This window comes from Myxococcus hansupus (genome assembly GCF_000280925.3).
GTDB classification, from domain to species: domain Bacteria; phylum Myxococcota; class Myxococcia; order Myxococcales; family Myxococcaceae; genus Myxococcus; species Myxococcus hansupus.
Genome location: NZ_CP012109.1, coordinates 6838260 through 6893985 on the forward strand (window position 1 = coordinate 6838260; position 55726 = coordinate 6893985).

Sequence of the window (55726 nt, forward strand, 5' to 3'; positions counted from 1 at the left end):
ACTGCTCACGCAACCGGCGCTGCAACTCCACCGCCTCCGAGGGCGTCACGTCCCAGCGCCCCGCCTCCGACTGTCGCTCCATCCGAGAGCACCTCCAGCGCCAATCTGGTGACGGAGCGCCTGCGGTGCATGTTCCCAGACGTGTTCAATCACGAACCGCAGTCTCATCCCTCCGGCCTTATTCAGGAAAAAACCGCTTTTGATGTACACCCGTTTTACCCATCACAACCAATTCCTCTGGGTGAAACATGAATCGACACACACTGAACCTGTTCGTCTCCGTCACCATGATGATGCTGATGGGGGCATGCGCGTCACAACAGGTTCCCTGCAGGGACCGTTCAGTCGGCAGGCCCACCGTGGGGCAGAAGTTGGCCGGCAAGTTCATCACGGTGCGCAAGAAGATCCCGGGTGAATACATTGTCGTCCTGAAATCACCCGCGCAGAGCCTGGCGCAGGTTGAAGTCAAACAAGCCACCACGGACCTCACCACGGCTTATGGCGGCACCGCTTTCGCGATGTATGAGAATGCGTTGCGCGGTTTCGCGAGCAAGATGACCGAGGCCCAGGCCCGCGCCATGGCCAGCGACCCCGCAGTGGACTACGTCCAGGAGAACGGCGTGGTCACCATCGCCGAGAGCCAGCAGAGCCCCACCTGGGGCATCGACCGGATGGACCAGCGCAAGCTGCCGCTGGACCGGCTCTACACGTTCAGCGCCACGGGCCAGGGCGTCCACATCTACATCCTGGACACGGGTGTCCGCTTCTCCCACCGCGAGTTCGGGGGCCGGGCCTCCGTCGGCTTCGACGCCGTGGGTGACAGCATGCGCGGCAACGACTGCAACGGCCACGGCACGCACGTGGCGGGCACGGCGGCGGGTTCGACCTACGGGCTGGCCCGCAACGCGATTGTCCACTCCGTCCGCGTGCTGGGCTGTGACGGCTCGGGCTCCACGTCTGGCGTCATTGCGGGCGTGGACTGGGTCACCAAGAATCACGTGTCCCCCGCTGTCGCCAACATGAGCCTGGGCAGCGACACGGACCCCGCGCTGGACGAAGCGGTCCGCCGCTCCATCGCCGCGGGCATCACCTACGTCGTCGCCGCCGGCAACGAGGACAGCGACGCGTGCAAGCACTCTCCGGCGCGCACGGCGGAGGCCATCACCGTGGCGGCCACGGACAGCAAGGACAAGCGCGCCTCGTTCTCCAACTGGGGTGACTGCGTGGACGTCTTCGCGCCCGGGAACAAGATCCAGTCGTCCTGGCACTACGGCGACAAGGAGAGCCGGGAGCTCAGCGGCACGTCCATGGCGACCCCGCACGTGACGGGCCTGGCCGCGCTGTTCCTCGAGGTGAACCCCACGGCGGCCCCCTCCGTGGTGGCCGACGCCGTGTTCACCAACGCCACGTCCGACACGGTGAAGAACCCGGGCTGGTGCTCGCCCAACCTGATGGCCTACTCGGGGTTCATCACCGCGATTCCGGGCCTGCCCGTGGTGCAGATCAAGGACTTCCTGCCCAAGCCCGCCGTGGTCAGCAGCAGCGGGCAGCGGTAGGCCACTCCGGGGCGCACCCCGGGTTTCGCTCAGGCCAGGACGCGGACTCCTTTCGTCCGCGCTCGGCCCACGCCGTCAGGAGGATGTCTCCATGGCCGTCCCGGCGTGAAGTTCCGCCCGGTACGCCTTCGTGCACCGGGGGGATGCACAGGAGGCACGGAAGACCATGGCGACGCTCAACATCACCTATGACGGAATGTCCGCGGATGTCCCCGTGGAGTTCGACGGCCACGTGGCGGACGCGGACATCCGTCGCATCGCGACGGAGTTGGTCCGCTCGGGCGGAGTGCCCGGCCTTCACCTGAGCCAGCTTCACCACGAGGCCTTCGCGCACTTCGTCGTGGACCGGTTCCGTGGTGCCCGGGGCGAGGAGCGCATCTACCTGCGACCCAAGGTCCCCTTCGGCGCCCGCTGAGGACACGCCATGCGAATCGTCTTCTGTGGCGTGGGCGCCATTGGCTCCACCGCTGCGGTGCTGTGCCGCAACCTCGAGGCCACCCTCGTCTTCGTCGACTTCGACCGGGTCGAGTCCAAGAACCTGCTCGCCCAGGCGTATGTGAAGCCCTCCGTGGGCAAGAACAAGGCGGAGGCCCTGAAGCTCCAGTTCCTCAACCTGCACGGCGTGAAGACCGAGGCCCACGGCGTGCGCATCACCCGGGACAACGTCGAGGCGCTGTGCGGTGGAGCCGACCTGCTGGTGGACTGCATGGACAACCGTGACAGCCGCTTGCTGCTCAGCGACTTCGCACGCCGCGCGGGAAAGCCCCTGGTCCACGGCGCCGTGAGCGGCGACGGGACCTTTGGCCTGGTGCGCTGGGATGAGCACTTCGTCCCGGATGCCGAGGACACGCCGGGCCAGGCCACCTGTGAAGGCGGCGCGCACCTCCCGCTTCTGGGCTTGCTCGCAGCCACCCTGGCACGCACCGTCCAGGACTTCATGAAGCACGGCACCCGCCGTGACTCCATCGTGAACCTGAGCACGGTCATGTCCTGACGCGTGACTCAAGCCACCCGGCACGCCTGCTCGAACGAGAGCCGTGGGTTTCTCGGATAAAGCCCGGCGGCATCGCCGTAACCGAGATTCAAGAGCAGGAGGCTCCGCCACTTGCCGTCAGGGAAGAACGTGGCGTCCACCGACATCTGATCGAATCCTCCGAGCGGCCCGACATCGAGCCCGAGCGCACGCGCGGCGAGAATCACGTAGCCCGCGCTGAGGAACGAGCCCTGCTCCGCGAGCTTCGTGCGGCCGTCCTCGGGCAAGCCACCGAAGAACTCGCGCATCTCCGGGCGTGCTGGGAACAACTGGGGCATCCACTCGTAGAATGCCGTGTCATAGGCCACGATGGCGGTCACAGGCGCGGCGCGCACCTTGTCGACGTTGAGCGGCATCACCGAGGGGAGAAGCTTCGCTTTCGCCTCGGCGCTCTTCACGAAGACCATCCGCATCGGGTGGGTGTTCGCGCTCGTGGGCCCCATTCGTGAGAGTTCGTAGAGCCGCGCGAGGAGCGCGTCGTCGACGGGGCGGTCGAGCCAGGTATTGTGCGTACGTGCGTCTCGGAAGAGGAGCGAGAGCTCCTCGTGACGGGCTTCGGACATGGCGTTGCCTTTCCGGCGTGCGACTTCGTCCCCAAAGGCGGGGCCGCGCGCAACGAGATTGGCCTTTAGATACGGGGCGCGTTATGGACGCTCAATGCCACGTCGTCCGAATAAAATATCTGAACGTCCGGTCGAGCTGGACTTTGAGGATCCACGCGGCGATGCCCTGGCGGACGTGCTGGGCGTCTCGCTCCTGCGCAACGTGCTCTACAAGCGCGTCGAGGCGAGGGCTCCCTGGGGGTTGAGGCTCCGAGCGCACGAACGAGCGGTCTTCTACCTCATCGCGCGTGGCTCGGGCCGGCTCGAGGTTGAAGGCGAGGAGCCCATCGAGCTCTCCGTCGGAGACGCGGCCTTCATCCCCCATGGAACGGAGCATGTCCTCCGCGACGCCGAGACCACCCTACCGCTCGACGCCCATGACGGCAGACGGTGCACGGAGCCAGGCCCCAGGCACCTGGGAGGTACGGGCGCCCCAACGTCGATGCTGACTGGCTTCTTCGATCTCGGGGGCCGCCCGCCCTCCCTCCTGGCGAGCCTGCCCCGCGTGGTGACACTCAGCCCGAACGACCGCACGACGGCGCCCTGGGTCGCGGCCACGCTCCAACTCCTCCTCGCGGAAGCGGCACAGCCCGGCCCGGCGAGCCTGCTCGTGCTCCAGCGGCTCGCGGACGTGTTGTTCATCCAAGCGCTGCGCTCTCTTGCGACGCGCAGCGGCTCCCCCGAACAGGGATGCAAGCACCGCGGCATCGCCGCGTTGGGCGACGCACCCATCCGCGAGGCGCTGGGGCTCATCCATCAACGACCGGGAGCCCCGTGGACCGTCGCGTCGCTTGGCGCGCGGGTGGGGCTCTCGCGCTCCACCTTCGCGGCACGTTTCACCGACCTCGTGGGTGAGCCGCCGCTCGAATACATCGCGCGCTGGCGCATCACCCGCGCGGCGGAGCTCTTGCGCGACACGGACCACGCCCTTGACGAAATCGCCGCGCGGGTGGGCTACGAGAGTGTCCCCTCCTTCAGCCGCGCCTTCGTGCGCTTCCGTGGAGAACGCCCCGGGTCGTATCGAAAGAGCGAGCGCGAGCGTGTGCGTCTCGACGATGAGTCCACGTCCGAATGAGCGTCCTTCCAGGCACCGTGGTGACGAACGCGTAGCCGTGGCCATCCGGCCCTCGCACATAGACGCCGGGGCCTCCGCGGGTGACTGCACAGACACTCTTTTCCGCGCCGGATTGTCAGGGGCGAATTTCCGCCGCGTCCCTTCCCTCATGAAAGGAGCGGTGGCCATGACGAAGACGTCGCAGAAGAATCCGAAGCGCGGTCAATATCCAAGCAACCCCCGGTTCAACATCGACGCGGCCCCGTTCCTTCTTGCTGGCGGCTTCCGCGCGTATTCCTTCAGTCCGCCCGACTCCTGCTGACGCATGCGCACCCGCCAAGGGCGCGCCACGCATCACAGAGGCCGGGCTCCCAGCAGGGGACCCGGCCTTCAGTCTTTCCAGGCCCCCTGCCTTCCGGGGACGTAGAGCGTTACGGAAGACGCGTCTGCCTGTAGAGCAGGAGCCCGTCAGGGCCCGCTGGGTTCGACTCCCAGCGTCCCCAATCACAGTCACACAGTTCTCTGGGTGTAGCTCAGTCTGGCAGAGCGCACGGTTCGGGTCCGTGAGGCCGCAGGTTCAAATCCTGCCACCCAGATTTCACGCCTCCGTAGCTCATTGGTAGAGCACCCGCCTCTTAAGCGGATGGTGAGGGTTCGAATCCCTCCGGAGGTATCGCATTCCCCGGCTGTCCAATCACTTTCTGGGTGTAGCTCAGTCTGGCCAGAGCGCACGGTTCGGATCCGTGAGGCCGCAGGTTCAAATCCTGCTACCCAGATTCTATTCCTCCGTAGCTCATCGGTCGAGCACCCGCCTCTGAAGCGGGAGGCGAGGGTTCGACTCCCTCCGGAGGTTTCGCATTCCCCGGTAGCTCAATTGGCAGAGCACGCGGCTGTTAACCGCGGGGTCGAGGGTTCGAATCCCTCCTGGGGAGCTGATTGACAGGGCCTGCAAACCGGCAGGGCCTTTTCGGTTAATCCTACAGTTGTAGTTCGGAAGACTCCGCAGTCCTCCTCCTGTTGAAGTAACAGGAGTGCGAGGAGCGAGACTTCCCATGCAGCAACCATCAGACACAGAGGCCCAGGCACCGGAAGTCCGGCTGGTTGGCCGTCTCGTGACGGAGCTGGAGTCGATAGGCGCTTGGCTGCAGCCGCATTTCCGCCGGCGCGAGGCGCATGCCGCCGCCGTCGAGTACGTGAAAGCCCTGCTAGGGCGGGCGCAGCGCAAGAATATGTGGGGCCTTTCGGAGGATGCAGGGCATCGAGCGCCCTATACCTTCCAGCACCTGCTGCTGCGAGCGAAGTGGGACGCGGATGCGGTGCGCGACGACGTGCTGGAGTACGCACGCAGGGCGTTGGGGGAAGGCGGCATTCTTGCGGTGGACGAGACGGGCTTCCTGAAGAAGGGAGAGAAGTCCGTGGGCGTCGCGCGCCAGTACACGGGCACGGCGGGCAAGGTGGAGAACGCGCAGGTAGGCGTCTTTCTCTCGTACGTGACGCCTCTGGGGCATGCGCTGGTGGACCGGGAGCTGTACCTGCCCCAGCCATGGACGGAGGACTCTGCCCGCCGTCAGGCGGGAGGGATTCCGGACGAGGTGAGCTTCGAATCCAAACCGGCTTTGGCGCAAGGCATGCTGCAGCGGGCGCTGGGCGCGGGACTGAAGCCCGCGTGGGTGGTGGGGGACGAAGTCTATGGACGCGACAGTACGCTGCGCCGACTCCTCGAAGACTTGCACCAGCCCTACGTGCTGGCAGTGGCCTCCAACACGCACGTTTGGCGCGGCTTCTACCAGGTGAAGCCGGGCGACATGGTGAAGGAGGTACCTCCGGAGGCCTGGGCGCGTCTACCCGCGGGCGCAGGCACCAAAGGCCCACGCCTCTATGCCTGGGCGCGCATCCGTCTCAACCGGCACCTGGGCCTGTCGCGGTGGCTGCTATTTCGCAGAGGTCTCGCGGACGGCAAGGTGGCCTTCTACGTCGCCCATGCCCGACGCAATGCCTCGCTGGAGTCGATGGTGCGCGCGGCGGGTAGTCGGTGGGCCGTGGAGGAGGACTTCGAATCCGCCAAGAACGAGGTGGGCCTCGCCGACTATGAGGTGCGCACCTGGACGGCTTGGCATCGACACATGACGTTGTGCCTGGTGGCCCACGTCTTTCTCGCTGCCGCGCGTGCCATGGCCAATCTGCAACTCCAGGAGGGGCTGCCCCCAAAAGCGCTCGGCCTGCCGAGACGCAGAAACCCAATGCGAGCGTTTCTCGCCCGGCGCGGCCTTCACTGACGGCATTCGTCCGCGACTCCGTCCAGGAAGTGCGAGCGCTTCTGGTGGCGCTCCTGCGGCGAGCAGAAGCTCCGATTGCGCATGTCCTGGACTGGAGTCGCTGGCGACGCCACCACCAACCCGTGGCCATGCAGCGCCACTACCGCGCCCGAAAGGCGCGGTTCAAACTGCAACTGTAGGACTCGCACTACCAATGCAACGGATGCCAATTCTGTGGACTTCCAGAGTTGCAAGTCCAAATCTGGATTTTCGTCCCCGGGGTAGGATCTCCGTTAATGGCGTCCAAGCAAAGTGAATCACCCAGGGCGCTTCTCAACTGTCTTCCATTGACAATGTTCCATTTCTGAGCCAATCCCCCATTGCACTGATAGACCTGCACCCGGGTGCCAGCCGTGGGATAGCCATTGACCACGTCCAGACAAAGGTCCGGAGCAAGGGCACTTCGCAGTTCCCTCTGGGCAGTTCGATACCAACTCTGCGCGGTCGTGCCGTTGCAGGTCCAGATTTGGACAGGAGTTTGTGAAGCGGGAATTCCCCCTGCGACCTCCAGGCAACGAGTTTCGTCCATCGCGCTCATTATTATATTCGGACGACTATAAAGGTACTCAACTCCCTGACGATCATTATTGCTCAAGCCATTGCGCTGCCCCATTTCCGATGCACTACCGCCATCCTTGCGAATAATCGTCGGCAAACCATTGGCACTGAACGCACTGGGGGAGTAGTGCATGATTGATTTATAATCATAGCCACCAACATTCAGTGACTCATCGGTGTTTCGCTTCCAGAAGTTGTGAGCTCGACCCGGAAGGATGTTCTCGTCCACCACCGTCACATAGCCATCTCTATCAGAACGAGTATGTTCATGAAACAGCCCAACAACATGGCCGATTTCGTGGATAACTGTCCCCACGCTACACTCGCCGCCCAATTCCACATCCTGCACACCCATTCTCCTGCCAACAAATGATGCACAGTTTGCGGCATCTGGACTGAGCATGAATCTCACATAGTCTGGCTCATTAGTGCGGGGCCTGAAGCGAATGGATGTGTTCGCCTCCCAATGTGCAATCGCGCTTGTTACGCGACTGGGACTGGGAAGGTTCGGGTCGATGACATACGGAATCGTGCGATCGAACCATCGAAAATCTCTGCTTTCCCTCCCGACGGATGCGGCGTTCACCGTGTTCCCTGGACGCTCATCAATGATGATGTCGCCCTCGAAAATAGCTCTGCCGCCCTTCCGCTCATAGGTGATTCGCTGCACGCCTAGTCCTGGCAGTTCTATATCCGCAGTTACCAACTCCGCTTGGCCTGACTGGGGAACAGCCGTCTCGGAGCGGGGCAACTGTGGATCTCCACAGGCCGCGAGAATGGCGCCACACATCAGAACTGGGAGCAGCGCTCTCAACAAGACAGAAGTGCTCATTCAGGTTCCTCGTTATGTCCTGCGGGATTGACAATGAATGGCTATCATCATGCGTCTGGGCGGTCAAAGCAGGGCATTGCGCGTCCAACCAGGTCGAACTCTTCCGTTCCCGAGCCTTGCATGAGCTCCCGCCTCGACGAACGGAACCTAGCGCGCTAGAGAAACTGCGGTGCTTCTCCTTGGGCCTGGGTGCCCATTTGAAATATGCCTTCCGCAGCCGGGCCTGACCGGGCGCCTCCTCGGCGCGGTGCCACTTGATGCTCATGACCGGCTCGAGGTAGGCCATGGGTACCGATGGGAGGCAGTTCCACTGCAGGGCTCGGGCGGCCCTAGGCCCTGTACGTCGGTGGGCGATGGCGCCAGACAGGGCCTAGCCGCAACCCAGACAGCACATACCCACGAAGGTATCAGAGAGGACTTGATATGCCCGCCGACCAGGGGCGTGTATGCCTTTCGCGATGGGAAACAAAGCACCGCGCCAACCAAAGGAACATCGACCATGAGTGCCACGGGCATCCCCTTCTACACTGTCCCTATCAAGGTGATTGACTTCAGCAACACCAGGTTGTCCGTGGCCCTCGGCAAGAACCAGTTCGGAGGACCCCAACCTAACTTGGACGTATTCCTGCCGCCCGACCGCACTTATCATCGGGAGTTGAGTGCCTTGCTCCTCACCTGTGCCGCCATCCTGGAGCTGAACACCCCACCCAGCGAGCGGTGGCGCATTCAGACCAACTACCTCAGAGGGCACAACCACCGCCTCGTCTTCCTGGATCTGGCCAAAGGAGACCATGCCGAGGCCTTGCGCGGGATGATGCTCCTCAACACGATGCTGGGCTGAACGGCCAGTGCGACGGGAACCCGCGCAGCGCGCGGGCTCCCCGGAAGTGGCGCACTAGGGGCTGTCCCTGGTCTCGTGTTCGAGAGTCGACCCGGCGTGCCGGCTATCTGGCACGTTGGGGCAGGGCCTCAATTGGAGTTGCGGCCTGGCGCCAGGCATGATCAACGCGGGCTGTGCGCCGACATGAACTGAGCGATGCCAAGTGGAGCCGCATCGAGCCCCTGCTGGGCTCCAGGAGCGGTCCTCGCTCGAAGCGAGGGGACCGTGACTTCATCAATGCGGTGGTGTGGCGCGTGAAGACCGGGGTGCAGTGGCGGGACTTGCCCGAGCGGTTCGGTCACTGGAAGACGGTCTACAATCGGTTCCATCGCTGGGCGAAGACAGGACGCTGGGAAGCCATCTTCAAGGCGCTGCGGCTCGATGTGGATGAGCTTGGCTCCCTTGCTGACGCATCGGTCGTCCGGGCGCATCAACACGCTGCGGGCGGAAAAGGGGGATCCGAAGCAATGCTTTGGGGCGTTCTCGAGGAGGTTTTTCAACGAAAGTTCACGCCGTCACTACGACGGGCGGTAAGCCGCTCCACGTCGCGCTGACGCCCGGCCAGCAGCACGAGTCCACAATGGCCGAAGAGCTTCTGGTGCACGCTGAAGGCGCCACTTTCATTGCGGACACCGGCTATGACGCTGACCGCATCCGCGCCAACGTTCGAAAGCTCAGGATGAAAGCAGTCATCCATTCGAACCCGAGCCGTAAACGAGCGTTGCCGTTAGACCGCTGTGCCTACCCAAAATTCGGCCGCTGCGTCATGAGTGCGTCAAGAGCGCGTTATGACGGTGAGTGATGCGCATGACGAGCCGGCGGGTCCTCTCTCCCGGTTGAGTGAAGGAGCTCGAGTCAGCGCCGGGCGGGAGGGATGCTCACCTCTGTCACGCCCCGGGCGTCGAACTGGAGGACGGTAGGCGCGCGCTCGCACTCCCACGTGGTGACGTTGGCGAAGCACGTGTCCCCTTCGCGCCACAGCCCGCCATCGTCGTGGATGTGGCCGAACAGGTGTAGCCGAGGGCGCACAGTGAGCACGCGCTCGCGCAGGTCCGCGCAGCCGCCGCGCCCCCCCCACGGAAGAGCGGTCCCCGAAGCCCGCCGGAGGCCCGTGGGTGATGAGCACATCGAGGCCCTCGGGGATAGCCGCCCACTTGCTGGCGAGGGCGGTGCCCCGAGGCAGGTTGAAGGCCCAGTCGTTGTATGCCGGCTGCGAGGGGCTTCCCCAGAAGCGCAGGCCCGCCACGGTGGCCTCGCCGTCCTGCAGGTAGACGACGTCCTCGCCCAGAAGCGCCCGGGCCTCTCCGGGCGAGTCGGCGAAGGCCCAGTCGTGGTTGCCCGCGACGATGACCTTGTGACGGTAGGACAGGCCTCGAATCCACGACGCCACCCGGGCGAGCTCTTCCAGGTCCCCCGCGCGGCACATGTCGCCGGCGTGGACGAAGATGTCGCCCGGGGGCATCACGAGCTCGTCGTGGAAGAGGTGGGTGTCCGAGACGGCGACGATGCGCATCCTCGCAGTATGCCTCGCCGCTGCCTCGGGTTCACCCGAGCATCAGACGGATAGGGCCGCGATAAGCGCGTCGAGGCGAGTAAGTGAGGCGCGCACGGGGCCAGCGAGCACCTGTAGTGGCAAAGCGGAATCGGAGTCACCGAGGCACCGCCTAAACCGTCCCGCGCATGCAAGAGACTGAGCGCTCGTAACGAAGGGGCCGCTAGACCGGGCCCAACGACCGCCAGCCCATCGAAGACGACTGCGTGCCCCGGCGACCAGGGCCGCGGTACTCTCGGCCAGCGCTTCGCCCCTCGCGCTGTGCGCGCGTCCCGAGACAATGCGCCCCTCACCCACCTCCACGCCTGTAAGGGGGAAGCTAACAGCGGCCCTTTGTCATGATATCCGGGCCCACGAGAAGTGAAGTTCGCGGAGATTCAATCGGTCCCCGATTGAAGGGCGCCAGCAGCCCCTTCCTTGAAGCCCCTGAATATTACTCGCCTTTCGACCCCTCAGAGAGTTTGAGTCCTCTCAGAGAAAAGCCGAGAACAGGTTCGCAGAAGCCTTCGTTCGGGGAGCTGATTGAAGGGCCCTATCAACCGGTAGGGCCCTTTTGTTCTACACGGGCCTCGCGATGAACATCGCGGGGCCTTCGTGCATGGGCCGCTGAATCCCCGGGGAGAGGGTTCAGCGCAGCGGCAATCCCAGCCGCATGGCCAGGAATGACTGCATCACATCGGCCGCGGCCTGGGTGTATTCGTTCGTCATGCGACCATGAAGGTAGAAGGACGTCCGGAGGCTCGCGGTGCCGAACTCCACCGCCAGCGCCGCGATGTCCGGCGATCCCTGCGGGATGTCGATGCCGCGCGTCGCGAGCAGGCCGCGCGCGAGCGTGCCGAGGCGCGCGATCGTGGATTCGAGCGCGCGAAAGCTCACATCCGAGACCGGCCCGGTCAGCAGGACGACCTGCGCCGCCGGATGCGTGCGGTAGAAGTCCGCCGCTGAATGAACCATGCGCGTAATCAGGTCCTGCCAGTCCTTGGCCCCCGCGTGCCTTTGGGCCTGGCGCGTCAGATGCGCTTCCAGCGCGCCGAGCTGGCGCTCCGCGAGTTCGTTGAGCAGGGCCTGCGGGGTCGGAAAGAATTTGTAGATCGTCGACCGAGGGTATTCGAGACGTTCCGCCAGCGTCGGGATCGAGAAGGCCGAAAGCCCTGATTCGAGCAGCAGCTCCTCCGCCGCCTGGAGCACGGTATCGACCCGGACCTTGGCGCGCTGCTGCTGCGGCTTGCGCGCCACGAAATCTGGGTTGGACGCGGAGTGACGCGCATCGTCAGGCATGGCACTTGACCCCACTGCGTTCGTCGCGGACTCGAAGTCGGAGGAACGGGTTCTTCCACGCCAGGGTTCGCGCGACAACCCGGCGGGAAGCAATCCCAGCTTCGCCAGCGACCCGCGCCCCCCCTGACGCTCGTCCGAGACCATTAGGCGACAAATGTCGCCTACGACACTTTCGCGACAAATGTCCCTTTTCGGGGCGCGCGTGAAATGAGCTCATACCCAATGTGTGACTCGGAAACTGGCGTCTTCGAGCACGCGCTCATCCGGTCAGACCGAGGCCCCATCCGACCGACCCACAGGATGCCAGGAGGAGGGACGTCATGACGGCACGTCTGACTCGAAGCGTTCTTGTCGCGATGTGTTTTGTGAGCGCGGGCGCCACACCCGCGGCAGCGCAATCCGACCTGCTCGGCAGCAAACGTGGCGGGCACCCCTGGTTCGAGTTCTGTACGGGCAAGTCCGATGCGACGCCTTTACCGCCCGACCCACGGTCACTCGTGACGCCGACGTCGAACAAGAACGTCGTCTTCAACGTGGGGTGGAACTCGTGCATGGGCCGGTCTCCGCTGACGTGTGGCGAGCTGCGGTCGACCAGCGCGGCCGGAGGGCGACTGCTCGGCGGAAATGGAAGTCCCGATGCCGGATGGGAGTTCAGCGGCCATTCCGCATGGAGTCTCTGGTCGATGTCGGCGTCCCACTACAACGCGCTGTGGCTGAAGTGGGGCCTGCCGTTTCGCCCTTCCGACTTCGACAACCTCGTCGCCGAGCGCTACGGCATCCCGCTCAGCCCACAGCGCAATCCCTATCCTCTCCCGTTCGAGGATCCGAACCGAACGAATGGTGGCTCCGGCCAGCTACCGATGGCGCTGACTCAGACACGCAAGCCCGACGGCTCGTGGAGCGGCCAGATTGGCGTCACGTGTTCGGTCTGTCACAGCGGCCAGATTGGCCGGGCGAGCGACGGCGAGGGCCTCGGGGCGTTGCACGGCACCAACGGCCTCACCGACGTGACCCTGTTCCTGGGCGAGCTCGGAGGCCTCAACCCCGCCTTCACGATCGCCTCCCTGAACCGCATCCGCGGTACGGGGAACATCACCAACTTCCAGCTCTTCGCCCTGCTCACGATCTTCGACCCCGACGGGACGATTCCCGGCGTCTTCCTCAATCCGGAGATCTGGGCGGCCGGCTCGACCGGTACGGAAGACCCGCCGAACTGGTGGAACCTCGGGCACCGGCCGGTGAAGTTCTTCGACGCCGGGATGAGCAGCGACGCCACGCGCATCGAACTCTCGTGGTACATGCCGGGCGCCGCACTGCCGAACTACCAGGAAGGCTACGACTGGATCCTCGACAACGAGTACCAGGCGAACACCTGGATGCTTGGCCTGAAGTCGCCGGCCTACCCTCTGCCGGTCAACACGGAACTCGCGGAGCAAGGGTCGGTTTTGTTCCACACGCTCGATCTATGGGCAGCGAACCGCAACAACCCGGTCGTGAAGCCGCAGCAAGTCGGCAACGGCTCGTGCGCGAGCTGCCATGGCGCCTACGCGCCGCGCTACGTGAACGATCCGAGCTTCCTCGCCACGCCCATGTTCGAAGGCATGGCGGCCAATCTCACGCCGATCGACGTCATCGACACCGATGACGCCCGAATGCTTGCCAACGACGGAGCCATCGCGACCCAAGCCAGGTACAGCTTCTTCGGATACAACGGTCAGGAAGGGTGCGCCGACAAGTACAACATGATTGGCTATCTCGCGCAGCCGCTCTACGGCATCTGGGCGTCCGCCCCCTACTTTCATAACGGCTCGGTGCCCGACCTCTGGAGCTTGCTCAAGTCGTCGGACCGCCCGCGCATCTGGCGTCGCAAGTCGAAGCCGCAGCGGTTCGGGGTCGTGATGGGATTCGAGACCGACCTCGCGAAGGCCTATGACCCGACCAAGGTCGGGTGGAAGTACGACACGATTCCGTGCAGCTACCTAACCTTCTCGCCGTTCAACCACTGCAATCCGTGGGATCCGAACGAGACGCCACTCATCGAGAGCGGGCTGTCACTGCTGTACGGAAACGGCGCGCTAGCCTGGAACCTCCTCGGCAGCATCGTGGCCCCGAGCTTCTCGAACTCGGATATCGAGGCTCGCAAAATCTACAACACCCGGATGTTCAGCCAGTCCAACTCGGGCCACACGTTCACCGACGTGCTGACGGATGCGGAGCGCACCGCGCTGATCGAGTACATGAAGACGTTGTGAGTCCTCCGCCGGAGCGTGGCGGGGATTCGCTCACCACGCTCCGGCACTGCGATGAGCTGAGTGGCGAGACAGAAGCCGCACATCTCAAAGCAGCAAGGTCCATGAGAGGCCGTCGCGCGAGAAGAACAGCTCCTTCGGCGCGCAGCCGACAACCAGACCGAAGCCGGCCGAGAGCTTGACCGCCGGCACCACCTCGGGCGTCCCCATGGTGACCTGTTCGAGCGTACCGCTCCGCAGTCGGCGCAGCGCGTGCCCATCGGCCAGCAACACGCCCCCTGGCACGGCGACCGCCCCGGTGAAGTCGAGCCGCTGGGGTCCGGTGTAGGGCTGCTCGGTCCAGTGGGCCCCGCCTGTGTTGCGCAGCACGATGCCAGCCTGGCCCGCGGCCACTTCGGCGCCGTCTTCCTCGATGCATACCGCGCTGAGTCCGACGTGGGTCGACGACGCTTCCTTCACCCAGGCATCGCGGGCAATCGGGCTGCGCCAGATCTCACCGTTCATCCCGACCGCGATGACGCTGTCGGCCGACGTGCGGGCCACGGCATTCAGCCCGCCCATGTCGTCAAGCAGCGCGTCGAAGTCGATCTCGGCGCCCGGCGCGGTGTCATCGAAGCCGTGCTCGAAACGGCGCCAGGTGGTGGAGTCGGAAATGTAGACATGACGATTCATCCCAAATGCGAGCGTCGCGTCGCCGCTCGACACGATGCCGCGCATCGGCCCCATGGCTCGGCCCTCCTCGAGCCATGATTCGCTGACATTGCCAGCGAGAATCGAGCCCACCTGGCCATCACGCCCCAACACCAACAGTTCAGCTCCGCCCCGCAGCGCCATGTCGACGCCATGCCAGCGGAATCGGCCGATGTCGCTCCAGCGGCCGTCGAAATCCACCGTCAGCACCTGACTCAGGTGCAGTCCTTCAGCGAGGGCTGGCTGGTAGTGACACAGAACCGCGATACGGTCGGCGGCGATGGGAACCGCCTTCACCAGCAGCAAGGCATCAAGGACGAACTGGCGGGCTTCGCTGTCGGACATGCGGCGCAAACTCTCGTAGGGCCAGAGGTAAATCTTCGCGACGCGCACTCAAGGGGTCGACGCAAGAGCGCTGCCCCTCTCGCAGGCGCTACCGCGCCCCGGTGGCGTCAACGGTACCATCGGGCCGCAGCACCAGGGAGCCCCGCCACCCCAGCGCGGAATTGACGTACTTCGTCGAAAACACGCCGAGTTCGGCCCCTTCATCGAAACGATACGAGACCTCGACGTTGCCATCCCCGTCCGCCCGCCCCTCACACTGGAGCTCGGATTGAGGAGCAACATTTTCGTACCGGCAGGTGCGTCCCGGGAACTTCACCTCCAGACTCCGCAGCTCCCGTTCCGACCCATTGACGAAGAGGATGCTCGTCCTGCCCATCCACCACATCGCTCCCGCGGCCATGAGGATGCCGACGGCGCAGACCGAGAGAATCAGGGTGGGCTTCGAGACTTCGCGCATGTCGAGACCTCAGGGGAATCGGACTTCAAGTCTGCCCCCTGGCGAAGGCCCACTCTTGATGCGTGCGGGGCCTTCGCCAGGAGTCACCCCAAACAGGCGGCGCTCTGCGTGAGCGTCTATCTCTCAGAGGTCCTTGAGAAGCGCGAGGCCATAGGCCGCGTTGTCGGCGGCCTCCGGCGCATCGTCCTCGCGCAGCCCCATCATACGTCCCAGACCGGCGAAGGCCTTCTCGCCAAGTGCCTTGCGCAGCGCCTCGGGCTCACCTTCATGCAACTCGTGGTTGTTTGAGAAACGCGCGTAGGTCTCGTAGGTCTCGTCGTCGCATTCCCAGTCATGGTTTCCGAACAGACCGATGCGCGCTTTCATCGTGCCCATGACGCGAGAACATCCGGCCTCGTAGAAGCCATACACGACGCCGCGCACGCTCGCGTTCCCTTGCACCTCGAGGTTGCCTTCGAGGTAGAGATGCCGACAGGCGAGGTCGCCCGTCACGACGATCGTTCCCGTCTCGTCGGTGGAGACCGACTCACTCACCGTGAGGTTGCCTTGAACAATCAAGGCGCCCTCGGTGACGGAGAGCTCGCCGTCGAGGGTCAGATCGCCCTCATGAATCCACACGCCCTCATCAAGGGAGTCACTGATGTCCTCGTCCTGGACGACTTCACTGAGGTCGAGGTCCTCGTCGGCTTTCTTGATGAGTTTCTGCTTCTTGAGCGACTTGAGCGTGTGTGGATTCATCGAGTGGACCCTTGAACGAAGATATGGCCCCCAGGATACGTCCGCCTGGATGCGTAGGGCCATTAACGAGTCCCGAGAAACGGCCGCCGTGTCAGGGACGAAAATCCATCGCCGTCTGAACCCGGCGAATGGAGCGGCGACCATGACGACGTTGACGGTGCGGACGAACCCGATGAAGCGCAGCGACCTCAACAGCCTCTGGCCCCAGCTCGCCGCCGCCTCCTGCTCCTTCGCGAGCTTCGACGCGAAGTGCCTCGTGGGATTTGGCCAGTTTGGCGGCCATCCGCCCGTCCCCTGCTGAAGCTCGCGCTCCGTCACCGGCGCGCCAAGCCACGCAGAGGCCGGGCTCCCATCCAGGGGACCCGGCCTCTCGGTTTTCAGGGCCCCGCTCCTCCGAGGTACGTCGAGTGTTCGCCGGTCTGGCGTAGGCGGTCCGCGCGCCTGTTTGAAGCACAGGAGGACCCGGTTCGACTCCGGGGGCCGGCACTCCAGCAGCATGCAGTCCTTCATAGGCCGCGCTTTGGGAGCAGCTTGGACTCCAAATCCGCGCACGCAGGGTTCGATTCCCTGGCGGCCTGCTCGCGCAGCACATGGGTACGTAGCTCAACGGGAGAGCACTCGGCTTGCACCCGAGGGATCCGGGTTCGAATCCCGGCGAATCCACTTCACCCCCGCCGGGGTAGCCCAATCGGTAGAGGCACCAGGTCGAGAACCTGGAGGGTACGGGTTCGACTCCCGTCTCCGGCACAACCCCAAGAGGCTCCGTGTCATGGAGACGCTGGTCCTGAGTCAATCGTTCGAGCCCGTCGCCCGAGTTCCCTGGCAACGGGCGGTCATGCTCATCTTCCAAGGCAAGGTCGAGGTCGTCGAGGAGTACGAGGACCGCCTCGTGCGCTCGGTGACGGTGGAGATTCGCATGCCCTCCGTCATCCGCTTCATTCGCGGTCTGCGGCGGCGGCCCAAGGGCGTGAAGTTCAGCCGGGAGAACGTCTACCTGCGCGACAAGTGCCGCTGCCAGTACTGCGGCCTCAAGGTGACGCGCCCGGAGGCCACGTACGACCACGTCCTGCCACGCGCACAAGGCGGCAAGACGAGCTGGGAGAACATCGTCATCGCGTGCGTGCCCTGCAATCAGAAGAAGGGCAACCGCACGCCGGAGCAGGCGCGCATGGCCCTGCGCACCACGCCCGGGAAGCCGCGCAAGCTCCCCGAGTCGATGCACCTGACGTTCATGTTCGAGAAGGGCATGCCCATGTCGTGGGCGAAGTTCCTCAGGGACGTCGCCTACTGGCATGTGGAGCTGGAGGAGTAAGGCCCCAGGGGAAAGGGGAGCCACCCGAGGTGGCTTCCGCCTCCTGAGTGTCCCGCCCCGGTGGCGGACGCACTCGGAGGTCCGGGAGTTCGCCAGAGGCGGCTCCCACCCCATCGGCCGTCCCCGCGCGCCAGCAGGCGGGATGTCGCTGCTGGCTGTTTTTCTGGAAGCTGAACTGGCGATGGCGCCAGGCCCCGCTGCTAACGGGCGCGAGCCGGTTCTCCGGCCCGAGGTTCGAGTCCTCCGGCTTCCGCTCCGCCTGCCCCACCGGGCACCCGCGACGCACGACTGTGCGCGACGCGACGGGACGTGACACCGACACGCAGCATGGCGGAGCCACCCCACATTCCTACGCTCCCGCGATTGGGCCATCCCGGCCTGGCAGGGAGACAGCCACATGAGGCATGCGCGGTGGGGTCGATGGGCAGTGGGTTGGGTGTGCCTGGGCATCGCGGCGGGCACCGGCTGCGGGTCGGATGACGCCGTCCCGGAGGAGCCTCCCGGGGGCGAACAGTCGCAAGTCCCCGTGGGTGCCGAGGACCAGGAACGCATCGACATCGGGATGAACATCTCCCCCGTGCCCCTCAAGATGGAGGGCCTGGACGCGAACCTCGTGGGACTGGGGAGCTACATCGTCAATGCCCAGTCCGGCTGCAGCGACTGTCACACCCAGCCGGGGTACCTCCCCGGGGGTGACCCCTTCCAGGGGCAGCCCGAACAAATCAACACCACGAACTTCCTCGCGGGAGGCAGGCCCTTCGGCCCGGGCATCGTCTCCTCCAACATCACCCCGGATGCCCAGGGCCTCCCGGGCGGCATGACCTACGCGGAGTTCCTCACCCTGATGCGGACGGGCCGTGAACACGGTGCCATCATCCCGGTGATGCCCTGGCCCATCTACGCGAAGATGCGCGACCAGGATCTGAAGGCCATCTACGAATACCTCCGGGCCGTTCCTCCGGCCCAGCCAGGGATGGCCCCGCCCCCCGCCCCTTGAGCCGGGCCGCCACGGCCGCTCCCTTGCGTGGCATGCATTTGACCGGGATTGCGCGCTCACCTCGGCCGTTGAGCGGGGTTAGAGTGCGCTCCCGGCGAGGGGGCGGCTGAGACGACATGGCGACGAGGAAGAGCGAGGACCAGGAGCGGCTCATCGACCGCGACCTCACCGCGCTGGCGCGGGAGAACAAGCTGCCAGCCGCCCACGGCGTGGACGCGGCGGTGACGGAAGTGCTCGGGCTGTTGACGCGTGGGGCAAGCATCCGCTGCTGGCGGGTGAGGCCGGCGTGGGCAAGAGCGCCCTGGTCCAGGAGGTGGCGCGGCGCATCGCCGAGGGCCGCGTGGACGCGGAGCTGGCCAACGCCCGGCTGGTGGAGGTCTCCGTCGCCAACATCCTGGCGCGCAGCACCCAGCGCCAGGCCGCCGAGAGCTTCGAGGAGCTGCTGGCCTATCTGGCCCGGCACCCCCGTCCCATCGTCTACATCCGGGACCTGCCCGCCGCTCTCGGGGGCCCCCTGGCACCGGTCGCCGTGCGGGGCCTGCGCACCGGCGGCCTGCGCTTCATCTTCGAGACGGAGCCCAAGCGCGTCCAGGAGCTGCTCCGCTCCGATGAAGCGCTGGCAGAACGGCTCCACCTGCTCCCGCTGCACGAGCCCACGATGGAGAAGGCGCGGTGGGTGCTGGGCCGCGTCGCGGAGGAGCTGGAGCGCGAGCTGCGCCTGCCCATCGACCCGACGGCGTGTGACCTGGCGCTGCGGCTGTCGTCCAAGTTCCTGCTCGCGCAGCGCATGCCGCGCAAGGCCATCGAGCTGCTCAAGGAGACGGCGGCCGAAGCGGCGAGCGCGGCCAAGGACCACGTGGGCCCGGAGGACGTGCTCAGCCGCTTCTGCGCGGCCACGAGGCTGCCTCGCTTCGTCGTGGACGACGCGATGCCCCTGGACCTGGATGAGACGGAGCGCTTCTTCGGGGAGCGCCTGCTGGGGCAGACGGACGCGGTGGGCGCGGTGCTGCGCTCCGTGGCGCTGCTCAAGGCGGGCCTCAACGACCCGCGCCGTCCGCTGGGCGTCTTCCTCTTCGCGGGCCCCACCGGCGTGGGCAAGACGCAGCTCGCCAAGCTGCTGGCGGAGTATCTCTTCGGCTCGGCGGACAGGCTGGTGCGCCTCAACATGGCGGACTACCCGAACGACGGGGATGAGAGCGTCCCGTTCGGCGCGTCATGGGCTCCGGCCTTGGAGACGCGGCGCGGGGAGCTGAGCGCGCTGCTCGACGGCAAGGTGTTCACCGTGCTGCTGCTCGACGAGTTCGAGAAGGCGGCGCGAAGCGTCCACGACCGCTTCCTCCAGCTCTTCGACGAGGGCACCTTCGTCAACGGCGCCGGCGAGACGGTGTCGTGCAACAACACGCTCATCGTCGCCACGTCCAACGTGGGCGCGGAGGTGTACCGCGAGTCCGGCATGGGCTTCACGGGCACGCGCCGCACGGAGGAGATGGTGCCCGAGGTGGACCGGCGCATCAGCGAGGCCTTCCGCCCGGAGTTCCTCAACCGCTTCGACGCCATCTGCCACTTCCGGCCGCTGTCCAAGGTGGACATCCGCAAGATTGCCCAGCGCGAGGTCGGTCGCGTGCTGCAACGCGAGGGCATCCGCGCGCGCGCCCTGGACGTGGAGGTGACGCCCGCCGTGGTGGACCTGCTGGTGGAGCGGGGCTATTCGCCGCAGTTCGGCGCGCGGTACCTGCAGCGTGAAATCGAGAAGACGCTCACCGCCGCGCTCGCGGTGGAGATTGCCCGCCGGCCGCTGCCTCCGGGCACGCCCGTCCGCGTCGAGGCCCGGACGGGAGGCCGCGTCACCGCCGTGGCGGAGCCCGCTGCCCCGCCGCCCTCACCCACCGCGCAGTTGCTGCTGCCGTCCGCGCGCGCGGCACCGGTGAAGCGGCGGCTCGACAGGAAGTCGCTCCTGTTCGAGATGGACCGGCTGGTGGGCAAGGCCCGAGCCCTGGCGGAGTCCGCGGGCCGTCCCGAGCTGGAGAAGCGGCGCGCGGCGCTGCTGGCGGAGACCCAGGCGCCCAACCTCTGGGACGACCCCACGCACGCGGCGGAGGTCATCCGCGCCTTCCGCACCGTGGAGGCCCACCTCAACGAGCAGGAGCGGCTGGAGGCGGCCTGTCTCTTCGCGCGCCGGCTGGTGCGCGAGGCGAAGAACGAGGTGCAGCTCGCGTCCGCCGCACGGCAGGTGGAGGACGTCGCGCGCGAGGTGCAGATGGCGGAGGCCCTCCATGCCTCGGGCGCCTCCACCCAGGACACCGAGGCGCTGGTGGACATCTGCGCCAGTGACTCGGCGGAGTCCCAGGTCACCTGGGTGCAGGAGCTGGCCACCATGTATCTGGGCTGGGCGCAGCGGCGAGGCTACGAGGCCGTCGCCGTGGCCGAGGCCGAGGAACCCGCGCGCGTCGTCGTGCGCATCGCAGGCCCTGGCGCCTACGGCTTCCTCGCGGGGGAGGCGGGCATGCACCGGCGGTTGGAGGACGAGAAGCGCCAGCGCGCCTACGTGCGCGTCCACCGTGGCGGCACCATGACGCAGGAGGAGCTGGAGCTGCTGGAGGTCCAGGGCCGCCCGATGAAGAGCCACGAGGGCGCCTACCTGCAACGCGTGCGCACCGAGGTGACGGTGAAGGACGAGTCGTCCGGCCGCGTGCTCACCCTCGCCGGCGCGGCCGAGGTGGAGGAGATGAAGGACATCGCCGCGCGTGTCGTCGCCGGACAGGGCAGCAACACGGACGAGGCTCGGCGGTACTATCTGGGGCGAAGCCCCCGGGTGGAGGACCCTCGCACCGGCGCGGGCACCCCGCGCGTCAAGGACGTGCTGCGCGGCGAGCTGGACGTCTTCATCGCCGCGTGGATTTCACGGCCTCCCGCGGAGCCCCCCACGACCAGCACCTGAGGACACGGCGTCAGCGGGACATGTCCACGATTCGGAACGTCGACAGGTCCTCCGAGTTGGAGGCCATGGACTCGCCGAGCCGGCGGGCGCTCTCCGGGAAGGGGCCTCGTGCTACTTCCTGACCGGAGGGGCTCAGCACCTGGGCGACCACCCGGTCAAAGCCCTTCTTCAGCCCCATGGACTGGTGCGGCTCCCCCTTGGAATCCGCCACCATGAAGAGGGACTCCTCCAACTCGGACGACGGCGGTGACTCGCCGTGCTGGCGGAAGATGTTCTTCATGTGCTCGATGGACTCGCGGTGGCTCTTCTTGATTTCGCCCCGAGCCATGCCCTTGAAGAGCCCCGGGACGTCTCGCAGGTCCACGTGAATCAGGACGATGGGCCGCTCCGCGCGCAGGTCGTAGATGAACGAGTAGGCGTGCTGACGGAGCTCCTCCCGCGAGCCCCGGTTGGCGTACAGCACCAGCGTGGGCCGGCCCTTCCCAACGGGGACCTCACGGCCGAACACGTCCTTCAGCTCGGCGGCCTGTGCGGGAATCGCTCCCAACAGACCCAACAGACATGCGAGCACGGCGACTTTCTTCATGCAGCGGGTTCCTTTTGCAGGGCCTACGGTGACTCGGACGAACACGGGGCCTTCCTATTCGAATCCCCCGCCCCGCACGGGTGTCATCACCGCCCTCCCCCCTCGGAGAGACGGCGTCCGGCGCGGGCCCGGCCGGTTGCCCGGCGTCCGGCGCGTCTGTTATCGGATTTGTCATACCGCTGGGGACTGACTCAATGCGGTGGGGGGAACGCCATGTCCGATTCGCTGAAGATTTGTAAAGGCCTGGTCACACTGCTGTTCCTGACGCTGGCGGGGCCCGCGTCCGCCGCGAAGCCCTTCACCGAGGGCATGGTCACCATCACCCTGGATGACGGCTGGACCACCCAGTACACGCTGGCGCGCCCCGAGCTCAATTCCCGAGACATCCCCGCGACCTACGGGCTCGTCACCCGCGCCATCGCCGAGGGATGGGGTGGATACATGACACTGACCCAGGCCCAAACGCTCGTCTCCGAGGGAAACGACATCGCCAGCCACACGTTGACCCACCCGGACCTGACTTCGCTCACCCCGCCCCAGCTTCTCTCCGAGCTCCGGGACTCCCGCGCCTGGTTGGAGACCGCGCTCGGGCTGCCCGCCGTCCCGAACCTCGTCGTGCCCTTCGGACTGCAGAACGGCCCGGTCCTGGACGTCATCCGCCAGCACTACGCCAGCAGCCGCACGGTGAACGCGGGCCGCAACTTCCGCGACACCGTCGTCTACGACCTGCGCGCCAATGACGTGGCCCGTAACGTTCCCGTCAGTGCGGTGCAGGGCTGGGTGGACCAGGCCATCTTGGAGAAGAGCTGGCTCATCCTCGTGTTCCACGAGTTCACGAACGGGACGCCCACGCGGGACACCCAGTACGTCACGTCCGACTTCGAGGCCATCCTCGACTACGTCCAGACGAGCGGCGTGCGCACCGTCACGCTGTCGGAGGGCGTGGCCCTGACGGAGCGGCGCACCCATCCCGACCTGACGGCCGGGTTCTTCGTCTACACCGACGGGCTGCAGAACGGCTTCGCCAACTGGAGCTGGGCGGACCACTCGCTCGACGAGACGAACGTGGTGCACTCCGGCACGTCCGCCATCCGCTTCGAGCCCGACACCTGGAACGGTCTGATGTTCCACCACTCGGGGATAGACTTGTCGCAGTACCAGTCCCTCCGCCTTTGGGTGCATGGCGGCACCGTGGGTGGACAGGCCGTGCGGCTGGTCCTCCATGACGGCGCCCAGGTGCTGGGCAGCATCCGCCTGGACACCGCGCTCGGCGGGGCCATTGCCCCGGGCACGTGGCAGCAGGTGACCATTCCCCTCGCCTCCATCGGCGCGAGCACGGGCATGCTGCAGGACATCTACTTCCAGGACGACTCCGGCACCGACCAGCCCGTGGTGTACCTGGATGATGTGGTGTTCCTGCCGAACTGAACCGGAAGGGTCGCACCCACCCGCACGCGGCCCCGTGCGGAGTTCACGGTGATGGCGACGCCTCGGTGGAGGACAAGCGGCCCAGCACGTGCGGCTGACCGTCCTCGGCCATCACCCGGTAGGCCACGTCGCCACCGGCCTGCGGCGCGGTCTGGAAGATGACCCGCGAGGGCAGCAGCAACGGGCGGCGGAACTCCGAGGTGAGCGTGAGCACGGGTGCTTCCGCGGCCTCGCCCATCTCCGCCACGCAGCGACCCACCGTCCACATCCCATGGACGATGGCCCGCGGAAAACCAAAGGGCCGCGCCGTGAGGCCATACAGGTGGATGGGGTTGTAGTCCCCCGAGGCCCGAGCGTAACGGCGCCCCGCGTTCTCCGGGACGGACCAGCTCGCGGGACGGCTGTTCGCGAAGAGCTGCGCCTCATCCGTGGCGGGCGCGCGCGCGGCCTCACGCGGACGCTCCCCCATGCCAGGGAGCCGGCGGAGCATGGTGGTGACCGCGCGCCACACGAGAGTGCCGTTCTCTTCCACCTCCGTGTGCAGATCCAGCTCACGGCCCTGCCGTGCCTCGCGCTGACCTTCGACCCACGCATGGATGGAGTAACGGCCCCCCGCGGACAGGCGCTGGCGCTGGTGGATGTGATTGCGCACGTGCACCATGCCCAACAGCCGATAGGGAAAGGCGGGGTGGTTGAGCAGGGTGAGGTGCAGCGGCATCGCGAACACCTGCGGGAACGTCAATGGCAGGTCGCCGTCCGCTGGAAACCCACACACCTCCCGGTAGCGCGCGAGCTGCTTGGGGTCGGGCGTGAAGCCTTGCACGCGGACATCCAGCCGGGGCACCTCCCCCGGGCGAGCGGGCCTGCGCGCCACGGCGGCACGCAGCAACTCCCTGGCGAGCAAGGGGGGCTTGGACAGCTCCAGCGAGGGCGCAGTGTGGGACACGTTGGGGCTCCAGAATGACGCAGTCAGACGAGCCCCCATGGCAGCACGTGCGAGCCTTGTCGAGAAGTAGAGAGTCGACGTCGGACGCGCCCCGGGGATGCAGGCCCCCCTTTTTTGGGGACACGGAGCGTGGGAGAACATTCCCTCCGTGTCCTGCTTCGACGAAATCACCGCGCGCGCGCTCGCCGCTGGACAGCTTCGTGCCTCTGAATCCAGTCCCCTGCGCCGGCACGCGGAAGGATGCCGCAAGTGCGCCCGGCTGCTGGCCCGGGTGACGCCTCCTGGAGCGGCCGCGCTGCGGTCCGCGACCAGCGACGCCATCTCGACGGACCTCGCGACTCCGGCGATGGGCAGCGATGAGGATGACGTGCTCCCCACCGAGCCCATCCGGGTGGCGAACCGGGGCGGCGGCCGTCCACCGGCGCCTCCGCCCCGGCCTCCCACGGAGACGCAAACGGACCTCGAGGTCCCGCCGCAGGAGCCTCCCGCGCGCGGCGCGCTCACCGAGTCCCCCGCACGTAGCGCGCTCACAGAGAATCCCTCGCGCGGCGCTCCCGCTGAGCCCACCGTACGCGGCGCCCCCGCCGAATCCCCTGCGCGCGGCGCTCTCGCCGCGCCCACCGCCATTCCCGCACCGCCCGCCCTCGCCGCGCCTGCCATCCCCGTGCCTCCGGCCGCGGTCTCCCTCCCGCCACCCGAGCCCCCTCGGGACCTGGGTGGACGGATGGTGGTGCCATCCACCCACGCAGCGCCAGCCCCCAGCCCTGGCGGAAAAGCCCACGCCCCGCTCCCGGCGTCCGTCCACGCGGTGCCCGCCCCCAGCCCTGGCGACAAGGCGAACGTCTCGCTCCCTGCGTCCGCACAGGCCGTGGGGAACAAGTCCTTCGCGGGCGCCCAGGTGCTCCCATCGAGCGCGGGCGCGAAGTGGGTGGCGGCTCCGAATGGCGGCGCGTCCGTCGCGGAGGCGCGAGGCTCCCGCGTCACCCTCTCCATCCCGATGGCGCCCTCGCCCTTGAAGGCACCAGCCTCCGGCGCCGGGAAGGCGGGTGGCGCCACCGTCCGCAAGGAAGCCGAGGACACCGAGCCCCGGAACTCCGCGCAGGTCCGCGTGGGCCGCTACCACATCCTCGACACGCTGGGCGCGGGGGGCATGGGTGCCGTCTACAGCGCCTATGACCCGGAGCTGCACCGGCGCGTGGCCATCAAGCTGCTGCACCCGGATGCCAACCCGGCGGCGCGCTCGGATGGCTCGTCGCGGCTGCTGCGCGAAGCCCAGGCCATGGCGCGGCTGTCCCATCCGAACGTCGTCTCCGTCTACGACGCGGGCACGTTCGCGGGGCGCGTGTTCATCGCCATGGAGCGGGTGGACGGACTGTCCCTGCGCCACTGGCTCCGCGCCGAGCACCGCACCTGGCGCGAGGTGCTCGGCATCTTCCGTCAGGCGGGCCGCGGGCTCGCCGCAGCGCACGCGGCCGGACTGGTGCACCGGGACTTCAAGCCCGCCAACGTGCTCGTCAGCAAGGAGGGCCGCGCGCAGGTGACGGACTTCGGGCTGGCGCGCACCACCGCCGACATGGAAGCGGCCGAGGCGGGACGCGGCACCACGCCCGCGCTGCCGCGCCTCGCCCAGGACGACCTGCTCCAGACGGCGCTCACCGAGGCCGGGCTCGTCATGGGCACGCCCGCGTACATGCCGCCCGAGCAGCACGAGGACGGGCGCATCGACGCGCGCGGCGACCAGTTCAGCTTCTGCGCCTCGCTCTACGAAGCCCTCTACGGACAGCTTCCCTTCAACGGCAAGCGCCCAGACGAGTACCTGGACGAGGCCCGCGCCGGCCGCGTGCGTCCGCCCCCGCGAGGCAGCCGCGTCCCCGCGTGGGTGCTGCGCGCCGTCACCCGGGGCCTGTCTCCGTCTCCCGAAGCGCGCTTCCCGTCCATGGGCGTGCTGCTGGACGCGCTGGGACTGGACCCCTCCGCGGCCTGGCGGCGCCGTGGCGCGGTGGCTGGCGCGTCCCTGCTGCTCAACAGCGTGGTCGCCGTCACCTGGTTGCTCGTGTTCTCGCACCGCGATGGCCCCTGCCCGGACGCCGAAGTCCGGCTGTCTGGCGTCTGGGACGCCGCGCGCCGGGTGGAAATCCAGAAGGCCTTCACCGCCACGGGCAAGCCCCACGCCGCCGCCGCGTTCGACCGCGTGGCGGCGACCCTGGACGGCTTCTCGCACGAGTGGACCCGCATGCACCGCGAGGCCTGCGAGGCCACCCACGTCCAGGGCCTCCAGTCCGACCACGTGCTCGCGCTGCGCATGGCGTGTCTGGACCGCCGCCACTCGGCCCTGGCGGCGCTCACGGGCGTGCTCGCGCAGACGGATGCCGAGGCGCTCGTCGCGGCGCCCGACGCGGCCCAGCGACTGCCCCCCATCGCCGCGTGCGGGGACGTGGACTCGCTCTGGAAGGGGCTGTCGGAGCCCGCCGGGCAGCGGCAACAGGTGGAGGCCCTGCGCGCCCGGGTGGACCGGGCCACCGTCCTGGTGGACGCCGGCCGCTACCCCCAGGCCCAGGAAGAGGCCAAGGCCGTGCTGACCGAGGCGCGCGCGCTCGGCTATGGGCCGGTGCTCGCGGAGGCGCTGGAGCTGGAGGGCCGGCTCGGGCTCGTCGCGGGAGACGACGCCCGTGCCTCCACCGCGCTGCGCGAGGCCCTCTTCACCGCGCAGGCCCACCGGCATGACCAGCTCGCGGCCCGTGCCGCCGCGCGGCTGGTGACGACCGTCACGGCCGAACCCACGTTGGAGGCCTGGAGCGTGGAGCAGGCGCGCTCGTCCATCCAGCGCGCGGGCGGCGCGTCGGAGCTGGAGGCCCTGCTCCAGACGAGCCTGGGCCGCAACGCCTTCCTCAGGGGCCAATACGCCCAGGCCGCGGAGTCCTTCGGTCGCTCCGCGGCGCTGCGAGAAAAGGAGCTGGGCGCCGAGCACCTGCTGACCCTGGAGTCCCTCCGCAATCAAGCCGCCGCCCTGTCGCGCACACCCGAGACGGAGCGCGCCATGGGCCTGCTGCACCGCGTGCTGGAGACCACGGAGCGCGTGCTGGGCCCGGAGCATCCGCAGACGGCCATGGCCTCCAACGCCATGGGCTACCACCTGGTCATCGTCCGCCGCTTCGAGGAGGCCCTCCCCTACCTCCGGCGCGCCATCCAGTTGGAGGAACAATCGCTGGGCCCCGACAGCGCCACGTTGAGCTATCCCCTCAACAACCTCGCGGAGGCGCTGGAGGCGCTCGACCGCCTCGCCGAGGCCCGCCCGCTGCGAGAGCGCGCCCTGGCCGTGGACCTGAAGGCCTACGGCCCCGAGCACCCGGAGACCGCCACCGACCTGGCGCTGCTGGGCGCCCTGGCCCTGCGCGAGGGTAAACCACGCGACGCGATGGACTACGCCCGCCGGAGCATCACCGCCTACGAGGCCGTCCAGAAGAACCACCCGGACGCGGCGGCCCCCCTCACCACGCTGGGCCTGGCGCTGCATGCCCTGGGCAAGACGCACGAGGCCCGCGGCACGCTGGAGCACGCGCTCACCCTGCGGACCGCGCACCCGGGCCCCGCCGAGGACCTCGCGAGCACACGCTTCGCCCTTGCCCGCACCCTGGTGAAGCAGGACGGGCCCCGCGCCCGTGGACTGGCCACCCAGGCCCTCCACTTCTACTCGTCCGCGGAGAACACCTACGCCACCGAGGCCAGCGACGTCCGGGGCTGGTTGCAGACCCTCCGGCGCCGGGGGCGCTGACACACGGTGTCTGGAAATCACGCCCCTCCACGCACATTTTCAAGCGCCCCTTCGACAATCCCGAGAGCGTTCCGCCGCGGGCCCGCCCCGCATGTTCCGGAGAGTGTCATGCACGTCCTGTCCGCCAGCCCTCGGCCCGCCAGTCCCGCACCGCCCCGCCGAGGCACCGCCGCGCAGGTCCGAACCGCCCCGCTCACGCCAGCCCTCGCGGTTCTCGAGCGCGTGGGCCAGGTCCTCGCGGACAGGTTCGTCCAGACGGAGTCCGGGCGCGGCGTCCCCATCCGCGTTTGACGCGGTCGCCCTCCGTGCAGCCACGCAGCCCCCTCACGCCATTCGTGGCGCACCCCTCACTTTCCGCCGCAGCAGGCAGGGTGAATCTTTAGACTTCCTCCAATGCTTCACGTCATTCCCCTGGGCGGCCTGGGCGAAATCGGCCTCAACTCCATGGTCATCGCCTGCCGTGGGGAGATGCTGCTCATCGACGCCGGGCTGATGTTCCCCTCCTCGGGGATGCCCGGCGTGGACATCATCATTCCGGACTTCGGCCACCTGAAGCAGAACGCCGCGCAGCTCCAGGGCGTGTTGCTGACGCACGGCCATGAAGACCACCTGGGCGCGCTGCCCTACCTGCTCAACGAAATCCCCGTCCCCGTCTACGGCACGCGCTTCACGCTGGCCATGGCGCGCCACCGGTTGGAGGAGCTGGGCATCGAGGCGGACCTGCGCGAAATCGAGCCGCGCGAGCCCTTCTCCGTGGGCACCGCCTTCCGCGTGGAGGCCAGCCGTGTCACGCACACGGTGCCGGACGCGGTGGGCTACATCCTGCGCACGCCCGAAGGCACGCTCATCCACACCGGGGACTTCAAGCTGGACCCGGACCCCATCGACGGGCTGCGCACGGACCTGGAGCGCTGGGGCGAGGCCGGCGAGGAAGGCGTGTTGTGCCTCCTCTCCGACTCCACCAACTCCGAGGTGAAGGAGGAGACGGGCAGCGAGCGCGTGGTGGAGCAGACCTTCGAGCGCCTCTTCCAGGGCGCCACCGGGCGCATCGTCGTCGCGCAGTTCTCCTCCAACCTGCACCGCGTGCGGCACCTGCTCGCCCTGGCCGAGCGGCTGGGGCGCAAGGTGGCCCTCCAGGGCCGCAGCATGATTCGCAACGTGGAGATGGCGCGGCAGTTGGGCTACCTCGACGTGCCCGACTCCCTCTTCGTCCACGTGGACACCGTGCCCGCCCTGCCCGCGCAGCGCGTGCTCGTGCTGACCACCGGAGCCCAAGGGGAGCCCCGCGCCGGACTGTCCCAGCTCGCCTCGGGAGAGGGCCCGGTGCGGCTGAATCCCGGCGACCTGGTGGTGCTCAGCTCGCGGCCCATCCCCGGCAACGAGCGCTCCGTGGGCGCGCTCATCGACGCCCTGCTGTGGCGCGGCGCGCGCGTGGCCTACGCCCAGGTGGAGCCGGGCATCCACGTCTCCGGCCATGCCAGCCAGCCTCAGCAGCGGCGCGTGCTGGACCTGGTGAAGCCGGCCCACTTCATCCCCGTCCACGGCGAGGGCCGCCACCTGCACAGGCACCTGCTCACCGCGCGCGAGGCCGGCCTGGAGCCCGCCCAGTGCCTGCTGGCGCAGGACGGCGACGTGGTGACGTTCGAGGAGGGCCGGGGCCGCTTCACCGGCAGCGTGCCCGTGGGCCGCGTCCTCAAGGACCGGTTCGGCAGTGGGCTGCTGACGCCGGACACGCTCCAAGAACGCGTCCGGCTGTCGGAGACGGGCATGGTGGCCGCCGTGGTGGTCCTCCAGCGGGACTCCCAGAAGGTCGTCGCGGGGCCCCAGCTCTCCGGCCAGGGGCTGTCCGTGGACGAACAGGTGCTGCTGCCCCGGGTGGCGAGGGACGCGCTGGCGCACTTCGAGGAACTGTCCCCCACCCTGCGGGGCGATGACGCCCTGGTGAGAGAGGAACTCACCCGGGCCGTGCGGCGGGCCTTCAAGGCGCACACCTCCAAGCGCCCCCTGGTGGTGCCCTTGGTCGTCCGGGTGTAGGTATGGTAAGGGCCGCCACCCATGCCATCCTTCGACGTCGTCTCGAAAATCGACCTGGCTGAGCTCGACAACGCGGTCAACCAGACCAAGAAGGAGATCAGCACCCGGTACGATTTCCAGGGCACCCACGCCGATGTGGTGCTGGCCCCGGACCATACCGCCATCACCGTGAAGGCCAACAGCGAGGACCGCGTCCAGGCCGCCAAGGAAGTCCTCCTGGCGAAGCTGGCGAAGCGGAACATCAGCCTGTTCGCGCTGGAGTATGGCGACATCGAGAAGACGGGCCTTCACAACGTGAAGCAGGCCATCAAGCTCCAGCAGGGCATCCCCGTGGAGAAGTCCAAGGAGCTGGTGAAGCTGCTCAAGGACTCGAAGATGAAGGTCCAGGGCTCCATCCAGGCCGACCAGCTTCGCGTCACCGGGAAGAACCGGGATGACCTCCAGGCGGCCATCGCCCTGTTCCGCAAGGAGCAGGACCGGCTGAAGCTGGACATGCAGTTCACCAACTTCCGCGATTGAAGAGGCCCATGCGCGCTGCCGCCCTGTCCTTCTGCCTCCTGTTCTGCGTCCCCGGCGTCGCGTCCGCCCAGGCGGAGCGTTCCTCCAAGCTGGTTCCGTCCCTGGCCAAGCCGCCCCGCATCCAGGGCGGCCTGAAGGCCTTCACCTCGCCGCTGGTGCTCAAGCCCGTGGCCACGGAGGGCGCCACCGCGTCGTTCACCGCCAAGGTGGGCGCGCGCAAGGACACGCTCTACGTGGGCGTGGAGGCCACCGACGACCAGCTCCAGGCCGGGGACCTGCTCACGCTGTCGCTCTACTTCCCGAACACCGGCCCCACCTCCACCGGCTACACGTGGCGCTTCGCCTTCGACGGCAAGCGGGCCTCGGGCGCGAACAGCGGCACGCCGCAGTTCGCCCAGGACCTGGTGACGGCGGCGGTGCAGCGCCAGGGCAACACGCTGCTGCTGATGGCGTCGGTGCCGGTGCGCGCCTTCCCCCGCTTCCCCGCGGTGGATCCGCTCGTGTTCGACCTGTGCCTCACCTACGAGGACCGGGACAGCGCGGAGGCCAAGGTGACCTCCATCTCCAACTGCCAGAGCGGCACCATGGTGGGGGACGCGCTGCGGCTGTCGGACGAGCCGCGCAAGGGCCTCAAGCTGAAGCCGCCGGAGACGGTGACGGCGCTCGAGCCGCGCCAGGATGGCTGGCTGGGCTGGGACTACATGAGCTACCCGGCCTGGGCGCAGGGTGACGACGCGCTGACGCCCGCCTCGCTGCGCAGCCTGGTTGCTCCCGAGGCCGTCAACCCGTCGACCGTCGACCTGAACGTGCCGGACACGCTCAGCCTGCCGGACGACGGCCGCATCGTGACAGTGGTGTCCGGGAAGAATCCGTATGCCGTCGCCGGTCAATGTGACGCCGATGACGAGCTGCGGTTGGGCTTCTACCACGTCACCGGGAAGACGGCCCGGCGGGTGCTCGAGTGGCCGGCCGCTACGTGCGCGCTGGGGCGCACGTCGTCGGTGGAACTGGATGAAGAGGGCGTGCTGTCCATCCGTTACTCGAACGGTACGTCCATGAACTTCGCCTGGAGTGGGACCCACTTCTCGCGAACCGAACTCGGAAAGCGGTAGACGCAGTGGAAACCACCACCCCCAAGAGCCTGTACATGATGACCCTCGGCTGCCCGAAGAACCGGGTGGACTCCGAGGTGATGCTGGGCACGCTGCGCCACCGCGGCTACACCCTGGTGCAGGAGGCCTCCGACGCCCAGGTCATCGTCGTCAACACGTGCGCCTTCATCGGCCCCGCCAAGCAGGAGTCGGTCGACTCCATCCTGGAGATGGCCGAGCTGAAGAAGTCCGGGGCCTGCAAGACGCTGGTGGTGACGGGCTGCCTGTCGCAGCGCTACGGCGACGAGCTGTCGAAGGAGATGCCGGAGGTCGACCACTTCCTGGGCACCAGCGCGTACGCCCAGATTGGTGACCTGCTGGCCGCCGAGGCCTCGCCGCGTCAGGTGATTCCGGACCCCGACTACATCCACGACGCCAACACGCCGCGCATCAACTCGATGCCGAAGTACACGGCGTACCTCAAGGTGTCCGAGGGCTGCGACAACGCCTGCGCCTTCTGCATCATCCCCACCCTGCGCGGCGGGCAGCGCTCGCGGACCATCGACGACGTGGTCGCCGAGGCCAAGCAGTTGGCGGAGAGCGGCGTGCAGGAGCTGAACCTCGTCGCGCAGGACCTCACGGCCTACGGGCACGATTTGCCCGGCCGGCCGAAGCTGCACGACCTGCTCAAGGCGCTGGTGCAGGTGGACGTGAAGTGGATCCGCCTCCACTACGCCTACCCGCGCGTGTTCCCGGACGAGCTCATCGACGTGATGGCCTCGGAGCCGAAGATTGCCCGGTACCTGGACATGCCGGTGCAGCACGTCAGCGACAAGCTGCTCCTGTCCATGAAGCGCGGCCGCAACTCGGAGTTCCTCAAGGGCCTGCTGACCAAGCTGCGGGAGCGCGTCCCCGGCCTGGTGATGCGCACCTCGCTCATCGTCGGCCTGCCCGGCGAGACGGACGAGGACTTCGAGATGCTGAAGGAGTTCGTGAAGACGCAGCGCTTCGAGCGCCTGGGCGTCTTCCAGTACTCCGACGAAGAGGGCACCGCCGCCTACCACCTGCCGGACAAGGTGCCGCAGAAGACCATCGAGCGCCGCTGGCGCGAGGTCATGGCCATCCAGAAGCGCATCAACCGCGAGCAGAACAAGAAGCTCGTGGGCAAGCGCCTGGAGGTGCTGGTGGAAGGCCCCGCGCCGGAGACGGAGCACCTGCTGGTGGGTCGCCACCAGGGCCAGGCGCCGGACATCGACGGCATGGTCTACATCAACGACGGCATGGCGTACCCGGGCGAAATCGTCACCGTGGAGGTGACGGAGGCGCACGACTACGACCTGGTGGCCCGCGTGGTGGAGCGCCCGGACCCGAAGGACCGCGAGCTCACCGCCCGCGATGCCCCTCCGGCCCCCGTGCCGCTGTCGAAGCTGCAGCGCCCGGCGCCTCGCGCGGAGTAACCGCGAAGGCCCCGGACGCCGCGGGAGCCCTCCTCAGCGCGAGGGCTCCTCCAGCACCAGCGTGCGCCCCGGGCTGACGGCCCGCAGGCGCTCACGCAGCTTCTCCCGGTCGGCCTTCGCCGTCTTCGGCGTGGCCGCCAGCTTCTCGTGCAGCTCCCGCGCGGTGGCGTCGTACCAGACCTCGCGCACCGGGCCGCCTTCGGCCACGTGCTTCGCGACGCCCGCGAGCAGCCGGCAGCAGTCCTCCCAACCCTTGTCCTGCTGCGACCCACCCTGCTCCCGGGTGAAGGCGATGGCGTCGTCCAGCGTCCTCCCGTCCTGGAGGTACACGTTGATGAGCGCCCGGGCCGCGCGGTTCGACGCGTCCCGCATGCTGAGCCACAGGTACCAGGCCTTGCCCTCCGGCGCCGGCGACTCCACGGCGTAGATTTCGGTGATGGGCACGGGCGTGCCCTCCGGCCCCTGCCCCATGAGCCCGGCCTCGGGGGACACGAGCAGCACGAAGGAGTCCGTGGGCAGCTTCAGCGTCTCGGCCTGAAGGGTTCCGGGCGTCTCGCCCACCAGGCGCCGGGCCAGGTCCGCGGCCACCTCGTACCGGTGACGGCCCCGCTCCTCGTGCACCACCAGGTGCCAGTCCCGCAGCAGGGCCTGGAGGTTGGTGTGGGCCCACTGCTGACGGAACTCGAAGGTGTCCACGCCCTTGCGGCGGCAGATGTCGTCGAGCATGAAGCGGAGCGCGTCCAGCATCTCCGAGTCCTTCAGCATCTCGATGTAGCGCGTGTAGCCCACCCGCTCCGCCACGCGCTCGATGATGGCCAGCAGCCCGAAGCGGATGGCGCCACTCGCGTCCTGCACCGACAACCGGCCCCGCTCCACTTCCTTCGAGAGGGCGTCGTACATCCGCGTGACGCCCTCCTTCTCCAGGTAGCGGCGGGCCAACTCGATGGAGCGGCGCTGTTCGGTGTACTGGTGGTCGAACTCGGTGGGAGACGGTCGCATGTGCGGCAGAGGAGAACGCAGCACCCCGGCCCCTGTCCAGGTAACGCTAGCGCGGGTCTTCGGGCTCCAGCTCCCGCTCCTCAGGCGGGGGCTCACGCGAGGAAGCGCCCCGCGACGGCACCGCCACCCCCTCGCCCAGCGGCGTGGGCTGGCACTCACAGACGGTGCGGCGTGACGTGGCCTCCGTGACGAAGACGCACGCCGTGGGGCACTCGGGCTGGCGGCCTTCCTCGAACAGGGCCAGGGTGTAGTCCCGGGCGGTGGTCAGCACCGCGTGGCAGGCAGGCAGCGACTGCGCCAGCGAGCGCCAGGGCAGCCGGTGCTGCGTCGTCAGTCCTCGGCTGGTGGCGGGGAAGCTCAGGCCCACGCCACAGCTCGAGGTGAGCTTCTGCCCGTCCGGCCCCAGCGGCTCCAGGTGAAGCCGCCCACCCTCGGGCAAATCCCGGTACACGGCGCCGCTCACCGCCAGGCTGCCGTCGGGCTCGCGGCGGACGTGCAGGCCGTAGCAGGCCTCTTCCCGGAAGCTGCCGTCTGGCGCGGCACAGTGCCTCACCGTGGAGTCCTCCGCGGGGCCCAACCGGGGACGCCGGAGCACCAGCGCCCCGCCCTTCGCGTCGAGCGTCGCGGTGAAGCGGCCCCAGACATCCGGGCCCAGTCGCCCCAGGCTGCTCGGAGAGTCCCACCGCCCGGCCGCCTCCACCACCAGCGGGCGAGCACCCACGCCGTCAGCCACCTCCACCGCGTCCAACGCGAAGGTGCGCGGCGGCAGGTTCGCGGCGGTTTCGAGCGGCTGCAGCCCCTGCGCCTCCGCGAACCGCACGGACACCCGGGAGAAGGGCTCCCGCGAGCCGAGGACGAAGGGCCCCGTGAGTTCCGCGCCGTCCTGGGTCATCCGCGCGGCCAGCAGGGGCCAGTCGCCCAGGGGCTCGCGGCTGAGCGCCATGACGTGGACCTCGCGAGACGCCTCCGAGGCGGCCGCCTCGGCCACGTAGTCCGCGCGGGGACGCGAAGCCGTGAAGGTGACCTCCCGCCGCAGTGGATCCACGGTGAGCGCGTAGGGCTCCAGCACGTCCGCGCCCAACGTCACCGCGCACGCCTTCTCGCCGGACAGGCCCGCGGTCTTCATCGGCGAGCGAACAGGGCCCACGGAGAACGCGGGCAGCGGGACCACGGGCCAGGAGCGGAAGCCGCCCGCGGGCTCCGGGGCGCGGATGGTGCCTTCGGGCGTGGGCGGCTCGCCCTGGAAGCAGCCTCGCGCCACGAGCGAGAGGGGGCGCGCCACATCGAGCACCACGGGCACCGGCCGCGCGCCCAGGAGACCCGCCACGGTGAGCCGCAAGGCCGGTGACGCCAACAGGGGCAAGGTCTGCCCCTGGAAGCCTTGTGGACGCGAAGGGCTCGCGGCCGGCTCCCGGTGACATCCGGTTCCGGCCAGCCCCAACCACCCCAGCAGGAGGAACGCGCGGTGCACGTTCCCCAGGTTACTGCTTCTTGGACTTCGTGAAGTCATCCACGCGGGTGTCGTCGGGCACGTCCAGCTTGAAGCTGTCCGCGTCGATGCCCACGTTCGTCTTCAGGTTGAGGAACGAGATGGCGTTCTCGCTGCCGTCCGGGTCCACCACCGTGCTCTTCAGCACCTGCGCCGTGGCGGGGTCCACTTCGAGGCGAACCTGACGGAAGCGCGGCTCGTTCTTCAGCGGGTCCAACACCAGCAGCGTGCCCTTGCAGTCCTTGCAGGCGCCCTTCGTGATGGCGAACTCGTCCGCGAGCTTGCCCTGACCGAAGAGGAACGTCACCGAGGCGGAGAGCTGGCTGGTATCCACGGCGGCCACCGTGAGGCTCTGCGCCGCCGGGTCGTATGCGTACACCTTGTTGCCCGCGAGCACGAAGGTGCGCGGCGAGGGCTTCTGGTACTCGAAGCGCATCAGGCCGGGCTTCTTGTAGGTGACGACGCCCTCGGACGTCTGCGTGCGGCGGAAGGTCTTGTACTTGTAGTCCTGGCGGAAGCCCGCGCGGAAGTCGCTGGTCTTCTCGTAGAAGGCCTGCATCCGGTCCACCAGGGTCTTCACTTCCGGCGTCATGGCGGGCTTCGCCGCGGCGGGCGCGGGCGCGGCGGCCGTCGACGCCGGGGGAGACTTCGCGGCAGCGGGGGCCGGGGCCGTCTGGGCCACCGGAGCGGCCTTCACCGGCGCGGCGGCGGGTGTTGCGGGAGCGGACAGGAGCGTGGCGAGCAGGGCTTCGAGGAACATGGCGTGCATCTCCAGGCAGGCCCTGGGGGCCCGCAGTGTCCATCTAAACCATCTCGACGGGGCCTGCGCCCCAGCATTCACGGGGCCTTCTTGAAGAGGCGCTTCCTCTGTTTGATGGCCAGCACGTAGAAACGCTCTCTCAGGGCCTGTGCATCCTCGGGGGACAAGTCCCCCGACTGCCCCAGGTGCTCATCCCGCCAGGCGATCGCCCGGCTGATACACGCAGAGGCCGCGGCGGAGATGTTGAGGCTCTGGCTGAACCCCTTCATGGGCACCCAGAACGTCCCATCCACGCCCTTCAGCACTTCCTCGCTGACGCCGTACCGCTCGTTGCCGAACACGAGCGCCATCTTCGTGTCGAAGCGCAGCGTGTAGAGGCTCGTGGCCCCGTCCTGGATGGCGGACGCGTACAGCGAGAAGCCGCGTGACTTCAGGTGCTCGCGGCACTCGGTGAACGTCTTGTACAGCTTGACGTCCAGCCACTTGTCACAACCCTGGGCCACCCTCGAGTTGGGAACGAAGGGGGCCTCCGGGTTGATGACGATGTGGACCTCCTGCACGCCCATGGACTCGCAGGTGCGCAGCACCGCGGCCATGTTGAAGCTGTCCTCCAAACGATCGAGCACCACCGTGAAGTTGCGCGTGCGGTGACTGACCACGCGATCAATCTTCTCCTTGCGCACGTCGAGCAGGAACTGCTCCGGCTCGAATTGCTCCCGCTCGTAACGCTCGTAGCGCTCGCCGCCACCCGACATGGCCTCAGCGCCTCCCGCCGGCCGACTTGCGCGCTGGGGCCTTCTTGGCGGCGGGCTTCTTCGCGGAAGTCGTGGCCGACTTACGCGCCGGAGCCTTCTTCGCGGCGGGCTTCTTCGTGGCCGCAGCGCCGACCTTGCGTGCCGGAGCCTTCTTCGCGGCGGCCGTACCCGACTTGCGAGCAGGAGCCTTCTTCACGGCGGCCTTCTTCGAGGAAGCCGTGCCCGACGCCTTGCGCGCGGGAGCCTTCTTCGCCGCGGCCTTCTTCGCGGCCGAAGTGCCAACCTTGCGTGCCGGAGACTTCTTCGAGGAGGCCGTGCCCGACTTGCGCGCCGGAGCCTTCTTGGCCGCGGAGGCGCTGGCCTTGCGTGCCGGGGCCTTCTTCGAGGCCGAAGCACCCGCCTTGCCCTTCGCGGAGGAGGCGCCGGCCTTCTTCGCGCCCGAAGCAGCCACGGCCTCGCCAGCACGCGCCACCTTCTTCGCGCGGACGGCCTTCGCGGGGGGCTCCACGTGGAGCTTGTCCGTGCGGCCCGTGAACAGCACCTCCGCCACGGAGTCCATCAGCGACTGCATGCCCTCGCCGGTGGCGCAGGACACGGGGTAGACGCGAATGCCGCGCTTGCGCAGCGCCTCGGTGAAGGCCTCGAGCCGGGCCTGGGCATCCGGCAGGTCCAGCTTGTTGGCGGCCACCACCTGCGGCTTGGACGCCAGCTCCGGGCTGTACTTGGCCAGCTCCGCGTTGAGCACGTCGAAGTCCTGCAGGGGCGCGCGGCCCTCGCCCTCGGCGCCCATGTCGATGAGGTGGATCAGCACCTTGCACCGCTCGACATGACGCAGGAACTGGTGGCCCAGCCCCACGCCTTCACTGGCGCCCTCGATGATGCCGGGGATGTCCGCCATCACGAAGGACAGGCCGTCCTTGTACTGGACCATGCCCAGGTTGGGCACCAGCGTGGTGAAGGGGTAGTCGGCGATCTTCGGTCGCGCACGGCTCACGCGGGAGATGAAGGTGCTCTTGCCCGCGTTGGGGAAGCCCAGGAGCCCCACGTCCGCCAGCAGCTTCAGCTCCAGCCGGAGTGTGATCTCCTCGCCCTTCGTCCCGTCCTGGGCGAAGCGGGGCGTCTGCCGGGTGGACGTGGCGAAGTTCATGTTGCCCAGGCCGCCGCGCCCGCCCTTCGCCGCCACCCAGCGCTGACCGGCCTCGCTCAGGTCCACCAACAGCTCTTCCGTGTTGGCGTCCTTCACCAGCGTGCCCACGGGCACCTTGAGCACCATGTCATCCGAGGCGCGACCGTTGCAGTCGCTGCCCATGCCGTGCTCGCCATTCTTGGCGCGGTGGTGCTGTTGGTAGCGGTAGTCGAGCAGCGTCGTGAGCTGCGGATCCGCCACGAAGACGACGGAGCCACCGTTGCCGCCGTCCCCACCGTCGGGGCCACCGCGCTCGATGTACTTCTCCCGCCGGAACGAGACGGAGCCATTACCGCCGTCCCCCGCCTTCACGAAGATGCGGACCTCGTCGACGAACTTCATCTGGAACTCCTGGATAAACGAAGAGCGGGCCGCCCTCGCATCCCACTGCCGGAAGGGCGCGTGGACTGGAGAAACGACCCGCTCGTGGGTGCCGCACGGACGCCGGCCTCAAGGGCCGGCCAGCCGTCAGGCGCTCGCCTGCTCAGCGGCGGCCGGGTAGACCGAGACCTTCTTGCGGTCGCGGCCCAGGCGCTCGTACTTCACCACGCCGTCCACCACCGAATAGAGGGTGAAGTCGCGGCCGAGCTTCACGTTGGAGCCAGCGTGGATGACCGTGCCGAGCTGGCGGACGAGGATGCTGCCCGCCGACACCGTCTCACCGCCGTACACCTTCACGCCACGATACTGCGGGTTGGAATCGCGACCGTTGCGCGAAGAACCCTGACCTTTTTTATGAGCCATGACACCGTGCTCCTGAAGTTTGAGGTGAAACCGCCCGAACTAACCGGCGATGGAGGTGACCTTCACCTCGGTGTACGGCTGACGGTGACCACGGCGACGGGTCCAACCCTCCTTCTCCTTCCGGAAATGGAGGACGCGGCGGTGCTTGTCCTGAGCCAGGACCTTGCCAACCACCTTGGCGCCCGAAACGGTCGGCTGGCCCACCTTCGGGCTGTCCGAACCACCGAGCATCAGGATTTCCGTGAAGGTCACCTCGGCGCCGATGTCGCCCGCGATCTTTTCGATCCGGACCACATCGCCCTCGGCGACGCGGTACTGCTTCCCGCCCGTGCGAATCACTGCGTACATCGTCAAACCCCTGTCATCTGTCGGGTTGGGTCAACCCGTGGAATCGACCGCGCATTTCGGACGGGTGGACCATCCAATTGCGCCAAAGGCGGCGGGATTTACGGGAGATACCCTGGGGAGTCAAGGTGGTTGAAGGATCAGACCGCGACTCCCTGGCGGTTTACTCGACCCCTGGGGCGATGCTAACTCGGAAAGCGGGCTTCCGACCGCCTTCCGCGGCCCAGCCCGACTACCTCGTCCCGAGGGGGAACCACCCATGAAGAAGCTCCTGATCGGCCTCGTGGCCACCAGTTCTCTTGTTTTTGGCGCCGGCTGCGGCGGCGACGAAGAAATCTGCGAGGACTTCGCGGACGCATTTACGTCCCTCTCGAAGAAGGTGGACGGCTGTCCGGAAATCAGCCCCTTCATCTCCGATCTCCGCCTGGGGGAGGAGGAGATCAACCAGTGCAAGGAGTCGCTCAGCTCGTGCACTGACGCGGACAAGGACAAGATCCGCGGCGCGGCGGACTGCATCAGCGGCGTCTCGCAGTGCCGCAGCGCGAACCTCGAGGCCTGGGCCAACGAGCTCGAGCGCTGCCTCAACTTCACCGTCAGCGAGGGTTGCGGCGGCGTCGACGACGACGAGTAGCCACCGTGGCGTGAGCCAGCCTCACGCCGCCGTGTAGCTCCGGGCCCGGCTCCTGACTCAGGGAGACCGGGCCCTTTCATGTCCGGCCACCGCCGGACTCCGCCCGCCCAGCACCCGCCGAAGCCGCCTGTAGCGCTGGAGCATGTCCACTTCCAGCGGCGCGAGCTTCAACCCGCGCTCGTACTGGTCCAGGGCCTGGGAGAGCTGCCCGTCACGCTCCAGCGCGTTCCCGGCCTGGAAGTGGATCCGCGCCGCCCCCATGGCCTGCGGCCTTCGCGCCAGGAACTCGCGCCGCAGGGACTCCAACTGTTCGGCCGTGAGCCCCGCCTCCAGGCACTTGGCGACCCCGCGATGATTGCCCCGCCACGCGTCGTAGAGGGCCCGCTGGACCGTGGCCCCCAGCGCCTCCGCCGCCTCCCGGACACGGATGCGAAGCGCGTCGACCTGTGCGCGCTGAGGGGGTGTCAGCGACTTGCGCTCCAGGGACTCCAGCGAACGCCAGGCCTCCCGCGTGCGCAGGCGCACGGTGACCATGTCCGAATCCAGCGCCAGCGCCAGCACCGCGTACGCATCCCCCGCCGAGCGCCGGCGCCAGGCTTCCAGCGTGCGCGTCACGGTGGGGTCCTCCACCACCGCGGGGCGGACCTGCGGGGGCTCGACGGGGGTGCCTTTCTCGAGGACGGCGTCCACCGCCGCCTTGAGCAGCGCGGTGGCCTCCACGAACTGGACGCCGAAGCCCGTGGGCATCCCCCAGACGCGGGCCTGCGCGGGCGGAACGAGCCGCACCACCTCGCAGAGCACCGACAGGGGCCCCGACTCCAGTTCCAGGACCATGGGCAGGCGCGCGCACAGCGGTGGAAGGACATGCCCGCCGTGGAGGAACAATCCACCGCGGGACAGACCGCTGCCCAGGAGGCGGACCGGGTTCTCCCCCGGGCGCAGCACCACCTGCACCGGCAACTCCACGCTGGGAGCGCGCGGCGCGGTGGCCAGCTCCGGGCGACGGGGAGACAGCCCCGCCTGCGAGGCAGCGGCCACCTCCGCGTGAGAACCCACCTGGGAGCGTCCTCGAATCGCCCCCTGCGCGACGGGCAGCGTGGAGGGCAGCGCGCCCCGCGGAGCCGGGTTCGCCTGCCGCGCCGCCCCCCGCCCCTCCTCGGCGAGGGCCACTTGCAGCGCGTGTCGGAAGGCCTGGATGGAGGGATACCGGTCCTCGGGCTTCTTGGCCAACGCCCGCAGGATGACGTGCTCCAGCGCGGCGGCCACGGCCGGATTCACCGAGCGCAGCGGGGGCGGCGTCCGGAGCTGGTGGGCCACGAGCTGCGCCGTCATCCCCTCGTCGGTGAAGGGCAACCTGCCGGTGAGCAACTGGTAGGCGATGACGCCCAACGCATAGAGGTCCGCGCGGCCGTCCACGCCGCGTCCCAGGGACTGCTCCGGGGCCATGTACTCGGGCGTCCCGACGATGATGCCCGCGTGCGTCTGGGGCATCTGCGCGTCCCCCAGCTTGGCGATGCCGAAGTCCAGCACCTTGACGAATGGCACGCCCCGCTTGCGCCGCGACACGAAGATGTTGTCCGGCTTGAGGTCGCGGTGAACGATGCCCCGCGAGTGCGCGGCCTGGAGCGCGTCACACACCTGCGCCAACACCGAGACGACCGCGCCAGCGGCCAGCGGCGAGCCCACCCACGCGGACAGCGGGGCCCCGTCCAGGAGCTCCATGATGAGATAGGGACGCGGCGGGGTGGCGTCCATGTCGAAGATGCTGACGATGTTCTCGTGGCCGATGAGGTTCACCGCCCGCGCCTCCGCGTGGAAGCGCTGCACCAGCTCCGGGTACATGGTCAGGTGCGCGTGCAGCACCTTCACCGCGACCCGGCTGCCAATCGACACGTGTTCGCCCAGGTAGACGGAGCCCATGCCGCCCCGCCCCAGGCGGCGCACCAACCGGAAGCTGCCACACCGGGCGCCCACCAGCGGGTCCTCCGCCTCCCCGTCCGGCCCGCACCTGGGACGCGGCGGTTGCCCACTTCCAACATCCGCTCGCACCAGCGTCGAGCACGTCGCCCCCATCACATGCCGCCGGCCACACGCCCCACAGACTCCACCGCTGCTCACGTCGGGCATCCGCCTCCCCCACGAACTGCCCTCCCACCATGGCGTCCGGGGGCGTCGCCTTCCACTGCGGATGAGGGCGGATGTCAGCTTGTGCCGCACCCCCGGTGCCAGGGTCGCAGGCAAGGGTCCCCTGGAGGACGCTGTGCGTGCCGACAATCCATCAGGGTGGGTAGAGTGCGCCGCCATGTCGCCCGTCCAGCGCCGCATCCCCGTCGTCAACCTGTCCCACTACATCGCCGGCACACCGCAGGAGCGCGCTCGCTTCGTTCAGGTCTTCGGCGACGGACTGAAGGAGTTCGGCTTCGTCACGGTGGAGGGCCACGGCATCGACGACGGCCTCATCCGCCGCACCTACAGCGACGTGGAGCGGTTCTTCGCGATGCCGGAAGCCACCAAGTCCCAGTACGCCCAGGCCACGCACGGCGGCCAGCGCGGCTACATCGGCTACGGACAGGAGCACGCGAAGAACCGCAAGGTGGGCGACTTGAAGGAGTTCTGGCACGTGGGCCGCGAGCTGCCCCCTGGCCACAAGTACCACCAGCTCTACGGCGCCAACGTGTGGCCCGCCGAGGTGCCGTCGTTCCGCGAGCACACGCTGTCGCTCTTCAGCGCGTTGGACGGCGCCGCCGGCGTGATGCTCCAGGCCATCGCCGAGTACTTCGGCGTGGCCCGCGACACCTTCCGGGACATGGCCACGGATGGAAACTCCGTGCTGCGCGTCATCCACTACCCGCCGCTGAAGGAGCGCTTCATCCCCGGAGGCGTGCGCGCCGCCGAGCACGAGGACATCAACCTCATCACCCTGCTCTGCGAAGGCACCGCGTCCGGACTGGAGCTGCTCACCCGGGATGGCGAGTGGCTGCCGGTGGACACGCTGCGCGGACAGATTGTCGTCGACTCGGGCGACATGCTCAGCCGCGTGACGAACGAAATCATCCCCGCCACCACGCACCGCGTGGTGAATCCGCGCAGCAAGGACGACGACACGGTCCGCTACTCGATGCCCTTCTTCGTCCATCCCTACGCGGACTGCGTGCTCCAGGCCCTGCCCTGCACCCAGACGGCCGACACCCCGGCCCGCCACGCGCCCATCACCGCGGATGCCTTCCTCAAGCAGCGCCTGCGCGAAAATGGCCTGCTGAAATAGCGCCGCGTGACGACTGCCACGGACGACATCGAGCTGTTCGCCGTCCAGCCCCGCGTTTCGCTGGAGGACTACGCCTCCGCGGCCACGTTCGCCACGCGGCACCGGGAGCTGGCCGCGCGGGTGGATGCCCTGCGCGCCCGGGATGCGTCGGGACAGCCACGCCACCCCGCCCTCGCCGTGTGGCCCGAGGCGATTGGCGCGGCGCTGCTCTTCCAAGGCCACGTCCCCGCCGTGCGAGCGAAGACATCGTTTGAAGGCGCGGTGAAGCGCGTGGCGATCGCCGAGGCCTTGGACGTCTGGCGCGCGTGGAGCACGCACCATCCGCCCACGCTGCGGGAATGCGTGTACGCGGCGCGCGCGGCCCTCGTGCACCGGACGCTGTGGGAGACCTTCTCCAGCATCGCTCGGGACTTCAACCTGTGGGTCGTCGCAGGCAGCGCCCTGCTCCCCGCCAGCCGCCGGAGCCCGGACACACCTGACTTCGAGCCCCATGGTGCTCGCACGTACAACACCAGCTACACCTTCTCGCCGGACGGCCGCTGCGTGGCGGCGACGCGCAAGGTCAACCTGGTGCCCACCCAAGAGGACGTGTTGCACCTCAGCCCCGGCCGCCCGGAGGACCTGACCGTCCTCCAGACGCCCTTCGGCAGGCTCGGGACGCTCATCGGCTACGACGCCCGCGCCAGGCCGCACACCCGCGAGGAGCCCTGGTTCGTCCCCTGCGCGCAGTACCTGGACGCCCTGGGCATGGACATCCTCGCGCATCCGTCCTCGGCCTCCGCCTTCGACAGGGATGACACAGGCAAGCCACACCACGAGCCGGGGCATGGCGCGGATCATCAGGCCCAGCTCGGTGCGCTCAAGCGCGTGCGCTACGTGGTGAGTTCGCAGGCGGTAGGCAAGGTCCTGGGGACCTCCTTGGCGGCGCCCTCCAGCCTCCTGGAGCGCACGCCGTCAGGCGCGGTCCGCGTCCTCGCCCAAGCGTCGTCTCCCCAGGACGAGGACGTGCTGCACGCCACCGTGCCACACCCGTGAGTCAGCGGCCTCGGGCCCCGTCGTCGCCCAGGGGTCCTCGCGACTGGATGCGTGAGCCGTGAGCATTGCGGTGCGGCTCCAGGAGCGAGCCAGCCGAACGGGCTCGAGGCTGGCGGAACAACACCTCGTGCCCCTTGGACGGAAACGACACGCTCAGCTTACGCCGCGCTCCCGCCACCCCAACGCCCAGGCTGGAAGGCGCCTTCCGGTGTCGTGGAACCGAGGTACGGCCCCGTCGCCGCCTGCATCTCCGCCAGGGACATCATCCGGACCGGGCCATTGTTCCAGGTGGTCGTCACGAGCAACGGCGTTCCGTCCGGCGCCATGACGCCCGTGGCGATGGCGACATGCCCCGCGTGCGCGTTCTTCCCCGTCGGGCCGAAGTAGAGCATCGCCCCTTCTGGCAGCGGCGACGTGAGGTCGGGACGGCCCTCCGCGTCCATGGAAGGCCGAGCCACGCTCGGGTGGGCACCTCCCGCCGCCGCCGCATCGGCGCTGGCGTTCTCCAGGGCCAGCCAGGCCGCGTAGGCACTGTCGGTCCGGTCGCTGTAGACCTGTCCGTAGGGAAGGTCATCCCGCTTCGGCACCGTCCCATCCGGGTTGGGCGACGGCGGCGGCACGATGAGATTGCGGCCGTCCAGGAAGTTGGCCGGGTTGTACATCCAAGGCGAACGGTCCGCGGCCTGTTTGATGCCGAAGCGGTCCTGGACGAAGCTCAAGCACAGGCCCGCATAGCCATTGCCCGTGTTGTCGGAGTTGGACTCGGGGGCCTGCGCCAACAACGCCCCCAGCGCGTCGCGGTTGGGCCCTTCGGGCATCGCGTCGAACATCGACTGGAGCTTCGCTCGCTCGCGCGTGCCCACGAACTGGAGCGCGTTGTCCACCGCCGAGGCGCCGCTGCCATCACGGCCATCCTCCAGGACATAGGGATGACTGCGAGCGATGCCACTGACGTACTCGCTCCGCTCGGAGACCATCCACCCCTCGCGTCCGTCGTCCGTGCGCACGTGCATCCACTCACGGCCGCCGACGCGCTGGGTCTCCAGGACATCCACCTCCGTGCCGGCCACGAGCGTGGGCGTCCCGTCGACGAGGTCATTCTTCGTTCCAGGGCCGGTCCGGAAATTCACGGGCCCCGCGGAGTGCTCCGTCACGCGCACGCGCATGGCGCCGGATGACGCCTCGGCGGCCGGAGTGGGCGGCGCGGGTGGAACGCCGCCCTCCAGGTTCACCAACACCTTGCGCGCCGTCTCGAACGCGCTGGCGCTGGTTTGCAGCAACGGCTTGAGCGGTGCGGGCGCCACCTGCGCGGCGGCCTTCGTCACGGCGCTCCCGATTTTCACGAACGACGAAACCTTCGAATCGATTCGAACTGACATGGCTCCCCCTCTTCGTGCAGCCCGAAGAGCCTTGGAGCCGTCAGCCTCCGCGTTCCATCCGCCAAGTGGCCGAGGCCCCCCGTCAGTCGCCGAGCTTCTTCTTCAGCAGCTCGTTCACCAGCGCGGGATTCCCCTTACCCTTCATGGCCCGCATCACCTGGCCCACGAAGAAGCCGAACACCTGCTTCTTGCCGGCGCGGTACTTCTCAATCTCGCCCGCGTTCTTCGCGAGGATGTCGTCCACCACCGCCTCGATGGCGCCGGTGTCACTCACCTGGGCCAGGCCCTTCTCCGCGATGATGTCCGCGGGCGACTTGCCCGAGCGGAACATCTCCCCGAGCACGTCCTTGCCCGCGTTGGCGGACACCGTGCCCTGGTCGACCGCGACCAGCAGCTCCGCGAGCTGTGCCGGCGTGAAGCGCAGCGCGGAAAGCGGCGTGCCCTCCTCCTTCAGCAGCCGCATCAGCTCGCCGAGGAACCAGTTGGAGAGCTTCTTGTAATCCGTGTAGTGCCCCGCGCAGGCCTCGAAGTAATCGGCCAGCGGGCGCTCGGCGGTGAGGATTCGGGCGTCGTACGCGGGCAGGCCGTACTGGCTGGTGAAGCGCTGGAGCTTCGCGCGCGGCAGCTCCGGCAACGCCTTCGCCGCGGCGTCGATGGCCTCCGCGCTCACGTGCAGTGGCGGCAGGTCCGGCTCCGGGAAGTACCGGTAGTCATGCGCATCCTCCTTGCCGCGCATGGAGCGGGTGACGCCCTTGTTCACGTCCCAGAGGCGCGTCTCCTGGATGACCTTCTCACCCGACTCGATGACATCCACCTGCCGGGCAATCTCGTACTCGATGGCCTGCTTGAGGAAGCGGAACGAGTTGAGGTTCTTCAGCTCGCAGCGCTGGCCGAACGTCGTGGAGCCCTTGGGCATCACCGACACGTTGGCGTCGCAGCGGAAGCTGCCCTCTTCCAGGTTGCCGTCGTTGACGCCCAGGTAGACGAGCACGTCCCGCATCGCCTTGAGGTATTCCACCGCCTCATCCGAGTCGCGCAGGTCCGGCTGGCTGACGATTTCCAGCAGCGGCACGCCCGCGCGGTTGAGGTCCACCAGGCTCTGCCCACCGCCCGCGTCATGCACGCTCTTGCCCGCGTCCTCCTCCATGTGGATGCGGAGGATGCGGATGGTCTTCTCGCCCTGCGGCGTGTCGATGACGAGCCGCCCGTGCTCGCAGATGGGCTGGTCGAACTGCGTAATCTGGTAGCCCTTGGGCAGGTCTGGATAGAAGTAGTTCTTCCGGCTCCAGACGCTCGTCGGGCGGATGGTGCACTCCAGGGCCAGCCCCGTGCGCACGGCGAACTCCGCCACGCGCTGGTTCAGCACCGGCAGCACGCCCGGCATGCCCAGGCACACCGGGCAGGTGTTGCGGTTGGGCTCGGCGCCGAACGCGGTGGAGCAGCCACAGAAAATCTTGGACTGCGTGAGGAGCTGCGCGTGGACCTCGAGGCCAATGACGGGCTGGAAATCGCTCACGGGCATGGCGGTGTCACCAAGGCATGCGCTCGCGGGCCCTACAGGGGCGCGAAGCGGCGGAAGAAGTCGTGCTCGCGCTCGTAGGCGCGGGCGATGCGCAGCAGTCCGGCCTCGTCGAAGGGCCGTCCCAGAATCTGCAGGCCCACCGGCAGGCCCGCCTTCGTGAAGCCGCAGGGCACCGACAGGCCGGGCAGGCCCGCCAGGTTGCAAGGCAGGGTGTAGATGTCCATGAGGTACATGGCCATCGGGTCCTCCACCTTCTCGCCCAGCTTGAAGGCCGGCACCGGCGAGGTGGGCGACAGCAGCGCGTCCACCTGCTGGAAGGCCCGCGTGAAGTCCTCGCGGATGAGCGTGCGGACCTTCTGCGCGCGCAGGTAGTAGGCGTCGTAGTAGCCGGAGGACAGCGCGTAGGTGCCCAGCATGATTCGGCGCTTCACCTCCGAACCGAAGCCCTCCTCGCGCGTCAGCGTGTACACGTCCCGCAGGCTGCGCGCGTCCTGCGCCCGCTTGCCGAAGCGCACGCCGTCATAGCGGGCCAGGTTGCTGGACGCCTCCGCCGGCGCGATGAGGTAGTACGTGGCCAGCGCGTACTTCGTGTGGGGCAGCGACACGTCCACCAGCGTCGCACCCAGCCGCTCGTACTCGCGCAGGGCCTCGCGAATGGAGGCCTCCACCTCCGGGTCCATGCCCTCGGTGAAGTACTCGCGCGGCACGCCCAGCTTCAGGCCCCGTACACCCGCTTCCAGGTCCGCGGAATAGTCCGGCACCGGCGCGTCCGAGGACGTGGCGTCCTGCACATCCGGCCGGGCAATCACCTGCAGCAGCGCCGCCGCGTCCGCCACCGTGCGCGTCATGGGCCCCGGCTGGTCCAGCGACGACGCGAACGCGATGACGCCGTAGCGCGACACCCGGCCATACGTGGGCTTCAACCCCACCGTGTTCGTCAGCGCCGCGGGCTGACGGATGGAGCCGCCCGTGTCGGTGCCCAGCGCGCCGGGCACCTCGCGCGCCGCCACCGCCGCGGCCGAGCCCCCCGACGAGCCGCCCGGCGTGCGCGAGAGGTCCCACGGGTTGTGGCAGGAGAAATAGGCGCTGGACTCGTTGGAGGAGCCCATCGCGAACTCGTCCAGGTTCAGCTTGCCCACCAGCGGCAGACCCGCCTCCTTCAGCAGCCGCACCACCGTGGCGTCGTAGGGCGGGACGAAGCCCTCCAGCAGGCGCGAGCCAGCGGTGGTCTCCACGCCCTCGGTGAGGAAGAGGTCCTTGAGGCCCAGCGGCACGCCGTCCAGGACGCCCGCGGGACTGCCCGCGGCGCGGCGCGCATCACTGGCACGGGCGGCGGCCAGCGCACCGGCCTCGTCCACGCGCAGGAAGGCGCGCACCTTCGGGTCCACCTGCTGGATGCGCGCGAGGCTCGCGCGGGTGGCCTCCTCGGAGGAGACCTCCTTGGCGGCCAGCTTCTCCGCCAGCTCCAACATCGTGAGGTCCGTGAGCTGCATGGCGTGGGGCCTCCGGGGCTACTCGATGATTTTCGGCACGGCGAACGCGGTGCCTGACTTCGCCGGCGCGTTGGCCAGGGACTTCTCGGGTGGCAGCGACGGCCGCATCACGTCCTCGCGGAGCCGGGAGGACGTGAGCGTCGCGTGACACGTGGGCTCCACGGCCTCCACGTCGAGCGCCTGGAGCTGCTCCACCGCGTCCAGCACCGCGGACAGTTGGGTGGTGAATCGCTGCTCCTCCTCCGGAGTCAGCGACAGCCGCGCCAGTGTGGCCACATGGCGCACCTGCTCGAGCGTGAGGGCCATGGAAGGACCTACTTCTTCTTGAAGAGGTTGAGGATGGCGCCCATCACCTTGCCGCTGCCCTCGTGGCCATGCTGCTCGACGAGCTGGTCCAGCTCGCCCGCGTCCAGGAAGATGCCGTGGCAGTTGAAGCAGGTCTCGATTTCGACCTTGCCCTGCTTCAGCGTCTGGAGGTCCAGGCCGCACTTGGGGCACTTCATCCAGTGGAGCTTCTTGAGCTCCTCGCGCTGCTGCGCCGCGTTCGCAGCGGCCTGCTCCAGGGCCATCTTGCGCTTCTTCTCAATCTCCTCCCGGGCGAAGTACTCCTCCTCGGTGGATGACGGCTTCTCGGTTCGGGCGTCGGCCATTGTGATGTTCCTCCACGAAGTCCCGCCGCCGCGCGGCGTGCGCGTCCGGGCGGCGATGCTGGGCGGCAACATACCCCCTCTGAGGAGGGTCGCAGCCGAAATGTAGGCACCCCGTCCGGGGCTGGAAAATTGACCGGACCCCCTCCCTCCCTACACTCGCTGCGGGCATTGCTACAGCCCGCTACGCGGCTGAGACGCGCAGAGGGAAGACGGACATGACGGCGAAGAAGGGTCGGGCGGAGAAGGCGGTACTGTCCCGGCAGGAAATCGCGACGCGCCGCAGGGCGCTGGCGGACAAGCGGATGAAGGCCGGCAAGGGCGGGGATGTCACCACCCGCGCCATCACCGGCGTCTTCATCCTGGCCGCCTCGTTGATTTCACTGCTGGCGGTCGCCACCTTCGATGCGAAGGACCGGGTGGGACCGGGCTTCAACAACGCGGTGGGCCCCATGGGGCACCTCATCGCCGAGTCGCTGCGCGGACTGTTGGGCATCTGTGCCTACCTCGTCCCCGTGGGCGGCATCTACACGGCCATGGTGCTCTTCGTGGGCAGCCGGGACCGGAAGCGGGGCCCGCAAATCATCAGCCTGGCGCTGCTGACCGTCAGCGTGGCCGTGCTGGCGCAGCTCATGTTCGCCGGAGACAAGGGCTGGGCCCACCCGCCGGGTGGCGCGCTGGGCGCAGGCCTGGGCGGCGTCATGTCCAGCCTGTTCTCCACCGTGGGCACCGTCATCCTGGTGACGGCCATCAGCGCGGCCGCCCTCATCGTGGGGACCCAGTACACCTTCATCAAGCTGTGCTCGCTGGCCTGGGCCGGCCTGTGCGTCGTGGGCCGCCGCTTCCAGGACTCCTTCAACACGTTCTGGGAGGCCCAGAAGGTCGCCTACAAGGAGCGCCAGGAGCGCGCCGCCGAAGAGAAGCTGGAGGAGGCGGCGTTCCTCGCGCAGCTCGAGGCCGACGAGGAAGAGCTCGCAGAGGCGGAGCGCCTGGCCGAAGAGGCGGAGGCCGCCGAGGCCGAGGCCATGGCCGAAGAGGCCTTCCGTCTGGCCAAGCAGCAGGAGAAGGACGAGGCCCTCGCCGCCAAGCTGGCGCTCAAGGAGTCCCGCGAGCGCGAGAAGGCGGAGAAGCTGGAGAAGAAGCTGCTGCCGCCGGCTCGCGACACGGAGTCGCTGCCGCCCGCCCCCGCCCCCGTGCTGGCCCTTCCCGAGAAGGCGCCCGCGAAGCCGGAGAAGCGCCCTGCCCTGGGCTTGGGGGCCGACCCCGCGTGGGCCGCGTCCTTCATGCCTCCCTCGCCGAACCTCGTGGGCGCCGAGGGCGCGGAGACGGCCGAGCCGCCGCGCTCGCGCCGCAAGCCGAACATCGTCACCGGCCCGGCGCCCGTCGCGCACGACGCGGTGGAGCCCGAGCCCGTGGCGCCGGTCATCGCCGCCCCCGCGGCGCAGCCGCCCGTGGCCCCCGCGCCCGCGGCACCGGCCGACATCGTCCCGGCGCCGCCGTCCGCGCTGGCGGCACGCATGCCGCTCATCGTGGAGCCCAAGGCGCCGCCCAAGCCCACCGTCAAGCGGAGCCAGGACCAGTTCGAGTTCGTGGGAGACCGCAAGAGCTTCTCGCTGCCGCCGCTCGACGTGCTCGAGTGCGACAAGGCGGAGCGCACCGCGCTGGACAAGGACGTCTACCTGTCCACGGCGGAGAAGCTGCGCGCGAAGCTGGCGGACTTCGGCATCGTCGGCGAGGTGGTGGAGATTCGCCCCGGCCCCGTCGTCACCATGTACGAGTTCCTCCCCGGCCCCGGCATCAAGGTGAGCAAGATCGCCGCGCTCGCGGACGACCTCGCCATGGCGATGGAAGCCATGCGCGTGCGCATCGTCGCCCCCATCCCCGGCAAGGGCGTGGTGGGCATCGAGGTGCCGAACAGGGACCGCGAGACCGTCTACCTCAAGGAGATCGCCGAGCAGGACGCCTTCAACAAGGGCGCCAGCAAGCTGACCATGTGCGTGGGCAAGGACATCGAGGGCATGCCGTACGTCCTCGACCTGGCCAAGGCACCCCACCTGCTCATCGCAGGCACCACCGGCTCCGGTAAGTCGGTGGCGGTGAACTCCATGATCATGAGCATCCTCCTCAAGGCCACGCCCGAGGAGGTCCGCTTCATCATGGTGGACCCGAAGATGCTGGAGCTCTCCGTCTACGAGGGCATCCCCCACCTGCTGCTGCCGGTGGTGACGGACCCGAAGAAGGCGGCGCTCGCGCTGCGCTGGGCCGTGGAGGAGATGGAGCGGCGCTACCAGATGCTGTCCGAGGCGGGCGTGCGCAACATCGCCGGCTTCAACAAGCTGGTGGAGAGCACCGCGGTGGAGGTCAAGACGGTCTCCGAGCCGCCCAAGAAGAAGGCCAAGCCGAAGAACGTGCTGGTGCTCGACGGCGAAAGCCCCAAGTCCTCCATGCCCGCGGGCGGCGAGAGCCTGGGTGTCGCCGCGCCTCGCGACGACGAGGACGACCTGCTCGACGCGCAGTCGCCAGACGCGGACGCCGAGACGCCCGACCTGGAGGCCGAGGCCGACGACACCGAGGCGATGGAGGCCAGCGAGCCGGCCACGCCGGAGAAGAAGCAGCTCCAGAAGCTGCCCTACATCGTCGTCATCATCGACGAGCTCGCCGACCTGATGATGGTGGCCAGCCGCGAGGTGGAGACCTACGTGGCCCGCCTGGCGCAGATGGCCCGCGCCGCCGGCATCCACCTGATGGTCGCCACCCAGCGCCCGTCCACGGACGTCGTCACCGGCGTCATCAAGGCCAACTTCCCCACGCGCGTCAGCTTCATGCTGCGCTCGAAGCCGGACTCGATGACGATTCTGGGCACGGTGGGCGCCGAGGCCCTGCTGGGCATGGGCGACATGCTCATCATGCCGCCCACCAGCGCGCACCTACAACGCGTGCACGGCGCCTTCGTGTCGGAGAACGAAATCAAGAAGGCGGTGGACCACCTCAAGGCCCAGGGCAAGCCCGTCTACGACGAGTCCATCCTCAAGCCGCGCGACGAGGACGTCGAGGGTGGCGGCGAGGAGGACGAGCTGTCCGACGAGCTGTACGACCAGGCCCTCGCCACGGTCAGCGAGATGCGGGCCGTCTCCATCTCCATGCTCCAGCGGAAGATGCGCATCGGCTACAACCGCGCGGCGCGCATGATTGAGCGGATGGAGCGCGACGGCGTCGTTGGCGCGGCGGACGGCGCCAAGCCTCGCGAGGTGCTCATCCGAGGCCTGGGCGACATGCCGGGCGCCGGGGCGATGTAGGGCCCCGGCCACTGCCGCTGTCCCCGGTGGGGATGGGAGGCGGCGGCCCTGGCGGTTCCATTTCACGGGGGCGTCCTGGCTTGGCCCGGACGCCCTCGCTGTTTTCCAGCGAGGCCCGTCCATGCTTGTCGCCATCTCCCGCTTCCGCCCCGCCCCCGAAGAAGCCGACCGCCTGGTCGCCCGCTTCCAGGAGCGCACCCGGGCGGTGGACGGGTACCCCGGCTTCCTGAGCCTGGAGGTGCTGCGCTCCTTCGAGCGCCCGCCCGAGCTGATGCTGGTGACGCGCTGGCGGGACAAGGCGTCGATGCGGGCCTACTTCCAGTCGGAGGACTTCCAGCGGGCTCGGGAGGCCAGCGCCCAGCAGGAGGACGCCACCTTCAGCTTCTACGAGGTGGTGGGCACATGAAACGACGCGATGCAGGTTCCCAAGCGGCCTCGGCTCGTCTATGGGCGGTGTCCCATGGCTGAACGCATCGCCCTTTTCGCCACCGCCGCCCGCGGCACCGAGGACCTCCTGGCCGACGAGCTGAAGGAGCTCGGCGCCCGCCGCATCCGCCAGGACCGCGGCGGCGTGCGCTTCATGGCCACGCTCGACGAAGCGCTCATGGTGGCGCTCTGGTCCCGCATCGCCATGCGCGTGCTCTATCCGCTGGGCGCCTTCGAGGCCCATGGCGCGGAGGGCCTGTACGAAGCCGCCGCCAGCATCCCCTGGGAGGAGCACCTCACCCCCGAGCACACCTTCGCGGTGGATGCGACGCTGAAGGACAGCGAGCACAGCCACTCCGGCTTCGTGGCCCTCAAGGTGAAGGACGCCATTGTCGACCGGTTGCGCGACACCCAGAAGGCCCGGCCGGACGTGAACACCCGCGACCCGGACGTCCGCGTGGTGGCTCACCTCTCCAGGGAGACGCTGTCTTTGTCCCTGGACCTGTGCGGCGAGCCGCTGCACCGGCGCGGCTACCGCGTGCGCCCCACACCCGCGCCGCTCAAGGAGACGCTCGCGGCGGCGGTGCTGCGCGCCGCGAACTACACGGGCACGGAGGGCCTGGTGGACCCGATGTGCGGCTCCGGCACACTGCTCATCGAAGCGGGGCTCATCGCCCGGCGGCGCGCGCCCGGACTGAACCGGGACTTCGCGGTGGAGCGCTGGCCGGAGATGGGCGCTCGGGCCCGGGAGCTGCTCGCGGACATGCGCGCGGACGCCCGCCGCAATGAGCGCAAGGTGGAAGTCCCCCTGCTCGGCTTCGACAAGGACCCGGAGGCGCTGGAGGCCGCGGACCGCAACGTGCGGGCCGCGCGGCTGTCGGAGGAAATCCAGCTCGCCGAAGGGGATGCGACCCGGCTCCCGCCGCTGCCGGACTCCGGCGGACTCATCGTCACCAACCCGCCCTACGGCGACCGGCTGGGCACGGGCGGCCAGAAGGGCATGAAGAGCTTCTACTTCAAGCTCGGCGAGTCGCTGCGCGTGCCGGGCTGGCGCGTGTGGGTGATTTGCGGCAACCCCGCCTTCGAGAGCGCCTTCCACGCGCGCCCGTCCGCGAAGAAGGACCTCTGGAACGGCCCCATCGCCTGCGCGCTGCTGGGCTACCGCCCGCCCGACGGGGGCAACGCGCGGGGAGACGTTGGAGACGGCTCAGAAGCGCCGCTCGGTGCGCCGCGCGATTCGGCCAATGTTGCTCCGGTGCGTCCACAGCATGAGGGCGAAGAGGAGGGCTGAGAGGCCGGCGTACTCCACGGCCTGGGCGGTGAGCGCCGACGTGCCCACCGCCGTCGCGCCCGCCGCCAGCGAGCCCAGGGAGCTCACTCGCCACAGCGCGAACACGGTGATGAACGCCACCGCGCCCGCGAGCGCCGCCTGGGGCACCAGCACCAGCAGCACGCCCAACGCCGTGGCCACGCCCTTGCCACCCTGGAGCTTCAGCCACACCGGGTAGATGTGTCCCAGCACCGCGGCCAGTCCCACCGACACGTGCACCACGGGCGCGTCTGGCAGCCATCGCACCGCCAGGAGCACCGGCAGCGCGCCCTTCAGGGCGTCCAGCAGCAGGACCACCGCGCCCAGCTTCTTGCCCGCCACGCGCGTGACGTTGGTCGCGCCGATGTTGCCGCTGCCGCCCTTGCGCACGTCCACGCCGCGCAGCCACCGCGTCAGCAACACACCGAAGGGAATGGAGCCGGAGAGGTAGCCCAGCAGGACGAGCGCGGAGGTCACGAAGCGGAAGGCTACAGCAGCAGGTGGGGGAAGCGCGTCTTCACCACCACGTAGGCGTAATTGACCAGGAGGATGATGGGCGTCACCACACCCAGGGCGCTCCACTCACGGGGCGAGAGCTCCACCTGGGGGATGGGCATCCCGAACACCATGTGGAGCACCATGACCACCCCCGCCAGGGCGAACAGGACGGCGGCGATGGTCCCCAGGGGGTTGGCCTCCCAGGCCCCCACGAAGTTGAGGTGCGACACCCGGTCGGCCACGCGCGTCAGTCCACAGCCGAGGCAGGGCCAGCCTGTCTGCTCCCGGAGCACACAGCCCCAGAAGGGGATGATGCGGGCCACCGGGATGTAGCGGGCCACGAGCAGCCCCACGATGCCGGCGAGCCCCATCGCGTCGATGGTGCTGAAACGACGGTTGCGGGGGGGGATGACGACCTTCAAGCGCACCTCGTGGGCGTGTGCGGATGGACGGACTTTAGTACGGGCGTCGCCTTGCCGGAGCAAAGACTTTTGGCTAAGCGGGCGAGGTATGAACACGCTCCGCACGTCCCTGATGCTGCTGGTCGCCGTTCCCCTGGTCGCCCTCGCGGGTGACACGTCCTCCACCAAGGCGGGCAAGGCCGCCGAGGCAGGCAAGGCCGCCGAGGCCGCGGATTGCCACCACCCGCCCCCGCCGCAGGCGTCCGCCAAGGCCGCCGAACAGACGGACTGGAAGCTCACCCGCGGCGAGCCCATCAAGAAGGGCGC

At 68.4% G+C, this 55726-nt stretch carries 52 protein-coding genes, 10 tRNA genes and 2 pseudogenes (2 of these 64 only partly in view); 38 read left to right on the plus strand and 26 right to left on the minus strand.

Features of this window, described 5'->3' with window-relative positions; all coding sequences use genetic code 11:
* Positions 1 to 82, minus strand: the beginning of a protein-coding gene (locus A176_RS26595; RefSeq protein ID WP_002638330.1) for an endonuclease V. Its footprint begins 620 nt before the window's first position; only the first 82 of its 702 coding nucleotides appear in the window; the start codon lies at positions 80 to 82; the stop codon falls past the left edge of the window.
* Positions 83 to 248: 166 nt separating this feature from the next.
* Here A176_RS26595 and A176_RS26600 point away from each other — a divergent pair, with 166 nt between their 5' ends.
* The 3 genes from A176_RS26600 to A176_RS26610 all read left to right on the plus strand — a co-directional run bounded on the left by A176_RS26600 (position 249) and on the right by A176_RS26610 (position 2550).
* Complete coding sequence (locus tag A176_RS26600; protein WP_021781035.1) at positions 249 to 1556, plus strand: S8 family peptidase; 1308 nt, start codon at positions 249 to 251, stop codon at positions 1554 to 1556.
* Positions 1557 to 1722: 166 nt separating this feature from the next.
* The gene (locus tag A176_RS26605; RefSeq protein WP_002638332.1) at positions 1723 to 1971 is read left to right on the plus strand and encodes a hypothetical protein; all 249 of its coding nucleotides are present in this window, start codon (positions 1723 to 1725) and stop codon (positions 1969 to 1971) included.
* A gap of 9 nt (positions 1972 to 1980) precedes the next feature.
* On the plus strand, positions 1981 to 2550 hold the full coding sequence (locus tag A176_RS26610; protein WP_002638333.1) for a HesA/MoeB/ThiF family protein: 570 nt from the start codon (positions 1981 to 1983) through the stop codon (positions 2548 to 2550).
* A gap of 8 nt (positions 2551 to 2558) precedes the next feature.
* Here A176_RS26610 and A176_RS26615 read toward each other — a convergent pair whose 3' ends face one another.
* Complete coding sequence (locus tag A176_RS26615; RefSeq protein WP_002638334.1) at positions 2559 to 3152, minus strand: malonic semialdehyde reductase; 594 nt, start codon at positions 3150 to 3152, stop codon at positions 2559 to 2561.
* Positions 3153 to 3246: 94 nt separating this feature from the next.
* Here A176_RS26615 and A176_RS26620 point away from each other — a divergent pair, with 94 nt between their 5' ends.
* The 9 genes from A176_RS26620 (at position 3247) to A176_RS26655 (ending at position 6521) form a co-directional block, all read left to right on the plus strand.
* Complete coding sequence (locus A176_RS26620) at positions 3247 to 4266, plus strand: AraC family transcriptional regulator (RefSeq protein WP_044889398.1); 1020 nt, start codon at positions 3247 to 3249, stop codon at positions 4264 to 4266.
* A gap of 166 nt (positions 4267 to 4432) precedes the next feature.
* A complete protein-coding gene (locus A176_RS40815; RefSeq protein ID WP_002638336.1) occupies positions 4433 to 4567 on the plus strand; it encodes a hypothetical protein in 135 nt (44 codons plus the stop codon).
* Between the two features lie 95 nt (positions 4568 to 4662).
* A tRNA-Tyr gene (locus tag A176_RS26625) sits at positions 4663 to 4748 on the plus strand.
* Positions 4749 to 4767: 19 nt separating this feature from the next.
* Positions 4768 to 4841, plus strand: a tRNA-Pro gene (locus A176_RS26630).
* A gap of 6 nt (positions 4842 to 4847) precedes the next feature.
* Positions 4848 to 4918: transfer RNA gene (locus A176_RS26635), tRNA-Lys, on the plus strand.
* Positions 4919 to 4946: 28 nt separating this feature from the next.
* Positions 4947 to 5021 (plus strand) — tRNA-Pro (locus A176_RS26640).
* 7 nt (positions 5022 to 5028) lie between these two features.
* Positions 5029 to 5098 (plus strand) — tRNA-Gln (locus tag A176_RS26645).
* A gap of 6 nt (positions 5099 to 5104) precedes the next feature.
* Positions 5105 to 5177: transfer RNA gene (locus tag A176_RS26650), tRNA-Asn, on the plus strand.
* Positions 5178 to 5297: 120 nt separating this feature from the next.
* Positions 5298 to 6521: an IS701 family transposase gene (locus A176_RS26655; RefSeq protein ID WP_021781034.1), complete on the plus strand. Its 1224-nt coding sequence runs from the start codon at positions 5298 to 5300 to the stop codon at positions 6519 to 6521.
* A 187-nt stretch (positions 6522 to 6708) separates the two neighbouring features.
* On the opposite strand, the gene A176_RS38320 is transcribed toward A176_RS26655, so the two are convergent.
* On the minus strand, positions 6709 to 7788 hold the full coding sequence (locus A176_RS38320) for a M12 family metallopeptidase (protein WP_158513108.1): 1080 nt from the start codon (positions 7786 to 7788) through the stop codon (positions 6709 to 6711).
* Positions 7789 to 8449: 661 nt separating this feature from the next.
* On the opposite strand from A176_RS38320, the gene A176_RS26660 reads away from it, so the two are divergent.
* From A176_RS26660 to A176_RS38330, 3 genes are all read left to right on the plus strand, one after another.
* Positions 8450 to 8791 (plus strand): hypothetical protein, encoded by a 342-nt coding sequence (locus A176_RS26660; protein ID WP_044889397.1) that lies wholly within the window; start codon positions 8450 to 8452, stop codon positions 8789 to 8791.
* Between the two features lie 173 nt (positions 8792 to 8964).
* A complete protein-coding gene (locus tag A176_RS38325) occupies positions 8965 to 9384 on the plus strand; it encodes an IS5 family transposase (protein ID WP_082282837.1) in 420 nt (139 codons plus the stop codon).
* Positions 9303 to 9632 carry a transposase gene (locus A176_RS38330; RefSeq protein ID WP_158513114.1) on the plus strand — a complete coding sequence of 110 codons (330 nt, stop codon included), beginning with the start codon at positions 9303 to 9305 and terminating at the stop codon, positions 9630 to 9632. Before A176_RS38325 ends, A176_RS38330 begins: the two co-directional genes overlap by 82 nt.
* A 53-nt stretch (positions 9633 to 9685) precedes the next feature.
* Here the strand turns inward: A176_RS38330 and A176_RS40245 are convergent, their stop codons facing one another.
* The 3 genes and pseudogenes from A176_RS40245 to A176_RS26670 form a co-directional block, all read right to left on the minus strand.
* Positions 9686 to 9868 (minus strand): hypothetical protein, encoded by a 183-nt coding sequence (locus tag A176_RS40245; RefSeq protein WP_226994442.1) that lies wholly within the window; start codon positions 9866 to 9868, stop codon positions 9686 to 9688.
* Positions 9869 to 9989: 121 nt separating this feature from the next.
* A pseudogene (locus tag A176_RS40250) lies at positions 9990 to 10343 on the minus strand (metallophosphoesterase); the annotation flags it as partial.
* Between the two features lie 666 nt (positions 10344 to 11009).
* A complete protein-coding gene (locus tag A176_RS26670) occupies positions 11010 to 11660 on the minus strand; it encodes a TetR/AcrR family transcriptional regulator (RefSeq protein WP_049872392.1) in 651 nt (216 codons plus the stop codon).
* Positions 11661 to 11980: 320 nt separating this feature from the next.
* Between A176_RS26670 and A176_RS26675 the strand changes: the two genes are divergently transcribed.
* Positions 11981 to 13912, plus strand: coding sequence for a c-type cytochrome (locus tag A176_RS26675; RefSeq protein ID WP_044889396.1), 1932 nt, complete (start codon positions 11981 to 11983; stop codon positions 13910 to 13912).
* 84 nt (positions 13913 to 13996) lie between these two features.
* Here the strand turns inward: A176_RS26675 and A176_RS26680 are convergent, their stop codons facing one another.
* From A176_RS26680 to A176_RS26690, 3 genes are all read right to left on the minus strand, one after another.
* A complete protein-coding gene (locus A176_RS26680; RefSeq protein WP_002635557.1) occupies positions 13997 to 14944 on the minus strand; it encodes a hypothetical protein in 948 nt (315 codons plus the stop codon).
* Positions 14945 to 15032: 88 nt separating this feature from the next.
* Positions 15033 to 15401 (minus strand): hypothetical protein, encoded by a 369-nt coding sequence (locus tag A176_RS26685; protein ID WP_002635556.1) that lies wholly within the window; start codon positions 15399 to 15401, stop codon positions 15033 to 15035.
* 123 nt (positions 15402 to 15524) lie between these two features.
* Entirely contained in the window at positions 15525 to 16139 is a 615-nt protein-coding gene (locus A176_RS26690; RefSeq protein ID WP_002635555.1) for a bactofilin family protein, read from the minus strand.
* 142 nt (positions 16140 to 16281) lie between these two features.
* Here A176_RS26690 and A176_RS39385 point away from each other — a divergent pair, with 142 nt between their 5' ends.
* The 8 genes and pseudogenes from A176_RS39385 (at position 16282) to A176_RS26720 (ending at position 21386) form a co-directional block, all read left to right on the plus strand.
* Positions 16282 to 16440 (plus strand): hypothetical protein, encoded by a 159-nt coding sequence (locus A176_RS39385; RefSeq protein WP_193409804.1) that lies wholly within the window; start codon positions 16282 to 16284, stop codon positions 16438 to 16440.
* A 112-nt stretch (positions 16441 to 16552) separates the two neighbouring features.
* Positions 16553 to 16625, plus strand: a tRNA-Phe gene (locus tag A176_RS26695).
* Between the two features lie 106 nt (positions 16626 to 16731).
* Positions 16732 to 16802: transfer RNA gene (locus A176_RS26700), tRNA-Ala, on the plus strand.
* A gap of 10 nt (positions 16803 to 16812) precedes the next feature.
* Positions 16813 to 16886 (plus strand) — tRNA-Leu (locus tag A176_RS26705).
* A gap of 22 nt (positions 16887 to 16908) precedes the next feature.
* A complete protein-coding gene (locus A176_RS26710) occupies positions 16909 to 17451 on the plus strand; it encodes an HNH endonuclease (protein ID WP_002635554.1) in 543 nt (180 codons plus the stop codon).
* Positions 17452 to 17617: 166 nt separating this feature from the next.
* Positions 17618 to 17703, plus strand: a tRNA-Ser gene (locus tag A176_RS39015).
* 145 nt (positions 17704 to 17848) lie between these two features.
* Positions 17849 to 18448: a hypothetical protein gene (locus tag A176_RS26715; protein ID WP_044889395.1), complete on the plus strand. Its 600-nt coding sequence runs from the start codon at positions 17849 to 17851 to the stop codon at positions 18446 to 18448.
* Between the two features lie 116 nt (positions 18449 to 18564).
* Positions 18565 to 21386 (plus strand): annotated as a pseudogene (locus tag A176_RS26720) (AAA family ATPase).
* A gap of 10 nt (positions 21387 to 21396) precedes the next feature.
* On the opposite strand, the gene A176_RS26725 reads toward A176_RS26720, so the two are convergent.
* Positions 21397 to 21972, minus strand: coding sequence for a hypothetical protein (locus A176_RS26725; protein ID WP_002635551.1), 576 nt, complete (start codon positions 21970 to 21972; stop codon positions 21397 to 21399).
* 213 nt (positions 21973 to 22185) lie between these two features.
* Here A176_RS26725 and A176_RS26730 point away from each other — a divergent pair, with 213 nt between their 5' ends.
* Entirely contained in the window at positions 22186 to 23400 is a 1215-nt protein-coding gene (locus tag A176_RS26730; RefSeq protein ID WP_002635550.1) for a polysaccharide deacetylase family protein, read from the plus strand.
* A gap of 43 nt (positions 23401 to 23443) precedes the next feature.
* Here the strand turns inward: A176_RS26730 and A176_RS26735 are convergent, their stop codons facing one another.
* Positions 23444 to 24346 (minus strand): MaoC/PaaZ C-terminal domain-containing protein, encoded by a 903-nt coding sequence (locus tag A176_RS26735; protein ID WP_002635549.1) that lies wholly within the window; start codon positions 24344 to 24346, stop codon positions 23444 to 23446.
* A gap of 148 nt (positions 24347 to 24494) precedes the next feature.
* Between A176_RS26735 and A176_RS26740 the strand changes: the two genes are divergently transcribed.
* The 6 genes from A176_RS26740 (at position 24495) to rimO (ending at position 33219) form a co-directional block, all read left to right on the plus strand.
* Entirely contained in the window at positions 24495 to 28118 is a 3624-nt protein-coding gene (locus A176_RS26740; RefSeq protein WP_226993997.1) for a serine/threonine-protein kinase, read from the plus strand.
* A gap of 108 nt (positions 28119 to 28226) precedes the next feature.
* Positions 28227 to 28409 carry a hypothetical protein gene (locus A176_RS26745; RefSeq protein WP_044889392.1) on the plus strand — a complete coding sequence of 61 codons (183 nt, stop codon included), beginning with the start codon at positions 28227 to 28229 and terminating at the stop codon, positions 28407 to 28409.
* A gap of 102 nt (positions 28410 to 28511) precedes the next feature.
* Positions 28512 to 30152 (plus strand): ribonuclease J, encoded by a 1641-nt coding sequence (locus A176_RS26750; RefSeq protein ID WP_002635547.1) that lies wholly within the window; start codon positions 28512 to 28514, stop codon positions 30150 to 30152.
* Between the two features lie 21 nt (positions 30153 to 30173).
* Complete coding sequence (locus A176_RS26755; protein ID WP_002635546.1) at positions 30174 to 30671, plus strand: YajQ family cyclic di-GMP-binding protein; 498 nt, start codon at positions 30174 to 30176, stop codon at positions 30669 to 30671.
* An 8-nt stretch (positions 30672 to 30679) separates the two neighbouring features.
* Positions 30680 to 31783, plus strand: a complete 1104-nt coding sequence (locus A176_RS26760; protein WP_002635545.1) for a hypothetical protein — start codon at positions 30680 to 30682, stop codon at positions 31781 to 31783.
* Positions 31784 to 31788: 5 nt separating this feature from the next.
* A complete protein-coding gene (gene rimO, locus A176_RS26765; RefSeq protein WP_002635544.1) occupies positions 31789 to 33219 on the plus strand; it encodes a 30S ribosomal protein S12 methylthiotransferase RimO in 1431 nt (476 codons plus the stop codon).
* A gap of 33 nt (positions 33220 to 33252) precedes the next feature.
* On the opposite strand, the gene A176_RS26770 is transcribed toward rimO, so the two are convergent.
* The 7 genes from A176_RS26770 to rplU form a co-directional block, all read right to left on the minus strand.
* The gene (locus A176_RS26770; RefSeq protein ID WP_226993998.1) at positions 33253 to 34218 is read right to left on the minus strand and encodes a hypothetical protein; all 966 of its coding nucleotides are present in this window, start codon (positions 34216 to 34218) and stop codon (positions 33253 to 33255) included.
* A 46-nt stretch (positions 34219 to 34264) separates the two neighbouring features.
* The gene (locus A176_RS26775; RefSeq protein WP_002635542.1) at positions 34265 to 35689 is read right to left on the minus strand and encodes a hypothetical protein; all 1425 of its coding nucleotides are present in this window, start codon (positions 35687 to 35689) and stop codon (positions 34265 to 34267) included.
* A 10-nt stretch (positions 35690 to 35699) separates the two neighbouring features.
* Positions 35700 to 36467, minus strand: a complete 768-nt coding sequence (lolA, locus tag A176_RS26780; RefSeq protein WP_002635541.1) for an outer membrane lipoprotein periplasmic chaperone LolA — start codon at positions 36465 to 36467, stop codon at positions 35700 to 35702.
* A gap of 77 nt (positions 36468 to 36544) precedes the next feature.
* The gene (locus tag A176_RS26785; RefSeq protein WP_002635540.1) at positions 36545 to 37222 is read right to left on the minus strand and encodes a TrmH family RNA methyltransferase; all 678 of its coding nucleotides are present in this window, start codon (positions 37220 to 37222) and stop codon (positions 36545 to 36547) included.
* A 4-nt stretch (positions 37223 to 37226) separates the two neighbouring features.
* Entirely contained in the window at positions 37227 to 38750 is a 1524-nt protein-coding gene (gene obgE, locus A176_RS26790; protein ID WP_002635539.1) for a GTPase ObgE, read from the minus strand.
* 126 nt (positions 38751 to 38876) lie between these two features.
* Positions 38877 to 39152 carry a 50S ribosomal protein L27 gene (gene rpmA, locus A176_RS26795; RefSeq protein WP_044889390.1) on the minus strand — a complete coding sequence of 92 codons (276 nt, stop codon included), beginning with the start codon at positions 39150 to 39152 and terminating at the stop codon, positions 38877 to 38879.
* A 39-nt stretch (positions 39153 to 39191) separates the two neighbouring features.
* Positions 39192 to 39500, minus strand: coding sequence for a 50S ribosomal protein L21 (gene rplU, locus A176_RS26800; protein WP_002635537.1), 309 nt, complete (start codon positions 39498 to 39500; stop codon positions 39192 to 39194).
* Positions 39501 to 39756: 256 nt separating this feature from the next.
* Here rplU and A176_RS26805 point away from each other — a divergent pair, with 256 nt between their 5' ends.
* Positions 39757 to 40128, plus strand: a complete 372-nt coding sequence (locus tag A176_RS26805; RefSeq protein WP_002635536.1) for a hypothetical protein — start codon at positions 39757 to 39759, stop codon at positions 40126 to 40128.
* A 57-nt stretch (positions 40129 to 40185) separates the two neighbouring features.
* Here A176_RS26805 and A176_RS26810 read toward each other — a convergent pair whose 3' ends face one another.
* Complete coding sequence (locus tag A176_RS26810) at positions 40186 to 42255, minus strand: serine/threonine-protein kinase (protein ID WP_082282839.1); 2070 nt, start codon at positions 42253 to 42255, stop codon at positions 40186 to 40188.
* Positions 42256 to 42430: 175 nt separating this feature from the next.
* Between A176_RS26810 and A176_RS26815 the strand changes: the two genes are divergently transcribed.
* Entirely contained in the window at positions 42431 to 43393 is a 963-nt protein-coding gene (locus A176_RS26815) for an isopenicillin N synthase family dioxygenase (protein WP_002635533.1), read from the plus strand.
* 6 nt (positions 43394 to 43399) lie between these two features.
* Positions 43400 to 44428, plus strand: a complete 1029-nt coding sequence (locus A176_RS26820; RefSeq protein WP_002635532.1) for a carbon-nitrogen hydrolase family protein — start codon at positions 43400 to 43402, stop codon at positions 44426 to 44428.
* A 158-nt stretch (positions 44429 to 44586) separates the two neighbouring features.
* Here the strand turns inward: A176_RS26820 and A176_RS26825 are convergent, their stop codons facing one another.
* From A176_RS26825 to A176_RS26845, 5 genes are all read right to left on the minus strand, one after another.
* Entirely contained in the window at positions 44587 to 45807 is a 1221-nt protein-coding gene (locus tag A176_RS26825; protein WP_044889389.1) for an SH3 domain-containing protein, read from the minus strand.
* 82 nt (positions 45808 to 45889) lie between these two features.
* Complete coding sequence (gene gatB / locus A176_RS26830; protein ID WP_002635530.1) at positions 45890 to 47329, minus strand: Asp-tRNA(Asn)/Glu-tRNA(Gln) amidotransferase subunit GatB; 1440 nt, start codon at positions 47327 to 47329, stop codon at positions 45890 to 45892.
* 32 nt (positions 47330 to 47361) lie between these two features.
* The gene (gene gatA, locus A176_RS26835) at positions 47362 to 48822 is read right to left on the minus strand and encodes an Asp-tRNA(Asn)/Glu-tRNA(Gln) amidotransferase subunit GatA (protein WP_002635529.1); all 1461 of its coding nucleotides are present in this window, start codon (positions 48820 to 48822) and stop codon (positions 47362 to 47364) included.
* A gap of 18 nt (positions 48823 to 48840) precedes the next feature.
* Positions 48841 to 49128 carry an Asp-tRNA(Asn)/Glu-tRNA(Gln) amidotransferase subunit GatC gene (gatC, locus tag A176_RS26840; protein ID WP_002635528.1) on the minus strand — a complete coding sequence of 96 codons (288 nt, stop codon included), beginning with the start codon at positions 49126 to 49128 and terminating at the stop codon, positions 48841 to 48843.
* An 8-nt stretch (positions 49129 to 49136) separates the two neighbouring features.
* Positions 49137 to 49472: a TFIIB-type zinc ribbon-containing protein gene (locus tag A176_RS26845; RefSeq protein ID WP_002635527.1), complete on the minus strand. Its 336-nt coding sequence runs from the start codon at positions 49470 to 49472 to the stop codon at positions 49137 to 49139.
* 215 nt (positions 49473 to 49687) lie between these two features.
* Here A176_RS26845 and A176_RS26850 point away from each other — a divergent pair, with 215 nt between their 5' ends.
* From A176_RS26850 to A176_RS26860, 3 genes are all read left to right on the plus strand, one after another.
* The gene (locus tag A176_RS26850; RefSeq protein WP_002635526.1) at positions 49688 to 52765 is read left to right on the plus strand and encodes a DNA translocase FtsK 4TM domain-containing protein; all 3078 of its coding nucleotides are present in this window, start codon (positions 49688 to 49690) and stop codon (positions 52763 to 52765) included.
* Between the two features lie 121 nt (positions 52766 to 52886).
* Positions 52887 to 53171: an antibiotic biosynthesis monooxygenase family protein gene (locus tag A176_RS26855; protein ID WP_002635525.1), complete on the plus strand. Its 285-nt coding sequence runs from the start codon at positions 52887 to 52889 to the stop codon at positions 53169 to 53171.
* A 54-nt stretch (positions 53172 to 53225) separates the two neighbouring features.
* On the plus strand, positions 53226 to 54482 hold the full coding sequence (locus A176_RS26860) for a THUMP domain-containing class I SAM-dependent RNA methyltransferase (RefSeq protein WP_044889474.1): 1257 nt from the start codon (positions 53226 to 53228) through the stop codon (positions 54480 to 54482).
* Here A176_RS26860 and plsY read toward each other — a convergent pair.
* A complete protein-coding gene (plsY, locus tag A176_RS26865; RefSeq protein WP_044889387.1) occupies positions 54399 to 54977 on the minus strand; it encodes a glycerol-3-phosphate 1-O-acyltransferase PlsY in 579 nt (192 codons plus the stop codon). The genes A176_RS26860 and plsY overlap by 84 nt on opposite strands.
* A gap of 11 nt (positions 54978 to 54988) precedes the next feature.
* Positions 54989 to 55420, minus strand: coding sequence for a DUF2752 domain-containing protein (locus A176_RS26870; protein ID WP_002635523.1), 432 nt, complete (start codon positions 55418 to 55420; stop codon positions 54989 to 54991).
* 88 nt (positions 55421 to 55508) lie between these two features.
* On the opposite strand from A176_RS26870, the gene A176_RS26875 reads away from it, so the two are divergent.
* A protein-coding gene (locus tag A176_RS26875; RefSeq protein ID WP_002635522.1) for a DUF4920 domain-containing protein crosses the window boundary here: on the plus strand, positions 55509 to 55726 show its 5' portion. The gene runs 358 nt beyond the window's last position; 218 of the gene's 576 nt are visible here — the first part of the coding sequence; the start codon lies at positions 55509 to 55511; its stop codon lies beyond the right edge, outside the window.

Excerpts from the sequence above, each read along its gene's own strand:
- A176_RS39385 (WP_193409804.1), top strand. The coding sequence starts at position 16,282 with ATGACGACGTTGACGGTGCGGACGAACCCGATGAAGCGCAGCGACCTC.
- A176_RS26730 (WP_002635550.1), top strand. The coding sequence starts at position 22,186 with ATGTCCGATTCGCTGAAGATTTGTAAAGGCCTGGTCACACTGCTGTTC.
- A176_RS26745 (WP_044889392.1), top strand. The coding sequence starts at position 28,227 with ATGCACGTCCTGTCCGCCAGCCCTCGGCCCGCCAGTCCCGCACCGCCC.
- A176_RS26755 (WP_002635546.1), top strand. The coding sequence starts at position 30,174 with ATGCCATCCTTCGACGTCGTCTCGAAAATCGACCTGGCTGAGCTCGAC.
- A176_RS26660 (WP_044889397.1), top strand. The coding sequence starts at position 8,450 with ATGAGTGCCACGGGCATCCCCTTCTACACTGTCCCTATCAAGGTGATT.
- A176_RS26600 (WP_021781035.1), top strand. The coding sequence starts at position 249 with ATGAATCGACACACACTGAACCTGTTCGTCTCCGTCACCATGATGATG.
- A176_RS26770 (WP_226993998.1), bottom strand. The coding sequence starts at position 34,218 with ATGCGACCGTCTCCCACCGAGTTCGACCACCAGTACACCGAACAGCGC.
- rpmA (WP_044889390.1), bottom strand. The coding sequence starts at position 39,152 with ATGGCTCATAAAAAAGGTCAGGGTTCTTCGCGCAACGGTCGCGATTCC.
- gatC (WP_002635528.1), bottom strand. The coding sequence starts at position 49,128 with ATGGCCCTCACGCTCGAGCAGGTGCGCCATGTGGCCACACTGGCGCGG.
- A176_RS26855 (WP_002635525.1), top strand. The coding sequence starts at position 52,887 with ATGCTTGTCGCCATCTCCCGCTTCCGCCCCGCCCCCGAAGAAGCCGAC.
- A176_RS26845 (WP_002635527.1), bottom strand. The coding sequence starts at position 49,472 with ATGGCCGACGCCCGAACCGAGAAGCCGTCATCCACCGAGGAGGAGTAC.
- A176_RS26760 (WP_002635545.1), top strand. The coding sequence starts at position 30,680 with ATGCGCGCTGCCGCCCTGTCCTTCTGCCTCCTGTTCTGCGTCCCCGGC.
- A176_RS26685 (WP_002635556.1), bottom strand. The coding sequence starts at position 15,401 with ATGCGCGAAGTCTCGAAGCCCACCCTGATTCTCTCGGTCTGCGCCGTC.
- A176_RS26670 (WP_049872392.1), bottom strand. The coding sequence starts at position 11,660 with ATGCCTGACGATGCGCGTCACTCCGCGTCCAACCCAGATTTCGTGGCG.
- gatB (WP_002635530.1), bottom strand. The coding sequence starts at position 47,329 with ATGCCCGTGAGCGATTTCCAGCCCGTCATTGGCCTCGAGGTCCACGCG.
- A176_RS26620 (WP_044889398.1), top strand. The coding sequence starts at position 3,247 with ATGCCACGTCGTCCGAATAAAATATCTGAACGTCCGGTCGAGCTGGAC.
- lolA (WP_002635541.1), bottom strand. The coding sequence starts at position 36,467 with ATGTTCCTCGAAGCCCTGCTCGCCACGCTCCTGTCCGCTCCCGCAACA.
- A176_RS26750 (WP_002635547.1), top strand. The coding sequence starts at position 28,512 with ATGCTTCACGTCATTCCCCTGGGCGGCCTGGGCGAAATCGGCCTCAAC.
- A176_RS26825 (WP_044889389.1), bottom strand. The coding sequence starts at position 45,807 with ATGTCAGTTCGAATCGATTCGAAGGTTTCGTCGTTCGTGAAAATCGGG.
- A176_RS26615 (WP_002638334.1), bottom strand. The coding sequence starts at position 3,152 with ATGTCCGAAGCCCGTCACGAGGAGCTCTCGCTCCTCTTCCGAGACGCA.
- A176_RS26675 (WP_044889396.1), top strand. The coding sequence starts at position 11,981 with ATGACGGCACGTCTGACTCGAAGCGTTCTTGTCGCGATGTGTTTTGTG.
- A176_RS26810 (WP_082282839.1), bottom strand. The coding sequence starts at position 42,255 with ATGCCCGACGTGAGCAGCGGTGGAGTCTGTGGGGCGTGTGGCCGGCGG.
- A176_RS26605 (WP_002638332.1), top strand. The coding sequence starts at position 1,723 with ATGGCGACGCTCAACATCACCTATGACGGAATGTCCGCGGATGTCCCC.
- A176_RS26860 (WP_044889474.1), top strand. The coding sequence starts at position 53,226 with ATGGCTGAACGCATCGCCCTTTTCGCCACCGCCGCCCGCGGCACCGAG.
- rplU (WP_002635537.1), bottom strand. The coding sequence starts at position 39,500 with ATGTACGCAGTGATTCGCACGGGCGGGAAGCAGTACCGCGTCGCCGAG.
- obgE (WP_002635539.1), bottom strand. The coding sequence starts at position 38,750 with ATGAAGTTCGTCGACGAGGTCCGCATCTTCGTGAAGGCGGGGGACGGC.
- A176_RS26690 (WP_002635555.1), bottom strand. The coding sequence starts at position 16,139 with ATGAATCCACACACGCTCAAGTCGCTCAAGAAGCAGAAACTCATCAAG.
- gatA (WP_002635529.1), bottom strand. The coding sequence starts at position 48,822 with ATGCAGCTCACGGACCTCACGATGTTGGAGCTGGCGGAGAAGCTGGCC.
- A176_RS26815 (WP_002635533.1), top strand. The coding sequence starts at position 42,431 with ATGTCGCCCGTCCAGCGCCGCATCCCCGTCGTCAACCTGTCCCACTAC.
- A176_RS26680 (WP_002635557.1), bottom strand. The coding sequence starts at position 14,944 with ATGTCCGACAGCGAAGCCCGCCAGTTCGTCCTTGATGCCTTGCTGCTG.
- A176_RS26715 (WP_044889395.1), top strand. The coding sequence starts at position 17,849 with ATGAGGCATGCGCGGTGGGGTCGATGGGCAGTGGGTTGGGTGTGCCTG.
- A176_RS26805 (WP_002635536.1), top strand. The coding sequence starts at position 39,757 with ATGAAGAAGCTCCTGATCGGCCTCGTGGCCACCAGTTCTCTTGTTTTT.
- A176_RS26655 (WP_021781034.1), top strand. The coding sequence starts at position 5,298 with ATGCAGCAACCATCAGACACAGAGGCCCAGGCACCGGAAGTCCGGCTG.
- A176_RS26850 (WP_002635526.1), top strand. The coding sequence starts at position 49,688 with ATGACGGCGAAGAAGGGTCGGGCGGAGAAGGCGGTACTGTCCCGGCAG.
- A176_RS26710 (WP_002635554.1), top strand. The coding sequence starts at position 16,909 with ATGGAGACGCTGGTCCTGAGTCAATCGTTCGAGCCCGTCGCCCGAGTT.
- A176_RS26610 (WP_002638333.1), top strand. The coding sequence starts at position 1,981 with ATGCGAATCGTCTTCTGTGGCGTGGGCGCCATTGGCTCCACCGCTGCG.
- A176_RS26725 (WP_002635551.1), bottom strand. The coding sequence starts at position 21,972 with ATGAAGAAAGTCGCCGTGCTCGCATGTCTGTTGGGTCTGTTGGGAGCG.
- A176_RS26785 (WP_002635540.1), bottom strand. The coding sequence starts at position 37,222 with ATGTCGGGTGGCGGCGAGCGCTACGAGCGTTACGAGCGGGAGCAATTC.
- A176_RS40815 (WP_002638336.1), top strand. The coding sequence starts at position 4,433 with ATGACGAAGACGTCGCAGAAGAATCCGAAGCGCGGTCAATATCCAAGC.